Source organism: uncultured Rhodococcus sp. (assembly GCF_963525155.1).
GTDB lineage: Bacteria > Actinomycetota > Actinomycetes > Mycobacteriales > Mycobacteriaceae > Rhodococcus_F > Rhodococcus_F qingshengii.
In genome coordinates, this window is sequence record NZ_CAURKP010000016.1 from 1 (window position 1) to 57,671 (window position 57,671).

Consider the following 57,671-nt stretch of genomic DNA (forward strand, 5'->3'; position numbering starts at 1 on the left):
AAGAACTCCCGTGCCGCAGCGGCCGCGTCGCCCTTGGCGAGGTAGCCCGCGATCTTCTCCAAGTGTGTGGTTAGCGCAGGCACGATCGATCGCTCGATCAGGTGATCGACGACGACCTTCGGCGTGAAGTATGAACCGGTCGCCTTTCGCTCACCTGACGCGGTGTGGAAGTAGACAGTGCCCGATGGCGCCGATATTTTGCCGCCCCCTGCGGCAGGGACCCAAGCCCCGCTGCCGTCGACGGTGAGATCCTCTTCGGCCAGGGAGAGGGAACTCTCCAAGAGTCCTTCGTAAATCGTGCCGAACTCGCGGACACTCAGAGAGCGAAAGTCGACAGGCCCAAGGACTCCGTCACCGCTTACGTCTATGAGCAAGCTCTTCAGCGCAGGCCCAATTACACTGTCGGGAAGCTCGATCTTCCTTATTAGTGCACCCTCCGGTGAGCGGTCAGGATCGGTGGAGAAGAGACCTCCGTTGTAGGAGGGGATCTGCCACAGCGGGTTGCCTTGGTCGATCGCGTTCCATACCTGGACGAGGTCGAGCCAGATCGTTGACGCGTCGCCGAAATCCTCGGTGTCGGAGTGGATCAGGCGCCGGGCATTGGTTTTGAGACTGTTGGCGTCGAACCCCTCGTTTCGTCCGGAGGGGAGCAAGCCGCGATCCTCTGCATACGCTTGGAACAGGAGCCTGAACAGGATGCGCAGCGTGACGCGATACGAAGTCGATAATCCCTCTGCGTCGAGTGCCACCCCGGCGTGCTTGGTGAGGCGCTGCGCGACCACGACCGCGACAGGTGGCACGATCTCGTCGTAGATGCGCTCACGAAGACGCGCCCCCAGTTCGGTGGCATAGCGTGTGCTGTCGCGCAACAGTTCGTCAGCGCTGCCGTCCGCCGTTAGTGCACTCGCTGAGAAGATCAGCGGCAAGAGCGCAGCGTAGTCGGCGTCGATGGTTGACAGGTCGACTTCGAAGTAAGTTTCGGCCTGGCCTTTCGATCCGACGCCCACGCCGTCGCGTCCTGGATATAGGCGAATCTGGTCCTTCCGCAGGACTACCAGCCAAGGAACTTCCTCACGCGAAGCCACCGCAAGCCCGAATGCAACGGGCGAAAGCTGGAACCGCTGGGTTTTCGCGTCGAACTGCTCGGAGTCGTCGAGCAGGACAGCAACCGCGCGCGGGCGGTGCCCGTCAGTCGAAAGCAAAAGCGTTCCGTTTGGGCCAACCTGGGTGTTAAAGCCAAGCGCCTCGATGAGCGGTTTCCGGCGCATCCTGAGCAGCGGAACTGCCTGATCGCGAAGTGTCTCCCAATCTGACCGTTTGGGGACGTTGGTTGTGATGTGGTGCGTCGCGAACAGGCCGCTGTTAGCGAACCCGGAGAACCCGGTCGAGTTGTTCGCTTTGCGGTAGCCGGCGAATCGTTCAGTGGCGGCCAAGACGTCCGGCTCAGCCAGCACCGACTGTAACTGTCGCTCTGCTTGTTCGGTCGGGAACTCGATCGGTTGTGCCTGCGGATCGGGTCCGAATAGGTGGGCGGTACCGTTGTGGACGACAGTCACCACAAGTTGAGTTTGTGTTTTGCCTTTGCGGGCGGTGAAGAGGTCGCGGAGGACTTGCCTAGAAGGAATGCTCGTGGCAGTCGCGACTGCCACCTGGAATCCCCCGAGGCCGAATGGGTCGGGACCGAGGTAGATCTTCTCGGTCGTGATCTCGTTTGGCGCCGACGGCTCACTCCAAGTGACGGTCTTTTCAGCGGTCAATCGCACGTGCACCTCTCTCCCTTCTAATCTGGGAGTTTCGATCGACCTCCCCGCTTGAACCTTAGCCAGATCGATCAGCTTGATGGGTATGGCCGGCCGCTGAGGGGATCCTTTGGGGACGGAACTCGGCATCTACCAGCGGACCAGCAGCACGATGGCACCGAAATTGACTCTAGTTGGTCGCCCCGGGCACCATGCGATTTCAACGACACTCGGCACGGGACGGATCGATACCGAGAATAGCTTCACTCGCCTGTCTGAAATGTCGTCCCCATCGGGGACGCCTCAACCCTGAGACTTCAGCGCCGCCCGCGCGGCATTGAACCCACCCATCCCGTGGACCCCGCCGCCCGGGGGAGTCGCGGACGAGCAGAGGTACACGCCCGGGGCGCCGGTGGCATAGGGGTCGAGTCCGAACCGGGGGCGCGCGATGATCTGCCGCGCAGTGTTCGCCCCCGCGGAGATGTCGCCGCCCACGTAGTTGGGGTTGTACGCCTGCATCTGCGGCACATTGCGCACATGGACGCCCACGATCCGGTCCCGGAACCCCGGCGCAAAGCGCTCGATCTGACGCGTGACCGCATCGGTGGCGTCACCCGGATAGCCATGCGGCACATGCGCATACGCCCACACGGGATGGATGTCTCCGACGGAACGGGAAGGGTCGGCCAAGAATTGCTGGCCCAACAGAATGAAGGGCTTGGCCGGCATCTGACCCTGCACGGTCTGGCGCTCGACAGCCGCAGTTTCCGAAATCGTCCCGGACAGGTGCAGGGTGCCGGCCTTGCGGGCATGCGGATTCGTCCACGGCACGACGCTCCCGTCGGAGTCACCACGCACGGCGTAGTCGACCTTGTAGGCGGCGGTGCCGTAGCGGAATTTGCGGTAGGCCCGTGCAATGCGGTCGGGCTGCCGGCCGTCGAGCAGACGACCGGCCGCATCGGGAGCGATGTCGAGCATGACGATGTCGTAGTCGGCGATCTGGGAGTAGTTGGTGACCCAGTTCCCGGTTTCGATGGTGCCACCGAGGCTGCGCAGGATCGAGGCGAACGCCGCGGCGATGGATCCTGAACCACCCTGTGCCACAGGCCAACCGTTAGCGTGGGCGGCCGCGGTCAGCATCGACGCGACAGCACTGGACAGGGGGAGGTTCAGCGGCCCGAACATGTGCGCCGCGACGCCACCGAACAGTGCCCGGGCTTGTGGGGTCTTGAACATCCGCGCGAAACCAGTCGCGGGAAGCAGAGCGCCCGTCCCGAAACGCGCGAGCATCAGCGGGTGCTTCGGGACGTGCACGATCGGCTTGAAGACGTCCTGCACCAACTCGTCGAAGTTCTCGGCGAGGTATCCGAAGACGTCGAGCCAGCGCTTACCGTCGGCACCCAATCCGTCAGCCGTCCGGTTGATGTCGCGCCACAGAACCCCGGCGGTGCCGTCGTCGAGTGGATGGACCAGATCGATCTCGGGCCACAGCCACGTCAGGCCATGTTTGGCGAGCCCGAATTCGCGGTCGAGTTCCTTGAAGTAAGGAGAAGCCAAAGCGGTGGGATGGAAGGCGGAGCAATCGTCGTGGACGAGTCCGTCGACTATGTATTCGCTGCTGCGGGTGCCGCCGCCGATCTTGTCCGCACCCTCGATGACATGGACGTCGATTCCGGCGCGGGCGAGTTCGATCGCCGCCGCGAGACCGTTGGGGCCACTGCCCACCACTACTGCTGTTGTCATTTTCTCTTCGCCACCCGTCTCCTCAAGGGTGAGCCTACGGAAATTACAGCGATGGCATTCTGCGAGCAAACAATTCAGGCCTAGACCTTGGTTGATCGATCAACTTTTGTTACAGTTCGAGGCGCACTGGCCGCAGCTGATTCTTATCGCTGCGGCCAGTTGTTGCATTCATCGCCCATCGCGCCTGTTTCCTGCGGATTCGGTATCCTGTGAATCGGAACTTCTCTGCACAGACGCAGCTCCGAAATCTGTCGAGGGGCCTTCTGGCTCCCTGCATCGCCGCAGTTCAGAGCAATTATAGGGCTACCTTAGTTGCGCCCGTGCCGGGGTTCTGAATTATCGTTTTCGTTACACGGTTGACTCACAAAAGTTTCAACCGACCGAAGACTCACGTCGCCGGGTGCCAGAACGCACACCATCGCGTCTGCGCAGGGCGGCTACTTCGGTGGTACCGAACACATCGTCGTGTCGGTGCTTTGAAGGACTTGCATTGCAAGTTGATGGCCATCAGCGCTGCTGGTCGTCGGTGCATCTTTATGGCATACGAAGGCTGGGTATGAAGCAACTTCCAGGCCCCCAGGGCCTCTATCACCCGTCCAATGAGCACGACTCCTGTGGAGTCGCATTTGTTGTCGACATGCATGGTCGCCGCAGCAGGGACATCGTCGAAAAGGCGATCACCGCTCTGGTCAACCTCGAGCATCGCGGCGCTGCCGGATCCGAACCCAACACGGGTGACGGTGCGGGCATTCTGCTGCAGGTTCCCGACAAGTTCTTCCGAGCTGTCGTGGACTTCGCGCTGCCCGCCGAAGGCGCGTACGCAACCGGTATCGCATTCCTCCCGCAGGGCGATGCCGATGCACACGAGGCTGCTGCTGCAGTCGAGAAGATCGTCGTCGAAGAGGGCCTGAAGGTTCTCGGCTGGCGCGAGGTCGGAACCGACGACTCCTCGCTGGGCGCACTGGCGCGCGACGCGATGCCGACGTTCCGTCAGATCTTCATCGGCTCCGAGGGTGACAAGTACACCGGCATGGATCTCGAGCGTCGTGCATACGTGGTGCGTAAGCGCACCGAGCACGAACTCGGCTCCGAAGGCGCCGGCAAGGGTGGCCCGGGTAGCGAGACCGTGTACTTCCCCAGCCTGTCCGGCCAGACGTTCGTCTACAAGGGCATGCTCACCACCCCGCAGCTCAAGGGTTTCTACCTCGACCTGCAGGACGATCGTGTCGAGAGCGCACTGGGCCTGGTCCACTCGCGCTTCTCCACCAACACGTTCCCGTCGTGGCCGCTGGCGCACCCGTTCCGCCGGGTCGCTCACAACGGTGAGATCAACACCGTCACCGGCAACGAGAACTGGATGCGCGCTCGCGAGTCCCTGATCGACAGTGACGTCTTCGGTGGCCGCGAGAACCTGGACAAGATCTTCCCGATTTGCACCCAGGGCGCCAGTGACACCGCTCGTTTCGACGAGGTGCTCGAGATGCTGCACCTCGCCGGCCGCAGCCTGCCGCACGCAGTTCTCATGATGATCCCGGAAGCCTGGGAGAAGCACGAGAGCATGGACCCCGCTCGTCGGGCGTTCTACGAGTACCACTCGGCTCTCATGGAGCCTTGGGACGGACCGGCGTCGGTGTGCTTCACCGACGGCACCGTCATCGGCGCCGTGCTGGACCGCAACGGTCTGCGTCCGTCGCGTCTGTGGATCACCGAAGACGGCCTCGTCGTCATGGCGTCGGAGGTCGGCGTTCTGCCGATCGATCCGTCCACGGTTGTCCGCAAGGTCCGCCTCCAGCCCGGTCGCATGTTCCTCGTGGACACCGCGCAAGGCCGGGTCATCAGCGACGAGGAACTGAAGAACGAACTCGCTGCCGAGCACCCGTACCAGCAGTGGATCGACGAAGGTCTGATCCACATGGACGACCTGCCGGACCGTCCGTACACGTACATGTCGCACGAGCGCGTCGTCCTGCGCCAGCAGCTCTTCGGTTTCACCAACGAAGAGGTCAACCTGCTGGTCAAGCCGATGGCTCTCTCCGGTGCCGAGGCACTGGGCTCGATGGGTACCGACACTCCGATCGCCGTGCTCTCGTCACGTCCGCGGATGCTGTTCGACTACTTCTCGCAGCTCTTCGCTCAGGTCACCAACCCGCCTCTCGACGCGATCCGTGAAGAGGTCGTCACCAGCCTCGGCGCGACCATCGGACCCGAGGGCGACCTGCTGCACCCGAATGCGGACTCCTGCAAGCAGATTGCGCTCCCGCAGCCGATCCTGCACAACGACGACCTGTCGAAGCTCGTTCACGTCAATGACGACGGCGAATTCCCGGGCTTCCGCAGTGTCGTGATCCGCGGCCTGTACCCCGTCAAGGAAGGCGGCGACGGCATCCGTCGTGCGCTCGAGGGCATCAAGTACCAGGTCTCGCAGGCAATCGAGGGTGGCGCACGAATCGTCGTGCTCTCGGACCGTGAGTCCACCGAGGACTACGCGCCGATCCCGTCGCTGCTCCTCACCTCGGCCGTGCACCACCACCTGGTTCGCGAGAAGTCGCGCACCAAGGTCGGCCTCATCGTCGAGGCCGGCGACGCCCGCGAGGTGCACCACATGGCGCTCCTCATCGGCTTCGGTGCCGCAGCGGTCAACCCGTACATGGCTTTCGAGACCATCGACGAGTTCCTGCAGAACGGCGAGCTCGAGGGTCTGACCCTCGAGAAGGGCATCGCGAACTACATCAAGGCAGCCGGCAAGGGTGTCCTGAAGGTGATGTCCAAGATGGGCATCTCGACGCTCGCGTCGTACACCGGTGCTCAGCTGTTCCAGGTCATCGGCCTCTCGCAGGAGTTGACGGACGAGTACTTCACCGGTCTGCAGTCGCAGCTCGGTGGCATCGGCCTCGACCAGATCGCAGCCGACGTCCAGGCACGTCACGCCGTCGCATACCTCGATCGCCCCGAAGAGCGCGCTCACCGCGAGCTCGAGGTCGGCGGCGAGTACCAGTGGCGTCGTGAAGGCGAGTACCACCTGTTCAACCCGGACACGGTCTTCAAGCTCCAGCACGCAACTCGCACAGGTCAGTACGAGGTGTTCAAGGAGTACACGACCATGGTCAACGACCAGTCGGAGCGCCTTGCCGCTCTGCGTGGTCTGTTCGACTTCAACATCGGCAAGCGGCCGTCGATCTCGATCGACGAGGTCGAGCCGGCCAGCGAGATCGTCAAGCGTTTCTCGACGGGTGCGATGAGCTACGGCTCCATCTCCGCCGAGGCTCACGAGACACTCGCCATCGCGATGAACCGTCTGGGCGCCCGCTCCAATTCCGGTGAGGGCGGCGAACATCCGTCGCGCTTCACGCCGGACGAGAACGGCGATCTGCGTCGCAGTGCCATCAAGCAGGTCGCGTCGGGACGCTTCGGCGTCACCTCGCACTACCTGAGCAACTGCACCGACATCCAGATCAAGATGGCGCAGGGAGCCAAGCCCGGTGAGGGCGGCCAGCTTCCGGCTCACAAGGTGTACCCGTGGGTGGCCGAGGTTCGGCACTCCACGCCTGGCGTCGGCCTGATTTCGCCGCCGCCGCACCACGACATCTACTCGATCGAGGATCTCGCTCAGCTGATCCACGACCTGAAGAACGCCAACCCGCAGGCCCGCATCCACGTGAAGCTGGTCTCCGAGGTCGGCGTCGGAACCGTCGCGGCCGGTGTCTCCAAGGCACATGCCGACGTCGTTCTGATCTCCGGTCACGACGGTGGCACCGGTGCCACCCCGCTGACCTCCGTCAAGCACGCGGGCGCACCGTGGGAACTCGGCCTCGCCGAGACCCAGCAGACGTTGCTGCTCAACGGTCTCCGTGACCGCATCGTCGTGCAGGTCGACGGCCAGCTCAAGACGGGTCGCGACGTCGTCGTCGCTGCGCTGCTCGGCGGCGAGGAGTTCGGTTTCGCCACCGCACCGCTGGTGGTCTCGGGCTGCATCATGATGCGCGTCTGCCATCTCGACACCTGCCCCGTCGGTGTCGCGACGCAGAACCCGTTGCTGCGTCAGCGTTTCAGCGGCAAGCCGGAATTCGTCGAGAACTTCTTCATGTTCATCGCCGAAGAGGTTCGCGAGCTTCTCGCGGAACTCGGTTTCCGCACGCTGCTCGAAGCCGTCGGCCAGGTCGACATGCTGGACACCACGCGCGCTCTCGATCACTGGAAGGGAAGCAAGGCAGGCAATCTCGATCTGTCGCCGATCCTGACCCAGGTCGAGTCCGCGTTCATGGACCAGGACGTCCACTGCACCGGTACGCAGGATCACGGTCTCGACAAGGCACTCGATCAGCAGTTGATCGTCTCGGCCCGCAACGCACTCGACAAGGGTGAGGCGGTCTCCTTCGAGTCCGCGATCACCAACGTCAACCGCACGGTCGGCACCATGCTCGGCCACGAGGTCACCAAGGCGTTCGGTGGAGAGGGCTTGCCCGAGGGCACCATCGACATCACGTTCACCGGTTCCGCCGGTAACAGCTTCGGTGCTTTCGTGCCCAGCGGTATGACCCTGCGCCTGCACGGCGACGCCAACGACTTCGTCGGCAAGGGCCTTTCGGGTGGACGCATCGTCGTACGCCCGCCGCTCGATGCAGCGGAAGGCTTTGTCGCCGAGGACAACATCATCGGTGGCAACGTCATCCTGTTCGGCGCCACCAGCGGCGAGGCTCTGCTTCGCGGTGTCGTCGGCGAACGCTTCGCAGTCCGTAACTCCGGCGCCACTGCCGTCGTCGAGGGTGTGGGCGATCATGGTTGCGAGTACATGACGGGTGGAAAGGTGGTCATCCTCGGAGCCACCGGACGTAACTTCGGCGCCGGCATGTCCGGTGGCGTCGCGTACATCTACAACCCCGACAAGGCATTCGAGAAGAACCTCAACACCGAACTGGTGGACCTCGAGGATCTTTCGGGCGACGACTTCACCTGGTTGAAGGGCGCCATCGAACGTCATCGCGACGAAACCGGCTCCGAGGTTGCAACGCGCATCCTCGCTGACTGGTCGCAGCAGGTGGGTCACTTCGCAAAGGTGATGCCCCGCGACTACAAGAAGGTTCTTTTGGCCATCGCGGCCGCAGAGAAGGATGGCAAGAACGTGGACGAGGCAGTTATGGAGGCAGCTCGTGGGTGATCCAAGCGGCTTCCTGAAGCACACGTCGCGCGAACTTCCGGTTCGCCGGCCGGTGCCGTTGCGCCTGCTCGACTGGAAAGAGGTCTACGAGGAGTTCCCGAAGGAAACCCTCAAGACCCAGGCCAGCCGTTGCATGGACTGCGGAATTCCTTTCTGCCACAACGGTTGCCCTCTCGGAAACTTGATTCCCGAGTGGAACGACCTGGTCTACAAGGACCACTGGCACGACGCCATCGAGCGTCTGCACGCGACCAACAACTTCCCGGAGTTCACCGGTCGACTGTGCCCCGCACCCTGTGAGGCGTCCTGTGTCCTGGGCATCAACCAGGATCCGGTCACCATCAAGCAGGTCGAGGTCGAGATCATCGACAAGGCCTTCGACGAAGGGTGGGTCAAGCCGGTTCGCGCCGCGCACGCCACCAACAAGAAGGTTGCGGTTGTCGGCAGTGGTCCGGCCGGTCTGGCTGCAGCGCAGCAGCTGACCCGCGCCGGTCACGCAGTGACGGTCTTCGAGCGGGCAGACCGCATCGGCGGCCTGCTGCGCTACGGCATCCCCGAGTTCAAGATGGAGAAGCGGCACATCGACCGCCGTCTCGAGCAGATGGAAGCCGAAGGCACCGTCTTCAAGACCAACGTCAATGTCGGCGTGGACATCACCGCGGACGAGCTGCGTGAGCAGTTCGACGCAGTGGTTCTGGCCGGCGGCGCCACCGCAGCTCGCGATCTTCCGATCCCGGGCCGCGAACTGGACGGCATCCACCAGGCGATGGAGTTCCTGCCGATCGCCAACCGCGTGCAGTTGGGTGACCTCGACGCTCCCACCATCACCGCTGAGGGCAAGAAGGTAGTCATCATCGGCGGCGGCGACACCGGAGCGGACTGCCTCGGCACCTCGCACCGTCAGGGTGCGGCCAGCGTCCACCAGTTCGAGATCATGCCGCGTCCGCCGGAGACTCGCGCCGAGCAGACTCCGTGGCCGACGTACCCGCTCATGTTCCGCGTGGCTTCGGCTCACGAGGAGGGCGGCGAGCGTCTGTTCTCCGTCAACACCGAGAACTTCGTCGGTGAAAACGGCAAGGTCACCGGACTCAAGGCTCACGAGGTCGAGATGAAGTCGGGTCGCTTCGAGAAGGTCGAGGGCTCGGACTTCGAGCTCGAAGCCGATCTCGTGCTCCTGGCCATGGGCTTCGTCGGTCCCGAGAAGCCGGGTCTGCTCACCGATCTCGGTGTCGACTTGAACGAGCGTGGCAACGTCGCCCGCACGTCCAAGTGGAACACCAACGTCGACGGCGTGTTCGTGGCCGGCGACATGGGCCGCGGTCAGTCCCTGATCGTCTGGGCCATCGCCGAGGGACGTTCCGCAGCCGCCGCTGTGGACACCTACCTCGAGGGTGTCACGGCCCTTCCGTCACCGATCCACCCGACAGCGGCTCCGCAGCGCTAGAGGCTCTTACTAAGCCGCACCCCACCGCATTCGGTGGGGTGCGGCTTTGTTTCTGCCAGTAATTCGCGCGATCTGTAACAAACCTTCATCGATCGTGCATCGGACAGACACAACGCCCAGACAGTATGATTCCTGAGCATCGATAGTGGTGTATGGGTTGCTTCAGTTGAATCAGGGGAGTTTCATGCGTGCGAGGCGTCTCGTTGCGGTGTTGTCGGCACTTGCTGCGGCAGTAGTGGTACCGGTTGTCAGTGCTCCCGTGGCGTCGGCTGATCCCTGCCCCAGCCTGTACGTCGTGGCCATCCCGGGAACATGGGAGCCTTCGGGCACCAGGCCCGGCGCCGGCATGCTCGCCCCGGTGACCAACGGGCTTCCGGGCTCCGTACGCACCGATTACGTCACCTACTCGGCCACGGCCTTCCCCTGGGAATCCAACGTCTACGCCAAGTCGAAGCAGCAGGCCGTCGACAATGCCCGCGGCATGATCGGCGCCATGGCAGCCTCGTGCGGTGACACTCGCTTCGCCATCGTCGGATACAGCCAGGGTGCCGACGCGGCAGGCGATCTCGCCGCCGAGATCGGAACCGGCATCGGCGTTGTCCCTCCGACTCGCGTGGAGGGCGTCGGCCTGCTGTCCGATCCCCGTCGTTCCGAGTCCGACGTCCTGATCGGACCCGCTGTCGGTGGTAACGGCGCCAGTGGCCCGCGCATCGGTGGGTTCGGTTGGCTGTCAGGCAAAACGGTGACGCTGTGCGCGGTCGGTGACCTGTACTGCTCGACGCCCAAGGACGATTTTGTGATGCGTCTGGCCGGATTCATGGCTCAGGCGTCCGATCCCACTCCCGCAAGTGCGCTCGCGCTGCGCGACGAGGCCGCCGTGATCGTCAACGATCTGGTGACCGCAGGCGGTCTCCCCGCTTTGATGGCCCAGCTCGATCCGGGCGCGAATTCGCGGCGCATCGATCAGTTGGTCGACTTCTACGGCTCGCAGGTCCACACCGACTACACGCGTTACGTCGTTGACGGCGCGGGCAATTCGGCTACATCCTGGCTGCACGGCTGGTTGGCCGGCAAGGCCTGATCAGCAGTACGTCTGCTCCGCCGTGTCGACGTAGATCTCGGCAATGCGCTGCGAGGACATCGGCGTGATCTGTGAGTACACCTCGCCGACGGAGTTGAACTCCGCCAGCACTTCGGACCGAGGCATACCGTCAGCGAGCGCCTTGCAGGTGCCGTCGGCGTAGAGGATCTCGGCGGAATCCATTCCGGCGGGCGGGATCCCGGCCAGACGAAGGGCGGCGATGTACCGCTGCCCCTTCTCGCCGGCGTTCGCGACGATCTCTTCCGGTGAGCGGGCGTCGATCGGTGAGTTTGCCGGTGGCGCTACCTGTGGCGCTACCGGCGGGGGCGTCGATTCGACGACGCTCGGCGCGGCTTCCGGAGTTGTTGCGGCGAGCGGGCTGGTCGGCAGCTCGGAAAGCGTACTGGGGGCAGTCGAACTCGACGTCGCCGCAACCGACGTGCTGGTGGCCGCAGAAGTGGATTCCGATGCGTCGCTGTCGGATTGGCTGCTGCAGCCGCTGAGGAGTAGGCCCGCTGCCGCGACGCAGAGGACCAGTCTGTTCGTGTTCATCACCCGTGAGTGTTACACACCGTACCGCTTATTTTGTCCGTTTTAAGGAAACTCCCTTTTGCCCTGTTTTTAAGTCGAAGTCCTGTGATATACATCTGTTCAGTTGTTACTTGTGAGTAGGAGCACACCGCAAGACCTTGTCGGCGGCGGTCGAAACACAAGCAATGACTGCGAGTTTCGTCCCCCATCACATAAACGGCAGGGAGAAATCAGTGCAGAAATCTCACAAGAACGGCAACCGACGTCTCGGCACGCGCGTGGCCGTCATTGCAGGTACCGCAGGTGCGGTCCTCGCGTTCGCGGCGCCGATGGCCTCGGCTCAGGATCCGGTCGACAATTCGATACCCGGTGCCGCAGTGTGTCCGGCTACTGCCGAATCCTGTGTGTCGGTTGTGGTTCAGAGCGGAACCTTCGACAACAACGGCTTCAACCTCCCGATCGGAAAAGGCGACATGATCATCGCCGCCGAGGCCGGCTCCGGTGAAGGTGAGTCCACCGTTCTTCTCCCGCGCGACGACGGACACCACGGTGTCTACTCCAAGCCGTTGACCGTTCCGGGTGGAGTCCTCGGAATCGACCTGCCGTTCGGCAATCTGTTCGGCCTCGCCGCAGTCACCGCCGAGGTGGAGGCGACCGCTGCCCCGACCCTCAACGGCATCATCACCGACATGGATCTGAGCATCCCGGTGCGGATGAAGATCAACAACGCGTTCCTCGGTGACAACTGCTACCTGGGCTCCGCGGCTGCGCCGGTGAATCTTCGTCTCGCGCCTGACCCGTCGGTGGTACCGACCTACACGGTGCTCCCGGACAATGCACTGAAGGTGAGCCCGGTCGGGAACCAGGCCACCGGCTTCGCGCTGCCCGCCGCCAGTGGTTGCGGACCGTTCGGAGTGCTGAACCCGATCGTCAACTGGCGAGCAAAGGTACCGGCCACGTCGGGAACCTCGCTCAGCACGATCTCCGACGCCTACCTGTACCCGGGCGGCCTCACCGGTAGCGATCCTCTCGACGATCTCGGTGGCGGAACAGGATCCAGCGGTTCCAGTGGCTCGAGCGGTTCGTCCGGAAGCTCCGGTTCCTGAAAACCCGGATGCCTTGAAGCAGCGGTGGTGACGGAATGTCACCACCGCTGCGGCGTCCGACCTGTAATAACCTGTGCCTCAGGGTGGGCGAAGGCGGACTCCATCAGGAGGACCTGCGCGGCCACGAAATCACAGGGGAGTCCTCAAACATGTTTCGAGACAGCGTTCTTGCCGGTCCGGTCCTGCGTCGAGGTGTGACGGCACTGGCAGTGGCGGCCGCGGCCACGATGTTTGTCGGTACTGCAGCGACGGCGGAGCCGGCAGCAGTTGTCGGTGAGGTGTCCGCGGACTCCATTGCGGCAGCCCGTGCGCAGGCCATCGGAACGACGGTCACCGTCGTGGGAACCGCGACTACGCCGTCGGGAGTGTTCGAATCCAGCTTCTACGACAAGGGCTTTGGTCTCCAGAGCGGCAATTCGGGCATCTACATCAGCGATCCGAACAACTCCGGGATTGCTCTCGGCGATCAGGTTCAGGTCACCGGAGTCCTCGCGGATCAGGAAGGTCTGCTCGTCGTTCGCCCGACTGCCGTCGAGGTAATCGGCACGACTACCCAGATCAGCCCGGCGCGACTGCCCCTCAATGCAATCGGTGAGGGCAGTGAAGGTCGTCTCGTGACGGTGTCCGGAATCGTGAGCGGACCCGTCGTCGACGATCTGCCGTACGGCCACAAGATCCTGGTGTCCGGCGTCGACGGAAACACCGTCATCTTCGTCAACACCCAGACCGGAATCGACGTCGCCGCCATTGCAGTCGGACGCCCGATTACCGTCACCGGCTTCAGCGGCCAGTACGCCAGCACCTACGAGGTTCTTCCCCGCTCGGAAGCCGATGTGCAGCAGGGTTTCACGGGCAGCCTGAGTTTCGGAAGCTGACCTAGATCTCGAACCGAGCTCCGACGCGCATCGACCCGGGAGACAACCGGCTGATCGTGCGTCCGAGCTTGGCTTCGACGGTCACGGGCACCACGGCCTTGTTCGTGCGAACTGCTTTCACGATGGCACTGGCCACTCGATCAGGAGTGAAGTTCCGCTTGCGGTAGAAGTTGTCGACCTTGGTCTGGTTCTCGAGCTGCTCCTCGGCGGTCGTCCCGGCGAACTCGGTGGTCTTGAGGATGTTCGTGTGAACGAGGCCGGGACAGATGGTGCTGACGCCGATGCCGTGTGGAAGCAGCTCTGCCCGTAGGCAATCCGAGAGCATGAATACCGCTGCTTTGCTTGTCGAATACGCGGTGAGTGCCTTCTGTGGTGTGTACGCGGCGGCCGAGGACAGGTTGACGACGTGCCCTCCTGTTCCCCGGTCGATCATCATCGGGGTAAATGCCCGGCAGCCGTAGACAACTCCCCAGAAGTTGATGTCCATGACGCGCTCGAACTGGCGCTGCTCGGTGTCGGCGAACGTTCCCGAGAACCCGATTCCGGCGTTGTTGACGACGATGTCCGGTACGCCGTGATGTGCCGCGACGGTCTCCGCGAACCGAATCACGGCCTGTTCGTCGGACACGTCCACCTGATAGGCGTGGGCACCGCCACCGAACACTGCTTCGGCGCCGCCCGCTTGCGAAGGGATGTTTACAAGTGCCGCAGTGTCCTGCGCGCTTTCAAGATTGATGTCGGAGACCACGACGATAGCTCCCTGGGCGGCGAAGGCAAGGGCCGTTTCACGCCCGATGCCGCTGCCCGCACCGGTGATCACCACCAGCGTGCCGGTGAGATCGCGCAGTCGACGCTGCAACTTCGTTCCGCGTCGCCAGCCGGTGACGTCCTTGAGTAGCCCCATTGGTTGCCCTTTTCGTGTGTACGTTTGTGGCGTGTGTCTCTAGCTGACTTCCCCTCTGCGAAAGGTATCCGATGAGCGAGCTTCGTGTAGTTGCAACCATCCCGGCCAAGTCCGGTTCCGAGGACGACGTCCGATCGGCTCTGGCAACTCTCGCGGAGGCGAGTCGGTCCGAGGACGGCTGTGTGTCGTACGAGTTGTTCGAGTCAGCGGCTGCGCCCGGCACGTTCGTCACGATCGAAACTTGGCGCGGGCAGGAGGAGTTGGACGCTCACATGCAGTCCCCGCATCTACAGGCCGCGCTGGCCGCTGCCGGACCACTTCTCGACGGCGCTCCGGCGATTCATCCGTTGAAAGGCGCCTGAATCAGAATGAATTCCTGACCTTCGCTAAGGGTCTGACCTGCGAATGTCGCTCGAAAACTGACCAATCGTCGCGCTTCATTCCACTGAGCGGGACCTGCGACTAATACCTGTGCCTTAAGTCACAAACTGTCTCGACAATGCTTCACATCACAGTTTCTGACCTGGAGGTTTTGAATGAGTCGCAGTTCTCGGCGCGGTCACCGCAAGGTTGCCGCCGTCGCGCTGGCAGTCTCCGCCGGCCTGTTCGTCTCGTCGTGCGCTGACAGCGGGAACGGGGGTGGGAGCGGCGACGCACCGGACTCCGGTTCGGGATTGTCCATCGGCCCGGTCAACGAGCAGTCCGGCGAGGGCGATCCGGTCAAGGGCGGCACCCTCACGTTCAGCGGGTACTCCGCCGTCACCAATCTCGATCCGGCGAAGACTCAGATCGCCGGTTCGGTCGCCGGTTCGGAGTTGGGCGCGATCTACGACACGCTCCTGCGGTACGACCCGGCGTCCAAGGAGTTCGTTCCGAAGCTCGCAGAGTCGATGGAGCCGAGTTCCGACTTCAAGACGTGGACCCTCGAACTGCGTGACGGTGTGAAGTTCAGCGACGGGACGCCGGTGGATTCGGCGGCCGTCTCGGCGAGCCTCAATCGCTACGTCACCAACAAGGGACCGCAGTCGAGTCTGTACGCGTCGAAGGTCGCGTCGGTCGACACTCCGGATCCGTCGACGGTCGTCTTCAATCTCGTCGACCCGTGGACCGGTATCGAGTCACTGCTCTCGACGGGCCCCGGCATGATCGTCGCGCCGAGCGCCCAGCAAGGTGATCAGTTCACCCCGATCGGCGCGGGTGCCTTCACCCTCGAGAAGTTCGCTCCCAACGAGGAATTGATCCTCGACGCTCGGGAAGACTACTTCGACGGTGCCCCGAACGTGGACAAGCTGCGGTTGATCAGCATCGTCGGTTCACAGTCCACCACCGAATCCCTCAAGAGCGGCGGCACCGACGTCGCGTACATGCGTTCGCTTCCGAACGTCCTGGATCTGATCGACTCCGGCTACCCGGGCTTCGTCGACATTCCGTCGCTGTCGTACCTCTCGCTCGTCAACACGGCTCCCGGTCGTCCCGGTGCCGACGTGCGCATCCGTCAGGCATTGGCGCTCGCAACCGATCCCGTCGCACTCGACAACCGACTCAACGAGGGCAAGGGTCTGCCCGGGCAGGTCATCTTCCAGGACACCTCTCGCTGGCACAACGACGTCGCTCCGATCGGCGTCGACACCGCCAAGGCGAAGCAGCTTCTCGACGAGGCCAAGGCTGACGGTTACGACGGCAAGATCACATACCTGACGCTGCAGGAGAATTCGGCGCAGGCGATGGCTCTGGCACTGCAGTCGATGGCCAACGCCGTCGGTTTCGATTTCCAGATCGAGTACGTCAACTCGGTTGCCGACGTCGTCAAGCGTTTGTACGCCGACCGCGACTTCGACATGGCAACAGGTTCCGCCAACCTCGCGGAAGCCGATCCGTTCGAGCGTCTGTACTCGAACCTCAAGACCGGTGGGCGAAACAACGCCGCGAGTTTCTCCGACCCCGAGATCGATTCGCTTCTCGACCAGTTGGGTGTCGCGACGTCGACCGACGCGAAGATCGAGGTGCTCGCCAAGATTCAGGAGCGCGCCAACGAGGTTGTGCCGTGGCAGGTTTACGGCAACACCCCGTGGCTCGGTGTGTGGGGACAGAATGTCCACGGCATTCAGCAGAGCCTGGACGGAATCATGTTCTTCGACAAGGCCTGGAAGAACTAGACAGCTGTAGAACTGACTGGACCCGAGAAGCGTCCCTGCGGGGACGCTTCTCGGCATCAGAGAGTGTGATCGATCAAGAAGTGAGATCGAGGGCAGCGCGGACGATGCTGTCGGAGTCGAGGCCGTGGTACCGGTAGACGTCCTCGAGCGAACCGACCTGACCGAACCGGCTCACTCCGAGCGCAGCGCCCGGAACGTTGTTGATTCCAGTCAGGAACGCGAGGGTGTGCGGGTGCCCGTCGAGAACGGTCACCATCGGCGCGGACCGGCTGCTCGGAAAGACCTGATCCAGGATCCACGACGGACCGTCCGCGAGACCGCGCCGAGACTGGAGTGCTTCGAAGAGCAAGCCGGGGCTGGTCACGCAGACGACGTCGGCGGAAATGCCCTGCTCGCTTAGTCTTTCGGCTGCGACCAGTGTTTCGGTGACGGTGGCACCCATGCCGACCAGGGTGACGGCCGGATCAGGGTTGTGCCGCAGTGTGTATGCCCCGGCCACCACCTGACGTCGACGGCGTTCTCGCGCAGCCGGATCGGTCGGTACCGCGGCCAGGGCCTGATCGACCGGACGGGTCGACAGGCGCAGATACGACGAGCTGCCGTCCGGGCGACCGAGGCGTCCGATGCTGTCGAGGAGCGTCCACTCCACGTCGACGGCGAATGCCGGTTCGAAACTGGTGCAACCCGGCTGTTCCAGTCCGATGGACGGGGTCTTGATCGACTGGTGCGCACCACCTTCGGCGGCCAAGGTGACGCCCGACGGAGTGCCGACCATGATCGACTGCCCTCCGGCGTAGATGCCGTACGACCACGGTTCGAGAGCCCGCTCGATGAAGGGGTCGTACATCACCCCGATGGGGAAGAGTGGCTGGCCCCAACGACTCCAGGTCGCACCGAGTTCGCCCATCAGTCCGACCAGGTTGGTCTCGGCGATACCGAGTTCCATGTGCTGACCGGTGGGCTTCTCACGCCAGTGCATGATCGTTTCGGCGTCGTCGGCAAACCAGTTGTGCCGCTCGTCGGGGGACCACACGCCGACCTTGTTCAGCCAGCCTGCGAGGTTGGTGGTGGAACTGACGTCCGGGCTCAGTGTGACAACACGTTTCGCGGCGTCCGGCGCTTCGCGGCTGAGGTCGAGTAGTACCCGGCCGAGAGCTGCCTGAGTGGTGGACGTGCCGGAGGGCGTACGGCCGATGTCTTTCGGAACTGCCGGGGGCACCAGATGCTCCACCTTCGGGCGAGCCAGGCGCCCAGCGGTTTCGGCGCAGATGCGGCCGGACGGGCTGTCGGTCTCGAACCGTTCCCAGGGATTCGACGGATCCATGCCGAGTTCCGCCGCCAGAATCTCGTACTGCTCGGTGGTGAGTAGCGACGAGTGGTTCTGCGGATGGCCCTGCGTCGGCAGGCCCCGGCCCTTGATCGTGTACGCGATGATCACGGTGGGACGGGTGTCGTCGATCTGTGCGTACGCCTCTCGCAGAGCATCGAGGTCGTGGCCACCGAGATTGCGGATGGCTTCGAGCACCGTGGCGTCGTCGAGGTCGTCGATCAGCGCCGTGATCGCGTCGGCGTCCACCGCGTCGCCGGGCAGTCTCAGACGTACCTCGTCGGCCGTGCATCGCAGCAGACGCTGATACTCCGGATTCGGCATGTCCAGGATTCGTTCGCGCAACGCGGTGCCGCCCGGCCGGGTGAACAGTGATTCGAGCAGCGCACCGAACTTCACGGTGATGACCTGCCAGCCGGCACCCGAGAACATGCGCTCCAGGCGGGTTGCCGCGATGTTCGGCACCACCCGGTCGAGTGATTGGCGGTTGAGGTCGACTATCCACACGATCTCACCCAGTTCGGCAACCGAATGATCGAGAACTGCTTCCCACACAGCGCCCTCGTCGAGTTCGGCGTCACCGACCAGGGAGTACTGACGCCCGGTTCCGGCGCCGCCGAGGGAGGCGTCGACGTATCGGCGAGCGATGGCGCCCCAGATGGGAGCCGTCGCGCCGATGCCCACCGAACCGGTCGAATAATCCACCGGATCAGGATCTTTCGATCGACTCGGGTAGCTCTGCAGGCCCCCGAATTCGCGCAGAGTCGTCAGGTAGGACTCGTCGAGTTCACCGAGGAGATAGTTGATGCCGTGGAGCACCGGCGCCGCATGCGGCTTGACGGAAACCCGGTCGCCGGAACGAAGTTGGCCGAACCACAGGGACGTCATGATCGAGACCATCGACGCGCACGAGGCCTGATGGCCGCCGACCTTGAGCCCGCTGGGATTCGGACGGACACGGTTGGCGTGATGGATCATCGCGGTCGACAACCACAGAACGCGCTTCTCGATCTCCGCCAGTGACTCGGGAGCGTTCTGGTCGATGTTGGGGCTGTTCACGGCCGGTCCTGCCTTCAGTAGTGGACATCGATCACCGCACCGCCTGTACCCCAGATCGTGGGGCCGACGATGTGGTTGTGATGTTTGGCAGGACTTCCTGAGGCCGAACCGTTCGGTGCGGCAAAGTCCAGCCGCACCTGTCGATCTGTTGTGCAGATTCTGCGTCAAAGTCCATCATCGGCATACAGATTGGGCAATAGCTACCCGGTGGATTGAGCAATGTGCGCAACACCGAGGGCTGTGCGCCGTGACAGGTGGGCACTATGCGCAGTGCACCGCCAGTCGCGCGCGGTCAGTCCATCAGGTCGTGGACGTAGCACCAGCGCCAGGATTCGCCGGGCTCGTGTGAGCGCATGACCGGGTGCCCGGTTTCGCGGTAGTGGTTGGTGGCGTGCTGATGAGGGCTGGAATCGCAGCATCCGACGTGGCCGCAGGACAGGCACATGCGCAGGTGAGACCAGTTATCCTCACCCAACTCGGCGCACTCCTGGCAGACGCCGGGCGTCAGCGCCGCCGGGTCTGTTTCGGGCGCATTGGTTAATTCCTCGCAACCGGTGGGAGCGGGTGCGGGCTGCTGTGTGCGAGCTGCTGCTCGCTTCAGGATTTTCTTCATCGCCTTCCATACTGCATGCTGCCAGGGTGAACGGCATATTACTGGGGGTTGTAGTAGCGGCGTTGCTGGTGGCGGCGGTCGCGCGAAGGTTCGGGCTGTCTTCGCCGCTGATCCTCGTCCTGGTCGGTTTGATCGCCTGTCAGATACCGGGTGTTCCGGAATTGGAACTCGATCCCGACCTCGTCCTGTTCGTCGTGTTGCCTCCACTTCTGTACTCGGCAGCACTGGACAGTTCATACCTGGCTTTGCGCTCGAATCTGCGTCCGATCGGATTTCTCGCAGTGGGGCTTCCCCTGGCGACGACGGCTGCGGTGGGCTTTGTCGCCTACCTGATCGTGCCGGAGTTCTCGATAGCGGCTGCGCTGGTTCTCGGCGCGATCGTGGCGCCGCCGGACGCGGTGTCCGCGAGCGCAATCGGACGCAAGCTCGGCCTGCCGCGCCGAATCATGACCCTGCTGGGCGGGGAGAGCCTGCTCAACGACGCCACCGCTCTGACGGCGTACAAGGTCGCTCTCGCGGCTGCCGTCGGTACGGGTGCGACGCTGATCGGCGGCTTCGAGACCTTCCTCGTCGCGGCGGTCGGTGGAACGGTGATCGGCCTCGCGGTGGGGTTCGTCATCTCGAAGGTTCGCGGCAAGCTCCAGGATCCGGTGATGGAGAGCGGAATCGGATTGGTGGTGCCGTTCTTCACCTACCTCGCTGCGGAAGAGGTCCACGCGTCGGGCGTCATCGCGGTCGTCGTAGCCGGATTGTTCCTCGGCCAGCGCTCCACCCGCGCGAGTTATGCGACGCGTTTGCAGGACACGGCAGTGTGGAGGGCCGTCGACCTGATCCTGGAGTCGTTCGTCTTCCTGTTGATCGGTCTCCAATTGCCCAGTGTCGTCAACGGATTGCAGGGGTACAGCACTTCGATCGTCGTCTGGGCGTCGGTTGCGGTTCTCGTGACCGTCGTGGTGGTCCGAATCGCCTGGGTGTTCCCGTTCACGTACGTACCGCGCTGGCTGTCGCCGCGTATTCGAGCGCGAGAGCCGGAGATTTCGGCGCGGGCGGTGTTCGTCGTGTCGTGGGCCGGTATGCGAGGGGTCGTGTCGCTGGCAGCTGCCTTCGCCATTCCGCTGACGGTCAACAGTGGGGAGGACTTCCCGGGGCGGTCGCTGATCCTGTTCCTGACGTTTGTCGTCGTGGTCGGCACGCTGTTGCTGCACGGCCTGACGTTGCCGTGGGTGATCCGTGTCCTCGGCGTGCAGGGGGACGAAGAGCAGTCCGACGCACGCGCCGAGGCGGCCGCTCAGGACAAGGCTGCACGGGCCGCTGCGGCGCGGCTGGACGAGTTGGTCGGAGCCGACGCCGACGACGTTCCACAGGTCCGCAATCGTGCCGCGGACATCTTGCGAAGCTGGAACACCCACCGCGCGAACTCGGCGTGGGAGCGACTGGGACGCAGCGACGAGGATCTGGGGGAGAGCCCGTCGAACGCCTTCCGCTCGCTGCGCCTCGAGATGATCGATGCCGAGCGAGGCGTCTTCATCGCCGAACGCGATGCCGGCCGGATCGACGACGAGGTCCTCCGGAAGGTACTTCGCGAGCTCGATCTCGAGGAAGCGACGCTCGACCGGGACTAGACCGGCTGGTCTGCTGTCCGCGAAGGTAACCGCTGGCCAGGGTCGGTTTACCTGACTGTTGAGGCCTGCAACTTAACCGATTCCACTGAGCGAGACTCGATCCAATTTTCTGTGCCTCCCATCACAGACTGTTTCGTGTTCAACATCACGTCACGGTCTTACCCCGCCTTGGAGGCATTCGAATGAGTCGTAGTTCCCGCCGCGGAAGTCGCAGATTGGCTGCGGCTGCGCTGGCGATCACCGCAAGTATGTTCCTGGCGTCGTGCGCCGACAACGGCTCGAGCAATGGCGGCGGCGAATCCGCTGATTCCGGTTCCTCGCTGAAGATCGGCATGGTCAACGAGCAGGCTGATCCCGGCACTCCCACCAAGGGCGGCACGCTGACGTTCAGCGGTTACTCGGCGGTCACGACTCTCGATCCCGCGAAGGCTCAGGTTGCCGGCGCCACCGGTGGCAGCGAGCTCAGCGCCATCTACGACGTGCTCATGCGTTACGACCCCATCGGGCAGAAGTTCGAGCCCAAGCTCGCTCAGTCGCTCGAAGCGAGTTCGGACAGCAAGACCTGGACGCTGAAGCTCCGCGACGGTGTGAAGTTCAGCGATGGCACAGCTCTCGACTCGAAGGCCGTCGCCGACAGCATCAACCGCTACGTCACCAACAAGGGACCTCAGTCGAGCCTGTGGGCTTCCAAGGTTGCCTCGATCGACACCCCCGACGCGACGACCGTAGTCTTCAACCTCGTTGATCCGTGGACAGGCATCCAGTCGATGCTCGCCACCGGACCCGGCATGATCGTCGCCCCGAGCGCCCAGCAGGGTGACCAGTTCACCCCGATCGGCGCCGGCGCCTTCACCCTCGAGAAGTTCGCTCCCAACGAGGAACTGCTGTTGGCTGCTCGCCCCGACTACTACGACGGCGCACCGAACATCGACAAGCTCAAGCTGATCAGCATCGTCGGAGCTCAGCCCACCGCCGAAGCACTCAAGACGGGCGGCATCGACGCCGCGTACATGCGTACGCTCACCCCGATCCTGGATCTGATCGAGTCGGGTTACCCCGGCTTCGTCGACATCCCGTCGCTCGGTTACATCGCCAACGTGAACATGGCCCCGGGCCGGCCGGGCTCGGATGTCCGTGTCCGCCAGGCGATGGCGCTGGCCGTCGATCCGGAGACGCTCAACACCCGCGTCAACAACGGCAAGGGACTGCCCGGCCAGGAGATCTTCCAGGACACCTCGCGCTGGCACAACGACGTCGCACCGATCGGCGTCGATCCCGCCAAGGCGAAGGAACTGCTCGATCAGGCCAAGGCCGACGGCTACGACGGAAAGATCACCTTCCTCTCCATCCAGGAACCGTCCGCACAGGCAACGGCTCTGGCCATCCAGGCGATGCTCAACGCAGTCGGCTTCGACGCTCAGATCGAATACGTCACCGGTGCAGGTGATCTGGTCAAGCGGATGTACGCCGATCACGACTACGACATGAGCACCGCAGCACTGAGCCTCGCCGAGGCCGATCCCTACGAGCGTCTGTACACGGGCATCAAGTCCGGTGGCCGTAACAACGCGACCGGCTACTCCGACGCCGAAATGGATGCTCTCCTGGACAAGTTGGGCGTCGCAACCACCGACGAGGACAAGAAGGCAGTCCTGGCACAGATCCAGGAACGCGCCAACGAGACCGTCCCGTGGCAGGTGTGGGGCAACGTCGCCGCACTCGACGTGTGGAACCAGAACGTTCACGGACTCGAGCAGAGCCTCGACGGAATCGTGCTCTTCGACGGAGCTTGGAAGTCCTAGAGAGCCTGAAGTTCACAGCCGGCCCCGCGCCCGTATTGCAGCGGATCGGGGCCGGCTGCGAACGAAGAAATGAAATCAGAGGAACTGCTGTGTATTGCGAGCTCGCTGTCCGAAGGAGACGAAATCGATGAACATCGGCGCAATAGGTAAGAAATTGGGCCAGCTCGTCATTGTGATCCTGATCGTCAGCTTCGGAACCTTCGTGCTGGCATCACTGATCCCCGGCGATCCCGCTGTCTCCGTTCTCGGTGAAGGCCGAACGCCTGCCGAGTACGAGGAAGTTCGGCAACAGCTCGGACTCAACGATCCACTCCTGGTTCGCTATTGGGACTGGCTGACCAGCGCGCTCCAGGGCGACCTCGGCAACTCGCTCGTTCCCCCGCAGCAGGATGTACTCACCGCGATCAGTTCCGCTCTCCCCGTCAGCGTTCAGTTGGCAGTGATGGGTCTGGTCATCGCACTCGTCGTCGCAGTTCCGCTCGCACTCTGGTCGGCGCACCACGAAGGCGGCGTCATCGACCGCGTCATCAGCGCCGCGACGTTCGGTGTTCTTTCCGTCCCGAGCTTCCTCGCCGGTCTGTTGCTGATCATGGTCACCGTCAACTGGCTCGGCTGGTTCCCGCGATCACAGTGGGTGCGCATCGGCGACAGCCTGTCCGGAAACCTTTCACACGCAATACTTCCCGCGATCACCATCAGCCTCCTCGAGATGGCGATGTTCACTCGCGTTCTCCGATCCGACCTGGTGACGACGCTCCGTGAGGATTACATCCTCGCGTCGAAGGCCAAGGGAATGCCCACGCTGCGAGTGCTTTTCAGTGACGCGCTTCGCCCGTCGTCGTTCTCGCTCATCACGATGATGGGTCTGGCTCTCGGCGGCATGATCGGCAGCACCGTGATCGTCGAGACGCTGTTCTCACTGCCCGGAATGGGCACGCTCATCGTCCGCGCAGCGCAGCAGGGTGATTCGCCGATGCTGCTGGGCGCGGTGGTCGTGATCGCGGTCATCTACGTCCTCGTCAACAGTGCGATCGATGTTCTGTACACCTATCTTGACCCGAGGAGTCGTCGTGTCCATGTCTGAAGTGACGCCAGACGGAGCGGCCCCGTCGCCGGCCCCGTCCGAGGTGATGACATACCGGCAGCAGACAGTCCTGCTGGCTCCCGGTCCCGTCGAGACGCTGGAACAGCCCAAGAATCTGGTCCTGATCGGATCGATTCTCACAGTGGTCGGCGTTGCGCTGCTCGGCACCGCACTCTTCGGTTCAGCGATCATGATGACCGTCCGCATCGTGCTCGCGCTCGTTGCCCTGGTTTTCCTCTTCAAGGGGCTCGGCAAACTCGGTACGTCCAAGTGGGGCAGTCAGTTCGATCTCTCGTACTGGTTGGCGTGCATCTGGCTGGTCGCGCTGATCCTGGCCGCGATCTTCGCGCCGCTGCTGCCGCTCGGTGAGTACAAGGACACGGTCAAGACCTTGGCCGAGCCGGGCTTCGCCTCGCCGAGCCTGCTCTCCGATCATCCGTTGGGTACCAACAACTTCGGCCTCGACCTCCTCGCCCGCGCCCTGTTCGGTGCTCGTGCCTCCTTGACTGTCGCCATCTGCGCCGTGCTGATCGGCATGATCATCGGTGGCACCATCGGCGTCATGGCCGGCTATTTCCGTGGCAAGGTCGACGCCGTGGTCGGAATCCTGACCAACTCGCTGCTGGCCATTCCTTCTCTGGTGCTGCTCATCGCACTGGCCGCGGTGCTCACGTCGAACCTGCGCAACATCACCCTCGCACTGTCGATTCTCTGCATTCCCAGCATGGTTCGAATCGCCAGGGCAAACACCATCGTCGTCGCCCAACGCGAGTTCGTGCTTGCCGCGAGAGCCATGGGCGCCACCAAATGGCGCGTCATCTGGCGCGAGTTGGTTCCCAACGTCCTCGTTCCCGTCGCCGCGCTCGGCCTGGTGGCCGTTTCCGGCCTGATCGTCGCGGAAGCATCACTGAGCTTCCTCGGACTCGGTATCGCACAACCTGATCCGACCTGGGGCAACATGATTGCGGAAGGTCAGGGCGGGATCGTGGAGAAGCATCCGTTCATCGTCCTGGTACCAGGCGTCTTCCTCTTCCTGACGGTGTTCTCCTTCAACCTCATCGGCGAGAAGTATCGGAGTAAGCTGTGACCACTTCAGCTCAGCACGGCGTTCCGCTGCTGCAGGCGGACAACATCAGAACCGTATTCGCCACTCCCCGTGGCCAGTTGCGAGCAGTCGACGGTGTCTCGATCCACGTCTCCGCCGGCGAGACTCTCGGCATCGTGGGTGAATCCGGTTCCGGCAAGTCGGTTCTCGGGCGCACCATCATGGGATTGCTCCAGAAGGGTCCGGCTCTCGACATCAGCGGGACGGTGACGTTTGCCGGCCGCGACATGTCGACGATGAAGAAGTCGGAGATGAAGCACTTCTGGGGACCCGAGATCGCCATGGTCTTCCAGGATCCGATGACCTCGCTCAATCCGTTCAAGCGCATCGGTACCCACATCACCGAATCCTTGAAGTTCCACCTGGGTCTGAGGAAGGACGCGGCCCGCGATCGCGCAGCGGAACTCCTGTCGATGGTGGGTATCCCCGAGCCCAAGCGTCGGCTCGACCAGTACCCCCACGAACTTTCGGGAGGTATGCGACAGCGTGTGGTCATCGCGATGGCGCTGGCCTGCGAGCCGAAACTGCTGATCGCCGACGAGCCGACCACCGCTCTCGACGTGACGGTGCAGAAGCAGATTCTCGATCTGCTCGCCTCACTCAACGACAAGCTCAACATGGCCGTCATCCTGATCAGCCACGACCTCGGTGTGGTCTCGGGTCGATCGGACCGTGTCGCGGTCATGTACGCCGGTTCCGTCGTGGAAACGTCGGCAACCGAAGAGTTGTTCACTCGTCCTCGTCACCCGTACACCGAAGCGCTGATGGCCGCGATTCCGCGACTCGAGTCACCGACGCACACAGTGCTGCAGACAATTCCGGGCGGTCTCCCGGACATGACGAAGCCGATCACCGGTTGCCGCTTCGCCGCTCGCTGCCGTTACGCCCAGGACGACTGCCTGACCGGCGACCCGGCTCTGGCTCCCGGCGGACCGGGGGACAATACAACCGAAAGCCACACGTTCGCGTGCCACTACCCGGTGGACACCCCTGAAGGCACAACGGCATTGGTCGCCAACGAGAAGGCCGGCACTACCGCAGCGGGCCTGACGCTCGCGGTGAAGGAGATGGTCTGATGACTGCATCAGTGGATACCAGAAAGCCCGAGACGGTGGACGCGGCCCTGACGGTCGAGGACTTGGTCGTCGAATTCAACGTCGGCAAGGGGCAGACCGTTCACGCCGTGTCCGGGATCAGCTTCACCGTCGCGCCGGGCGAAACCTTGGGCGTGGTGGGTGAATCCGGCTGTGGCAAGTCCACGGCGGGCCGGGCGATCATGCAGTTGCCCTCACCGACGTCGGGCTCGATCCGCCTCGGAGAGACGGAAATGACGGCACTGGGCGCGGAAGAATTGCGTCGCAGCCGTACTCAGTTGCAGATGATCTTTCAGGATCCCATCTCCTCGCTGAACCCGCGACGCAAGGTCAAGGCTCTCATCACCGAGGGTCCGTCGATCTGGGGCGGAAAAGACAAGGCCGCCATCGAAGCTCGGGCGCGCGAGGTTCTTGCCGAGGTCGGGCTGGACCCGGACATGGTATGGGACCGAACCCCACGCGAACTCTCGGGTGGTCAGTGCCAGCGCGTGTGCATCGCCCGCGCATTGATGCTCGACCCCAAGGTCCTGATCTGTGACGAGCCGGTCTCGAGCCTCGACGTCTCCGTGCAGGCGCAGATTCTGAACCTGCTCGAGGACGCGAAGAAGCGTCACGGGCTGTCTCTGCTGTTCATCGCGCACAACATGGCCGTCGTGAAGAACATCAGCGACCGCGTGATGATCATGTACTTGGGCCGCGTCTGCGAAATCGTTCCCGCAGAAGACATGCAGAACCGCGCGCTGCACCCGTATACGCAGCTACTGCTGGCGTCGATTCCCGATCCCGACGCCACCGTCACCGCGGCGCAGAACGTCGAGCAGAGGGTCATCGAACTGCCCTCGCCGCTCAATCCGCCCAGTGGCTGCCGCTTCCGCACGCGGTGCCCGCTGGCTACTGATCTCTGCGCCGAGGAAGTTCCCGAGCTGCGTCTCGTCGAGGGCGGCCATCAGGTGGCGTGCCACCACGTGTGACTACACGCGAAGCATGTTGCGTACGTGACCGGTTTCGTTGATCGACCCGACCCTGCGGCTTCCGTCTCGCGACACGAGGATGCGCGTGACGGACACGTACTCGATCGGGAAGGTCAACGGGCGCTCCAGTCCGAGCAGTTCCTGCAGAACGATGTTGACGACGCCGCCGTGGCAGAAGATCGCCACGGTGGCGTCGTTGTCCGTTGCCGCGACTATCTCGTCGATCGCACCGCGGACTCGCGCACGAAAGGCGTCGCCGTCCACCGACTCGGGGAGCCAGCCGGCTTTGATGCGCGCATAGGTTTCCGGCGCCCGCTCCAGGACCTCGTGCATCGGGATGTAGTGCGGCTGCTCGTAGTCGTATTCCGCCAGACCCTCGCGCTGGGTGACCGGAAGGCCCAATATCTGCGCTACCGGGGCTGCGGTCTCGAGTGCGCGCTTTTGCGGGCTGCTGAAGAGTCCGGTGATCCGGTACGGCGCCAGTGCTGCGGGCAGCCGTAGTGCCTGGGCACGACCTTCGTCGGTCAGCGAGGGATCTGCGCGGCCTTCGGTGACCTCGGCCAGTTCGGGGAGAGCGTGTCGGATCAGGAGTAGTTGCACCTACGTCACCTTGCCATGTACAGATCGAACGCCACCACGAGGTTTCGGCCGTCGCGTTTTGCCTGGTACATCGCGTTGTCGGCGATATCGAGCAGAGTCTCCATGCCCGGCATCGCGCGATCGGCCCAGGCGACGCCGATACTGACCGTTCCCGCGAAACCGCGAATGGATCGCGCGTGGGCCTCTTGCGCCTCTCTGATGCGCTCCGCGAGCTGGATGGCTTCCTCGAAGGTGCAGTCGGCGGCGGCGACGGCAAATTCTTCACCACCCAGTCGGCCGGAGAGTCCCAGCCCTTCGGTAGCGGCGAGGAGGGTGTTTCCGAACTGTTCGAGGACCGAATCGCCGGTGAGGTGGCCGAGGTTGTCGTTGATCGATTTGAAGTGGTCGAGATCGAGCATCATGACGGCGATTGGTCGTTGCGCCGCGTGCTGGGCGTCGAGGAGTTCCTGCGATTGGGTCCAGAACGCGTGGCGACTCAGCGTTCCGGTGAGGGCGTCGCATTCGGCGATGCGTTGGAGTTCTCGCTCAGCGCGCCGCTGTGCGCCAGTGGCGACGGCTACGGCGATGGGGGAGAGTGCCATCAAGATGACGGAGATCCGGGTGGTCACCCCCTCACTGAGTAGGTGCACCGGATCTGCCAGCGCCAGACGTCCCTTACCCGCCATGACCAGTGCCCACGCGCTCCATCCGGCTGCCAGGAGCGAAGTGCTGAACAGTGAGACACGCATTGCGCACCACAGGAGCGCCGGCATCGGCAGCAGCAGCGCAAGGGCTCCCTGGACCTCCAGGGCGAGTGGCAGACAGGCCAGGAGAGCGGCCAGAGGTGCCAGGATCTGTGCGAGCCGCCTCAAGCGCAGACTCTGCCGCACGGACGGCCCGCAGGTTCTTCGAATGTGTTCGAGCGTCGGTGCCGACAGAACGATCGGCAGCACGATCAGATACGTACACAGATCGGCGAAGAACCACCCCACCAATTCCGTTGCCGCACCGCTTCCGTCGTGGAGTTGAGTGCGTAGTGCGCTGGCGGACCCGGCCGTGATCGACGCCAGAACCGAGATGAGGAAGATTCTGGCCGTGTACTTCGTCTCGGAGATTCGCCGTGGAAAGCAGCCGAGCAAGTTCGCGGCGATCAATCCTGTCGTGACGCCGACCAGATTGATCGCATTCAGTTCGAAGGCCCTCTGCACGGGGCTTCCGGTCGCAAGATCCGCCGTCAGCAGCGCGGCGCCGCCGACAGCGAGTCCGATCGGCGCAAACGAGCGCGGGTTACGGAGGAGAATGCCCAGAAGGATCGCGTTGGCGGGCCAGAAGGTCGACAGAAAACCGGGCGGACGGGCGGCGATGCCCGCCAGGGCGACAACGAGGATCGCCACGAAAATCAGGCACGAGCGCACCCGACGTGTCGAACGGTCCATGGTCAGCCTGTCGTAGAAAGCAGAAGCTGTCCGAGACTAGCAATGATCCGGCTACTGTCCGAGTTGTAACTTTAAGTGTCATCCCCGACGGTTCGGCTGCGTGAGGCGCCGAATCAAGTTCGCCAACTCCTCGGGTTGGTCGATCATCGCGTGGTGATGCGCCGGGCGCAGGACGTGAAAACTCCCACCGAGGTAGGTGGCGAGTTTCTGCTGCTTTGCCATCCAGGCGATGGACCAGGGAGTGGTGTGGCCAGTGTGTGCGGCGACGACGCTGAGGTCGATGTCGGGCAGTGGATGCTTGCTCGAGCGTCGTAAAGCGGTGAGCTCCAGCGCCATATCGGTGTACGCGACGTATTCGATCATCGCCGCTTCCAGATAATGAGGCTCGCGGTAGATCTTCCGGACCCATTCGAGAGTGGCTTCGGACGACCCGCTCGGCGGCACGGACTGGTTGAGGATCTTGCGCGTCGTCGTACCGAGGAGTCGTTGGAGCCCGGTGGTGCTGAACGAGGCCGCGGCGGCCCGGGAGGCGATCAGCAGCAGGTCGCGGGGGAACAGACGTTTCGGCTCCTTCTCGGCACTGGAATCGAGGAGGAGCATCCCCGCCGCCCGATCGGGGAACAGGCGCGCGAAGCCTTCGACGTAGAAGCCGGCGATGGAGTGGCCGACGACGACGGCCGGACCACTCAGTCCCAGAGTGTCGAGCACGTCGCAGATCCGCTGAGCTTCGCCGCGGACGGTCGGAACTTCGGAAGTAGGCTCGCTGAGCCCGAAGCCCGGGCGATCGAAGCGGACTACGGTGTGGTCCGACTGAAGATGACGCGCGCAGTCATCCCAGTCGAACCAATTGCCCGCCAGCCCACCGCACAGGACGACGACGGGGCCGTCGCCCTCGGCAAGAACATGCAGTCGGCTCTCGCCGACCTGCAAGATCTCGCCCGGTGGTTTCACGTGGAACAATTCCGGCACGCGAGAATCCGGACTACTGACGCGGTTTCGCGAGGGGGAAGGCCAGCGTCTCGCGGATGCTGCCACCCGTGATCAGCATGACGATTCGGTCGACGCCCATCCCGAGACCACCCGTCGGCGGCATCGCGTGTTCGAGGGCTTGGAGGAAGTCTTCGTCCAATTCCATCGCTTCCGGGTCGCCGCCGGCCGCGAGCATCGACTGCTCGGTGAGCCGGTTGCGCTGATCCACAGGGTCGGTCAGCTCGCTGTATGCGGTTCCGAGTTCGACGCCCCACGCCACCAGGTCCCACTTCTCGGCGACGCCGGGGATGCTGCGGTGCGGCCGGGTGAGCGGCGACATCGAGGTGGGGAAGTTGGTGTAGAACGTCGGGAACTCCGTGTAGTCCTCGACCAGATGCTCGTACATTTCCTGCGCGATGGCGCCGGTATCCCAGCTGGACTGGTACGGGATCTCGTTGGCGTCGCACAACTTCTGCAGGTCTTCGAGACTTGTCTCGGGGGAGACGTCGACACCAAGTTTTTCGGCGACGGCGCCGTGCATCGTCTTGACCGGCCACTCACCGGAGATGTCGACCTCGACCAGTTCGCCGTCCGGGCCGGGACGCATGATGATCTCGCGACCGAATGCTGCGACGGCCGCCGCCTGGATCAGCTCGCGGCACATCCGCATCATGCCCTCGTAGTCGCTGTGGGCTTCGTATGCCTCGAGGATCGTGAACTCGGGATTGTGTTTGAAGTCGACGCCCTCGTTGCGGAACACGCGGCCGATCTCGAACACCTTCTCCATACCGGCGACGCACAACCGCTTCAGGTACAGCTCGGGTGCGATGCGGAGATAGAGGTCGAGGTTGTACGCGTTGATGTGTGTCAGGAACGGAGCGGCATTCGCGCCGCCATGGACCTGCTGCAGAATCGGGGTCTCGACTTCGAGGTATCCGCGACCACCGAGTGAATCGCGCAGCGACTTCACGACGGCGCTTCTAGCCTCGAGAAGTTCGCGGGCCTTCGGGTTGAGGGCGATGTCGAGGTACCGCTGGCGGACACGGGTCTCAGGATCCGAGAGGCCCTTCCACTTGTCCGGCAGCGGGTGCAGGCACTTGCCGTTCATGCGCCACTCGACGGCGATGAGCGACAGCTCGCCCTTGCGGCTGCGCCCGATGGTTCCGCTGACTTCGATCAGGTCACCGAGATCGAACTCGGCAGCGAACTCCGCCAGCTTCTCGCGGCCGACGTTGTCCTGGTCGACCAGAACCTGGATGTCGCCGGACCAGTCGCGCACGTCCGTGAACACCACTCCGCCGTAGTCGCGGACCCGCAGGAGGCGTCCCGCGATGCGTACGCGGGTGCCCTCCGGCGACTTCGCTGCGGCTGCGATCGTATGCGTCGGCGGATAGGCGACGGGGTACGCGGCGATCCCTTCGTCGGCCAGTTGCGCGAGCTTGTTCATGCGCACGCGGACCTGCTCGGGTCGACGCGGACCGTTGGTCGTGAACGTCGGCGCCGAGTCCGGCGGGCTGCCGTCGGCGTGCAGTCCTTCGGAGGTCACCAGAGCTGCCGGCACCGCCGCATGCGTACCGGTGTGCTTGACGACCTGGCTGGACTTGCGCCCGAAACTGGGCAGCACCACAAAGCCTTCGGCGATGGCCGACGCGAATCCGACGCGCGGCAGTTCGCGGTTGTCCTCGAAGCAGAGGAAGCGCGGCGCCCAATCCGGCTGGTATTTCACGTTCGAGCGGTACAGCGCTTCGAGCTGCCACCAGCGGGAGAAGAAGACGAGCACCGAGCGCCAGATGCGGAGGATCGGGCCGGCGCCGATGCGCGAACCTTCCTCGAACACCGAGCGGAACACGGCGAAGTTGAGCGAGACTCGCACGACGCCGATCTCGTCCGAACGTGTGGCCAACTCCGAGACCATCAATTCGACGACACCGTTGGGCGCCGTCGGCTTACGGCGCATCAGGTCGAGCGAAACACCGTTCGGTCCCCACGGCACGAGCGAGAGCATGCCGACGACGCTTTCGTCCTCGGTGCCTTCACCCATGACGGCTTCGACGAGGAGGCAATCGCCGTCGAGGTGATCGCCCAGTCGGCCGAGCGCCATGGAGAAGCCGCGCTCGGTGTCGGTGTCGCGCCAGTCGTCGGCGCGGATGATGACGGCCGCCATGTCCTCGGGCGGGATGTCGCGATGGCGTCGCATCCGCACGGTGACGCCGTGACGCCTCACTCGGGTGACCGCCTGGCGCACCGGGCGCATGTCGCGTCCGTTGAGATTGAACTCGCGGGTGCGCAGGATCGCTTCGTCGCCGAGCTGCAGGACGCTCAGGCCCGCCTTCTTGTACGCCGTCGCCCCGGTTTCGCTGGCGCCCATGACGGCCGTCGCCCAGCCGTACTGCGATGCGAGCCCCTGCCACGCTTCGATGGCGTGCGGCCACGCTTCAGGATCACCGATGGGATCACCACTGGCGAGGCAGACGCCGATCTCGACGCGGTACGTGATCGCGGCCTTGCCGCTCGGCGCGAAGATGACCGCCTTGTCGCGGCGGGTGGCGAAGTAAGCGAGAGAGTCGTCGGCACCGAAGTTCTGGATCAACCCGCGGATCGCGGACTCGTCATTTCCGGTGAGGGCGTTGTTGGAGCGTTGCGCGCGGAAGAGCGTCATGACGGCGGCGAGTAGTGCTATGGCGCCGAGGAGACCGAGGATCGTGTTGACGAAGACGCGTGGATGACCGTCGAACACCTCGTTGTCGACCGATGCCGCGGCGGTGACGCGGTTCAGAGCCCAGAGGAATCGCTGGTTCTGCGGTAGGTCACCTGGGAAGAGTTCGACAAGGCCCCAACCGATCACGGTCGCGACAGCCATGCCGCCGATCAGCACGCCGAGTGCTTTCCAGCCGGCGCCGCGCCGTACGCGTGTGTAGAACTCGGGCCTCGCCGCGATGAGGATTCCGATCACGACAAGCAAAACGACAACGGCCACGGCGTTGTTCGGGTTCTTGTCGACGATCGCGGAGGCGATGTTGGTGAGGGTGATCAGCGCCAGGTAGATCGTCAACAGCCACCAGGCGATGCGCTTGCGGCTCGCGAGGGCCGCGGCGAGCAGGGCGACGACGAGCGCCCACGACAGGCTCGTATCCGGTGCGTCGAAGTAGTAGCTGTCGATGTATTCGCGTGGGACGCGGAGGATGTGCCGCAGTACCGGCGAGATGCTCCACAGGAACACCAGTACGGAGAAGACTCCGAGGATCAGTCCCGAGATATGGGGAACCTGGCTGAACCGCCCTTTGCGGAATCGACGCGCCTGGCGCGGATTTTCGGGTGGCGATTCCACCAACTCTGCAGTGGTGTCCGATACCTCGGTCAATGGTGCCATCGAGCTTCCTCTCCTACCGGTCGATCAGATCCTCACGCTAAGTGTGGTCTGTCGTGTCCAGTTTTGTGGGAGGAGGAAGATGATTGACATGACCGACAACATTCCAGCAGTACCCATCCGCGACGAAATGATTCGGCTCGGTCAGTTTCTCAAGCTCGCGAACCTCATCGAATCGGGCGCGGAGGCCAAGGAAGTGATCGCCGACGGCATGGTTTCGGTCAACGGTGAGGTCGAAGATCGTCGGGGCCGCCAGCTTCGTGACGGCGATGTCGTCGAGATCGGCGGGATGGCCGCCAAAGTGGAAGCCCCCGCCTGATCCCGCGACTTCTGACTAGCTCTCGCGAACGACGACGCCGTCCTGGTCGCTGTAAACGATCTCGCCGGGGTTGAAGGTGACTCCGCCGATTTCGATCGGCACGTTCTTCTCGCCCGAACCGGTTTGCGTGCTCTTGCGCGGGTTGGTGCCCAAAGCCTTGACGCCGATGTCGAGGGTGCGCAGGATCGCGGAGTCGCGGACGGCTCCGTTGACGATGACGCCTGCCCAGCCGTTGTCGACGCCGCGGCCGGCAATGATGTCGCCGACCAGCGCGGTGTGGATGCTCGCGTCACCGTCGACGACGAGGACTCCGCCGTTGCCCGGTTCACTGAGGGTCTGCTTCACGAGCAGGTTGTCCTGGAAGCACTTGATGGTCGTGATGGGGCCGGCAAAGACTTCACGTCCACCGAATTGGGTGAACTGCGTGTCGCAGCTACGGATGTCGGGTCCGATCTCGTCGGCAAGGTCAGCGGTCGCTACAGGCTCGGTCATGCCCCACAGGATAGTCGGCGGGGCTCGGGCCTAGTGGGCCTCGGGAGGGTTCTCAGGCGAGTACGCCTGACGTGGGGGACGTCTGCGAGTTACGCGACGGCCTGATCGAAAACCTTTCAGCACCACGCGCCATCCGGTAAACATCGACGGTGGACACTTCGCGTTGGTACCGATCATTCGCGGAAGTGGAGGCTCGAGGGAACTCCGCGATCTACGAGGAATGGGGCACCGGCGTATCGGAGGATCCAGCAGTCCTCGCTCTGATAGATCGGCTTCCAGAACCCCGCAGGCAACCCAACCTGATATTCGGGGCGTGCCGTCACCTCGGTGCCCCGGTCGCGCCGTATGCGTTGTTTCGCCGGTGGCTGAGCGACAACTGGTCCGAGGTGGAACAACTCGCGCAGACCAGGACTACACAGACGAATGAAGCTGGCCGCTCTGCCGTGTTGCTTCCCGTCCTCGGGTTGTTGAAGGGCCCGCTCTCCCTCATCGAAGTCGGTGCTTCGGCGGGCCTGTGCCTTTACCCTGACCGCTACAGCTTTCTCTACGACGGCACAAAGTATCTGCATCCAGTCGATGGTCCGTCCACCGTTCTGCTGGAGTGTGCGACGACTGGCAGTCCGCCGATTCCGGAGAGAGTCCCAGACGTGGTGTACCGGGCGGGCATCGACCTGAACCCACTCGATGTAGGCGACACCGACGACATGAGATGGTTGGAGAGTCTTGTGTGGCCGGAACAGGACCATCGCCGGCGGCGATTGCGCGACGCAGCGGCACTCGCTCGTGTGGATCCGCCTCATCTGGTTCGCGGAGATCTCACGTCGGCTGTTGCCGATCTCGTCGAACGTGCGCCACGGGAAACAACGATCGTGGTCTTTCACAGTGCGGTACTCAACTATCTGATCCCGACTGCCAGAGATGAATTCGCAGAAGCTGTTCACGCTTTGCCATGTCGCTGGATAGCGAACGAAGGTCTCGGGGTTTTGCCCGAAGTCGATGCCAAGTTGACGGCATCACCAGAGGTGCGCCGTGGGAAGTTTGTTGTTTCTCTTGACGGCACACCTCACGGGCTGGCCGGTGGACATGGGCAGTTCCTCGACTGGATAGACCAAACCTGCACGGCATCAGATTGATTGATTCGGGGTCCGATCTTCGCAGAGGGCTTGACCTTCACATTGATGTGAAGGTTGACAATCGTTTCATGGCAGACGACATCGATTCAAAACACCACACATCAGGAGCGAAACAGTTTCTTGCGGAACAGGATCGCGGGGACGCACTCCCACTCGTTCCCCTCCTGGCGTTGTTCGCGTCCGTCTTTATCACCAGCCTGACGGAGACCCTCCCAGCGGGAGTGTTGCCGGCAATGAGTGAAGGCCTCGATGTCAGTGAATCAGCCGCCGGGCAGACGATCATGATCTACGCGCTGGGGACGGCCCTGACGACAATTCCCCTCGTCGCAGTGACAGCGTCGTGGTCGCGAAAGGTGTTACTGCTGAACTCGATTCTCGGGTTTGCATTCGCCAACACGGTCACTGCATTTTCTTCCGACTACCTTCTGACGATGACCGCCCGGTTCATTGCGGGAGTTGCTGCAGGTATCGCCTGGGCATTGCTCGCCGGATACGCCAGAAGTCTTGCCCCGAAACATCTCGAGGGTCGCGCCATCGCGTTCGCGATGGCCGGAATTCCGCTCGCTCTCGCGCTCGGCGTTCCGTTCGGGACATACTTGGGCAACGCTACCGGGTGGCGGGCACCGTTCTACCTCATGTCGATACTGGCTGTTGCGCTTCTCGTTGCAATCGCGGTGTCGGTTCCCGATCGTCCAGGTCGGCCCCGCGGCCGTAAACGGCGAAGCATGCTCGAGGCGGCACGCATTCCCGGTGTCGACGCAGTTCTGATCGTGACGTTCATCGTCGTGTTGGGTCACACCATCCTGTATGCGTACATCGCTCCGTTTCTCGAATCGATAGGAATGGGAGACGACAACGACCTCGTTCTGTTGACCTTCGGAGTGGCATGTCTAATCAGCATTGTTGTTGTGGGCAAACAAATCTACGCGCGACTACGGACTTTTGCTCTTGTCGGCGCCGTCCTGATTTCAGTCGCCGCAACCGCACTGGCAGTCACCACTGAGGATGCGCTGCTCGTCTACATAGCAGCTGCCGTATGGGGATTGGGGTGGGGCGGAATTCCGACTCTGTTGCAAACCTCAGCAGCGGTTGCTGCGGGCTCACACGCAGACGAGGCTCAGGCGGTTCTCACGACGCTGTGGAACGCTGCCATGGCAGCAGGTGCAGTGATGGGCGGAGTTCTCTTGTCTCTCAACGGTGCTCGATCTCTCCCGTGGTGGACGGTAGCACTCGCGCTGCTATCCGTGGTGATCATGTGGACCGCCCGCGGAGACGGGTTTCGATCTCCGGCCCAAATCCATCAGGAAGGTCAGGCACACGCATGAACACAACGCCGTCGATCCATCGGTCACCGATCATCGGCATCGCGCTGGAACCAGCCGGCTGGCATCCAGCGGCCTGGCGATTGCAGGGAATTGCCCCCGCCGAACTCTTCAGTGCTCGTTACTGGTCGGAGTTGTTGCGCGACATTGACTCATCTGTTGTCGATTTTGTCACTTTCGAAGAATCGATTGGGTTGCAGTCGTCGGACTTCAGGAGAATCGATGACAAGGAAGACCAGGTTCGTGGTCGGTTGTCGCCGGTAGCGCTGACGGCACTGGCTGTTTTCGAGACGCAGAGACTCGGCGTGATCGCCACGAGAAATCTGACTCACAGTGAGCCATACAGTATCGCCACCGAAATCGCATCGCTCAATCTCTTGAGCGGGGGCCGAGTCGGCCTCCGTGCCCAGGTCACTTCGCGAAGCATCGACAGACGTCATTTCGTTCGCCCGCAACCGGTGCCGGAGCTGAGAGAGTCCGACATCTACTTCCCTGAACGGATTGGAACCAGACTCGAACCGGTCTTCTCGAGCGCAACCGAGTCGATCGAAATACTCCGAGGATTGTGGTCGACCTGGTCGGAAGGCGCACTCCAAGAAGGCGCCGATGGCCGATTTGTCGATATCGACAAGATCTCTGACAAGTTGATTGTGACAAAGACTTTCGAGGTCGCCGGACCACTCGCCATCCCTGTCGTCGAAGGCTTGAAGCCTGTCGTTCTCGCGCTCGCACATCACGCCCAAGTTCCTTATCGGTTGGCGGTTGCGTCGGCTGATGCCATCCTGGTGACACCCACTCCGAGTGCTAATGGCGTCACCATCGGCGATGTACTCGACGCCGTCAACGCTGAATGTGATGCAGTGCGAAGAAATTTGATCGATGAGCCGCTCGCGATCCTGGTGGATCTCGTGGTTTTCCTCGGCAAGACCCACTTCGAGGCTGTACAGCAGAAGCGTGCCCTCGACGAGCTGTCAGGCGCACCGTACTCGTCTGACACCGACATCTTTGTCGGTTCGGTAGATGAGCTGATCCACCGGATCGACGAACTCGTATCCGCTGGCGCACACGGTGTGCGACTGCGGCCGGCGGTCAACGGCCGGGACATCCCACTTGTCCTCGAACAGCTTGCCGCTGTCTTCGGGGCGAGCACCCGGGTGAGCACGTTGAGAGAGCGACTCCAGGCAGCGTCGCTCGAAACATCGGCGGCCAAATGAAGATCGGCGAGCTGTCAGAAGCGACACGGGTGTCCCGCCGCCTCTTGCGGTACTACGAGGAACAGAGCTTGATTGCTCCGAGACGATCCGAAAACAGTTACCGCGACTACGACGAACGAATGGTTGACAGGGTATTTCAGATACGTGGGTTGTTGGACATGGGTTTCCCGACGCGGGTGATCCGGCAGATCCTTCCTTGCCTGGACCAAGAACGCGTCATTCACATGAGCGATGTGACACCGGAGATGCTGTCGATGCTCGAGGCGGAGGCGTCGGGACTTGACGAGAAGATCAGCTTTCTTGTGAAAAACCGCGACGCCATCCGTGAATACATCGCAGAAGTGAGGCAGCGACAGACTGTCCCACTCGATGGATGAACACTGAGCGAGCTGCCGGTTGGTTCAGAGCATGCCTATGCCCATCGTGCCGCGTATGGCAGCGCAAACCAGCGGTTCAGTGAGCCTCGGGGAGTATGCCGTTCAGCACTATGTCGGCAAGAGAATCGGCAAACGGTCCCGGGTCCGAGACGTCACGAACCGACAGCGCGAAGATGGCCGCGCCCGCCATGATGTCGAGAAGAGCGTCGGCGTCGACGCCGCTTCGGATGTCGCCGCGCTCTCTCGCCGCCTCGAGTCGACGGTTCAGCTCGACGCGGACTCCGGCCAGTTGCCGCACCACGAGAACGTCGCGTAATTCCGCGTTTGTTCGCACTTCGCTCATCAATCCGGGAGCAGCGGCTCGTGTGGCGGGAGCTGCGAACAGAGCAACCGCGCCGTGCACCAGCGCGCGGATCTGATCCGTGATCGTGCCCTCGGTGCCGAGTTCGGTGTCGATGTCCGCGCCCTGTTCGACGTCGAGTACGGGATAGATCGCGTCGTTGACGATGTGTGCCTTCGACGGCCACCGACGGTAGATGGCTGGACGTCCTACTCCCGCACGCGTGGCTATGGCGTCGATGGACGTGCCCGCGTACCCCTTTTCTTCCAACAGTTGCCTGGTCGCGTCCAGTACTGCGTCGTCGATTGCAGGGTTTCGCTGCGGGCCCAGGCGGTGCTGAGTTTCGGAATCTTTGGACATTTTGGGCAAATCCCTTGCGGTATCGCTGTGATGGCCGTTACATTCTGTCACGGCTTTAGTCGATACATATTGTATCGACAATCGGCACGTGCGCATCGGCGCCACCGAACCACGAGGAGTGGTGATGAACCTTCGAACCGAAACAGAAACCTCCGGCGAAGATCCCGACTACGCCGAATTTGCCAGGCCCGGCGAATCCCGCAACGACCCGGCAGAGATGCGGCGCAGCCTCGAAGGCTGGCTCGCGACCGTGCTGTGGCGAGGCTCGAAACCTTCCGTGACCTCGGTCGAGGTACCGGCCGCGAACGGCATGTCCAACGAAACTGTGCTTTTCGACGCGACGTGGATCGAGGACGGGATTCGAGCCGAGCATCGCCTGGTCGCCCGTATCGCCCCGCGGGACAGTGCGGTACCGATCTTTCCGTCGTACAACCTGGACCAGCAGTTTCGGGTCATGAGCGCCGTCGCCGCTCACACATCGGTGCCGGTCCCGCGGGTGTACTGGTCCGAGAGCAACCCGGACGCGCTCGGCGGTGAGTTCTTCGTGATGGAACGGCGCGAGGGCGAAATCCCGCCAGACGTCATGCCGTACACGTTCGGCTCGTGGCTCTCGGAAGCTTCGGCCGACGACTGCTCTCGACTCCAGCAGTCATCGGTCCGGGTGCTCGCCGAGCTACACGCTATGGCCGATCCGCACCTCGCACTCCCCGAGTTGTGCCGCGATGGTGCCGAACCGACTGGGGCAGAAGCACTTCGCGCGCACCTTGACGACCAGCGGCGCTATTACGAGTGGGCAACAGCCGACGGACCAGGATCTCCGTTGATCGAGCGCGGTTTCGACTGGATCGAAGCGAACTTCCCCGCCGATGCCGGTTCCGCAGTGCTCTGCTGGGGTGACTCGCGGATCGGAAATGTCATCTACCGCGACTTCGAGCCGGCGGCGGTCCTCGACTGGGAGATGGCCACACTGGGGCCGCGTGAGCTGGACCTCGGCTGGATGATCTTCCAGCACAGGTTCTTCGAGGATCTCGCTGCCATGGCCGGACTCCCCGGAATGCCGGACTTCCTTCGTCGCGAGGACGTGGCAGATGCCTACCGCTCGCTTTCGGGCCACCAGGTTGTGGATCTAGATTTCTACATCCTTTACGCCGCGCTGCGGCACGCGGTGATCATGTTCCGAGTCCAAAGTCGCGCAGTGGCTTTCGGTCAGGCCGAATTCCCCGACAACCCGGACGAGATGATCCTGCACCACAAGACACTCGAAGCCATGCTCGACGGCACCTACTGGGAGTCGCTCGCAACATCCCCGCTCACAACAGGAGATGCACGATGACACTGTCCCCGCTCGACGACTACCCGGTACATCAGATCGCCGAGACCATCCGCCACGTGGGCACCTCGGATCGAAACTTCTACGACCGTTACTACTTCAACTGCCATGCCGGCGTCGACGGCGACACCGAGCCACTGTTTCTCATCATCGGTCTCGGTCAGTACCCCAATCTTGGTGTATGCGACGGCTTTGCGGTTCTTCGGCGCGGCGATGACCACATAGTCTTCCGGGCATCCCGAGCCTTGGGTGACGATCGTATGGACCTGTCAGTAGGCCCGCTGCGAATCGAAATCATCGAGGGTCTGCACCGCTTACGGGTGGTGTTGGACCCGAGTCCCGAAGCGCCGGACCTGAGCTTCGACCTCACCTTCGAGTCCGACGGCCCCGCCAATCTCGAGGCCAGACATTTCCATCGCCAGCTCGAACGAGTCACCTTCGACACGCAACGATTCGTGCAGACCGGAACATGGTCCGGATCCTTGACCGTCGACGGCGACGTCATCCCGGTCACCCCGGAGACGTGGCGGGGTAATCGCGATCGGTCCTGGGGTGTGCGACCGGTCGGCGAAGCGGAACCGCCTGGACGCAAGGCAGATCCGGCGATAGCCGGCAGTCAGAACTTCTTCTGGATTTACTCGATCATGCAATTCGGCGACTTCACCATCGTCACGATCGTCCAAGAAGATCAGCAGGGACGCCGAATCCTCGAAGATGCGACTCGCGTCTGGGCGGACCGCTCGCGCGAGCCGGAGTGGTTGGGTCGACCGGACCACCAGCTCACGTTCATTTCCGGTACTCGCGAGGTGAAGAGCGGAACTCTGTACTTCCGGCGCCCCGGTGCACCAGGCGAATCCGACCACATCCTGGAGATCACCTGCGAACCGATACTGCCCAACTACATCGGTGTCGGCACGGGCTACGGACTCGAGCAGGATTGGCGCCACGGGATGTGGCAGGGCGAACTGGTGGTTCAGGGCCTGCGAGAGAAGGTTTCGGACATCGAACCGTGGAAGAAGATGCTGTGCCCGGTCGACAACTTGGCTCGGTTCACCCTCGTCGAGGACGGCGTAACCCGCACCGGGACAGGCCTGTTCGAGGTAGCAGTCATCGGACCTCACCAGCGATACGGATTTACCGGCATCGGTGACATCGCTCCGTAACTCCAGATCGCCACACCACAAATCCCAAACTACAGAGAAAGGCACTGCCACATGTCCACACGCACACGAATGTTGTTCGCTCGCACTGCGAAGGCCGCCGCACTGGTTGTTACAGGTGGTCTGATGTTTGCTGCTCCCGCCACGGCAATCCCGCTCGACCTGGGCTCTCTCAACACAGGCTCGCTTGGAGCGGTCGATCTCGGCTCGCTCGATCCTGTCCTCGCGCCGACACCGAATTTGGCCTCCGTGGCCAACTTTCGCGACGTTGCCGGCAACGACGGTAGGGGATACGCCACCGTCGACGGCTCACACCTCAAGCGCGGCGTCATCTACCGGTCCAATGCGCTGACCGCGACCACCGACGCAGACAAGACGACACTCACCGGCCTCGGACTTGCCGACGCCTATGACCTGCGCGGCGCAACCGAGATCTCCAACCCGTTCATCGGTGGCGCGGACAAGCTCCCGGACGGTGTGACGTACACGAACATCCCCATCGAGTTCAAGGATCTCACTCAGCTCGCCACAACTATCAAGTCGCCGGAAGAGGCCAAGCAGTTCTTGGTCGACACCAACCGCAGTTTTGTCACCGATCCCGTTCGCCGTGCCGGCTTCAAGCAGGTCCTCTCGGACATCGCTGCGAGTGACGGGGTGCAGTTGTTCCATTGCACCTCAGGCAAGGACCGCACGGGTTGGACCGCGATGTTGCTGCAGTCCATCGCCGGTGTCCCCGCCCAGACGATCATGGACGACTATCTGTTGAGCAACACGTACCTTCAGGCGACCAACGAGAAGATCCTTGCGCAGATCTCTCAGGCCCTGAGCCCGCAGGTGGCGACCAATCTCGAACCGGCCCTAGGTGTCGACGCTTCGTACCTGGAAGCTGGACTCGCGCAGATAGCCAGCGATTACGGAACCGTCGACGGTTATCTCACCGAAGGTCTCGGACTCACTCCGGATACGATCGCGCTTCTGAAGGCCAAGCTGGTCGGCTAGTTTCTCGCTGCTAAAACGCTTGAACGAACGAGTACCAGTCGCCGTCGAACTCCTGGTATCCGATCTCGCCGTCGCGGCGGGGCTTGCCGAGATATGGTGCGCCGTCAGGTAAGTACGCCAATCCGATCGAATCGATCAGACCACCCTCGATGTGGAAGCGGCACCCGTTGCCGACGGGCCAGACCTGCAGGACCCGGTAGACGCCAATTGTTTGGTTGTCCAACGACTTCTGGCAATCCGCGGCTACTGCTTCGAGCGAGTCTTTCGACAGTGCAAACGCAACATGCGAAGGGACGGACAAGGTCACGAGCGCGCCGGTGACGAGGACTATCACCGGCGCGATCGTGCTCAACCGGAGCGTTTTGTACTTCATCCAACCAATCAGGCTGAGTATCAACCACACTCCACCCAATCCGAGTATTACCGAGGCGGCGAGCGCAAAGAATGGAAAGTACACAACCGGCGGCATGAAGGACCACACGATGACGCCGCATGTGAGAGCGACAAGCACTGCGATGACAACTGCCATCACCTTCCACCAGGATGCCGGACCTCCGCGCTTAGTTATCGGATCACCGTCAGTCATCGGACAACCCTTGCACAAGGCAGTAATTGTGGGGTGGCAACGAATGGAATTGTTGCCACTGGTTTACGTCGAGGCCGTCGTGCGTTGATCCGAGAGTTGGTCACTTTCAGCGCCGGCTATCTCTCTGATGCCGGAGGGTATGGTCGGATTGTGAATCAGGATCTGATCATTCGCCGCTACCTACCCTCGGATGAGGATGTGGTCGTCCACCTGTGGTCGCGCGCTGCCCGTGAAGCCCATCCGTTCCTTACGGGTGAGGGAACGGGCGAACGGGAGCAGAAGATGCGAGAGGTCTATCTGATTCAGGCCGATAATTGGGTGGCTGAGCACAACTCCGAAGTTGTCGGCCTGTTGGGAATGATCGGTTCCGAAATCGGGGGACTGTTCGTCGCGCCGGCGTCACAAGGGTTGGGCGTCGGGCGGGCGTTGGTCGAACACGTCACAACCATGCACGGCGAGGTGACACTGGAGGTCTACACGCTCAACGATCGCGCCCGCAGGTTCTATGCGCTGATGGAGTTCGAAGAAGAGGGGCGTCGACACGACGCCGAGACGAACCATGAATTGATCACCCTGCGTCGCGCGGGTCGAGGCTCTTCCCTTTCCCAGGCATGAGAATTACGGATCAGCCCAGCACGGGCCTGACATTGTGCACAGATCTGGCGGCTACCGATTGGCTGGTCGATCAGGATCTTCCTTGGTATCAGTTGGCGGGGCGCGGCCCGATCGGATTTCCGAAGTATGCGCGCTTACGGTTCATCCCCGATCCGAGCTTTCCCGATCAGAAATCCAATGATGTCGACTTCGATCAAACCGGGCCGGAAGAGAAAGTGCTGATCGGCTTCGCCCTGGATGTGTTGTCCAGTTACACAACCACACCCGACGAGTGCTATTTCTGCATGTGGACCGGGTGGGGGTCGGCAGTCGGTGATGACGTTCCGCGGTTCGAGATCCCCAATCGTGACTACTGGCTCTTTCGCGGAACGCTTGCCGACTACGCCGATTGGAGCGTGGAAAACTCAGCTCGTTGGCCGTGGGGTTCTTCCCCTGATCCGGCCTTCATCTGGCCGGCTGATCATTCCTGGTGCATAACCAATGATGTCGATCCACATTTCGCGACCATTGCGGCCCCCGAGGAGGCCATCATTCGAATTGTGGCTGATTCGCGGATCGACGCCGTGCTCGACGACCCGGATATCGATCCGCCGTATTGGCACTGACGCCCGATCACTTCCAAGTCTCGAGTTCGACTACCAGCGTGTTCCAGCGGACGCCGAAATCGGTAGGTACCCAACTCGTCTCGCAGTACACCGTCGGCCCGTCGAAGACGACGTTGAAGAGACCGGGATGAATTGTCGTCAAGAGTGTTTCGTGTTGAACGAGGTGGCCGGGCCGCTCTTTCACCCGCACGCGCCCGGTGGGCTGAGTGCGGTATCGAGTCCAGAGGTAGCGATCCCACACCAGGCAGCCTCTCAACCGCGTCTTGCCGACGGCTCCGACATCGTCGCCGATCAGTGTCGTAAATCCGTTTCCGAGATGGGCTATGTGCTCAGTGCGGCCGTCGATTGTCACGGTCGCGATGCGTGCATCGATTTCGCAGCACACCTCGGCGGGAAGGTCCAACATTTCGGGACTGGCCCAATAGGTCGTCGGTTCGCAAGTATCGCCAGGCATGGGGGTGTCGCGCCACGGTTCGAGATCCTCGAGCATCCAGAGTTGCGCCACCGTGCAAGTATCCCAGGTGCTTACGCTTGGGCCTGCTGGTCTGCCTGCAGGTGCTTGACCGGGCATCCCGTGGGGAAGGTGCCGAGGTCTTCGACCTTGTAACCGCTCGGGTAGCTGCGGATGTTGGGCAGCTCGCGGGCGAATTTCCGTTTCGTGCGCACCGGGAAGAACCGCAGCAGGTGCGCGCGGACCTTCAGCGCACCGCGTGAGACGACGCGCATCGCAGTGCTCGGGTGCTTGTAGTGGAAGGCGTCGAGTAGGTGATCGTCCATGAGCGCGAAGGCGAATCCCTTGACCAGAGCCTTCGGTGCCAGGTTGTTGGGCGGGAAGGTGCACATCAGGTCGAGGGTGGAATCAGCGACGGCTCGGGCGCCGGGATCGAATGAAAAGTGTTCGCGCTCATAGTCGTCGAGAAGTTTGACGAAGCCCTCGTAGGTGTCAGGAGTGTCTTTGATGTTCATGTACCGACCCAGGTGGCGGTAGTAGTTCGTCGACCCGACGATCTCGTTGTCGGTCATCTTCCGCCAGCCGTACTCGTCGAGCCATCTGACCGGCGTGACGACGAAGGTGGCCAGAACGTAGAGCATGTCGTCGTTGGAGATGTCGTACGAGCCGTGCATCTGATTCATTCGACGCACGCTCTTGCGGCCTTCGGTGCTGCTGAGGCCGTGCTCGAGGATGGCGTCGAGGATCAGGCTGGTGTCGTCGTAGCGCTTCTGAACCTTGTCGGTGAACTCGCCCGTGGAGAAGAGGAGCTTGCCGATCGAGGGGACAGCGTATGTACGAAACAGTGCGAAGCTGAGCGCCTGATTGATGTCCCAGGGAAACTCTTGCGCCGCGAGAATGCGCGACATCTCTTCGTAATCGGTTTCGGGATCGAGTTGATCCGTGCGACTGCGGAGGTCGTAGCGCTTCATCTGAACACTCCCTGGGACTGGTCTGCGCGCGGCAGAGATAGATGTGAGCTGCACCACCGACTGTAGTTCTGACAACACGCGTTGTCTAGGGGGTGTGAATAGTCGTCTTTCCTTCGTTTCGGGCGTTGTACCAGGGGTATCCGGAAAGTGTTGTCGACCCGAGGAGCAGCTATGAGCGTCACACGCACGGCCGGGGTTTTTGCGGCCATCGGACTACCGATTGCCGCGAGCGTCATGTTCGCCGGAGTCGCCTCGGCTGATCCGCCCCACCCTTTCGGCGGCGCCGCCGTCACTATCGGGTGTCCGAATCAGGGGTCGCTGGCCTCGTTGACCGGGCTCACCGGCCAGTCCGGGCCAGAATCCAATCCGCCCATCGCCAAGGGTGACATTCGCTTCGATTCCTTCCCGGCCGCTGCACCCATCCCGGCGGCGGGTCAGGTGACCGTTGCGTGGGTCAACACCGACACGGGCAAGTCCGGAATCGTCGACCTGGTCGGTACTTATCCGTACCTGTCCGCGACGGTGAACACCGGCGTCGGCAATGTCGTTGCGACGGCGTTCGGTTCGATCAACTGGGGCAGTAGTCCCATCTGCCAGTCGAATCCGACGATCGGCAGGTTCATAGCCTGATCTTGAGCCTCATCGTCGCGGCCTGGACGGGCACAGGGTTGGCGGTATCGCGTGATTATCTGTCATCTCGGAGATACCGCCGGGTCCGTCCCATCCCATATTCTGAAACATGTTAGGTGAAAGCATATTTCAGGGATGGAAAAGGTGGCGACGTGAACGGGTCGAGCGCGCGTCAGTTGATGAGCCAGATGCTCGTCGAAAAACGAAACAGTCTTGCGCCCGAAAAGGTCGGCATGCGCTGCGAGGGTGCTCGCCGAATGCACGGCCTCAGTCGGCGCGATGTCGCGCAGATTGCCGACATCAGTTTCAATCACTATCAGCGGCTGGAACAGGGTACGTCCGTTGGTGTTTCGGCTCCGGTCATCGTGAGGATCTGCGACGCCTTGTTGATGGAAGACGACGAGAAGGCGCGCATGCTGGCATTGCACCAGGTATGGGCGCGCCCTCGTCGACCGCTGGCTGGATCCCGAGTTGCCGGATCTCAGGCTGCCGGTGAAATCTCCGGCAGGCAGCGGGCCAGTTCGTCCGGCGTGTAGAAGAAACTCCCGGCGCTCACCGGAGCGCACGGGGCAGCAAAGGCTGTCTCGCGCTCGTTGTAGAGCATTCGGACCAGACGCTTACCCTCCGGTCCGGCGTACACGTCCCACTGCACGTTGGCAGCCATCGGGCTGACCTGCGATCCGCGCCAGGGGTTGTTCGCATAGGTGTAGAGGTCACCCTCCGCCTGCGAGACGGTGCTTCCCGGCAGTTTCAAGAGTGCCGCGAAGGGGATGATCGTTTCTGCGTGTGCAAACCGGAAATCCGCTCCCGGGACGGCGTCGTCGCCGGTATGTTTCTGCAGGCCGCGCAGGAACTCGTCGCGCAGGACAGTTGCCATCCGGTAGGTGACGTCTTCACCGGTGAAGCCCGGGCCCTTGGCGTAGAAGTCCTCGGCATCGTTCGTGTATGCGAGCCACTGCGCGTCAGCAGGTTCGATGAACCGCTCGAAATTCCACTTGCCTTCTTCGGCCATGCCCGGAGTGATGATGTACGTGTTGTACAGCATGTACGCGGCGTCGACCTCGTTGTCGATCGTGCTGGAACCCTTGCCACGGTCGACGAGTGAGAACTCGCCCGCACTCAGCCGGTTGACGAAGTCCTCCGAGTAGAGCCTGAGCATCATGTGCCGCGAGACCTCGCGGGTGCGGGGAAGATCGGCGATCTGGTCGTCGACGGCTTTCAGTCGAGGATCGGACTCTTCGTAGTCCTTGTAGTCGGCGTTTGCATCCGAGTCGTGGAAGTAGAGAAGGTCGGCATCCGTGGTCACCGGTGAAACATCACCGGCGACGGCTGGAAACGCACCGGTCAGCCCTTGCGCGAAGTTCTCGGCGCTGTCCACGGCACGGTCCACACCCGACGAGGTCAAGGTGATGGTGCCCTGCTGCGCTGCGATGGCGTCGAACAGTTGGGGGAGGCGTTCGGTGACCCGCGCGCCGAGCTGTCTGTGTTCGGTAATCCCGAGTCCGCTGAGGTTGCCGTACCCCAGCTTCTTGTTGGCGGCCATGAGATCACGGAGGGCCGTGCCGAATTCCTTGCCGACGGGGGTCAATGCGTTCTCGGCTTCGGCGATTTCCCACAGCTGCAGGCTCAGGTCGTCGTACTTCAGGCTCGACAGTGCTCTGGAACCATGGCGCGCAACACTTTCCGTGTACACGGGGGAGTATCCCGTCGGCGGCGCCTGATAGTCGGCGATGCGCTGGCCGGGAGTGTAGGGCGTCTTGGACGTGAAGCCGCCGTCGCTGACGGTTGGTATCTCTGTCGAACCGGAGCTCGAACCGGCGTCGAGCGAACCGAACGGTGACGCCGTGGCGATGGACTGGACGCTGCTGGTGACAAGCACTAGTCCGACAGCGCCGGCAGCGGCCAGCACGCCGAAGCGTGAGCTTCGCATGGTGAGTTGATCCTCTCCGTCGGTGCCGAGGTGACACGACGGAAGGAAAGTTAGAACAGCTAAGCGTCCGAATTGCACCTATTTGCCCATGTGGAGATGGACGCGGGGTTACAAGTTTCGGATTCGCAGAGCTCAGGAGGGTTTGGCGGCAATCCCGATCGACACGGAGAGCGACAAAGCGATGAGGGTCATGGCCAGCCACTGGTAGCTCTTGGGCGTGGGCTGCTTCTTACGTCCGAACTTGCTCACTGATGTCTCCCGTTTGTCCGTGGGTACTCAGCACATATTACTGTTCCATTACCCCAATGGCGCGGTCGACCGGAAACTGTGCGCGATCAGACAGCAGGCGGACCGCGAAGTCCGCCCGCTGCCCCGCGATCAAGAGATCGTGCGCAGTTCCCGTCGCAGTATCTTGCCGGTGACGGTCTTGGGCAGTTCCTCCACCAGCACCACGGAGCGTGGGTACTTGTACGCCGCCATCCGCTGCTTGCAGTGATCGATCAGATCTTCCGGGGTGACGGACGCCCCCGCGACGAGGCTGACAAACGCCTTCACCGTCTCACCGCGGTATTCGTCGGCGATCCCGACGACTGCCGCCTCACGGACTGCGGGATGCTCGGCAAGAACGTCCTCGACTTCGCGTGGCCACACCTTGTAGCCGGACGCGATGATCATGTCCTTCTTACGGTCGACGACGTAGAACCAGCCGGCTTCGTCCATGAAACCGACGTCGCCGGTGTGGAACCACCCGTCGCGAATGGCCGACGCACTCTCCTCCGGCTTGTTCCAGTAACCGCGCACCACCTGTGGACCTCGGACGACCAGTTCGCCGATCTCTCCGATCGGCAGGACCGCACCGCCCTCGTCTTCGATGCGGACCACGGTGTTGGGTACGGGAACGCCGACAGACAGTGCTCCGGATGTGGGGTCGACCGGCGTATCCGCACCAACGGGAACGGCATGGGTCGGCGACGTGGTCTCGGTCAGCCCGTAGATGTTGTGCAGCGCAGCACCGGTCATGGCGCGGACGGCCTCGGCGGCAGTCGGCGAGATGGGTGCGCCGCCGGAGTAGAGCAACCGCATGGAGGTGAAGTCTTCCGGCGCGCAACCCGGAGTGTTGAGCAGTGCCGTAAAAGCAGTGATGGCGCCGACTGTGAATGTCGGTTGGTGCTCACGAATCGCGTCGAGCATCACCTCGGGCTGGAAGCGATAGGCCAGCACCAGCGGCATTCTCGCCAGGACGGACACCGCGATGTGACCGATCAACCCCGTGATGTGGAAGAGCGGTGCAACTCCGAGAACCGTGTCTTTCGGGGTGAGCCCCAGCCAGTCCCGGTACACCTGGGCGTTGAAGGTCATATTCGCGTGAGAGGTCATCGCTCCCTTCGGCGGACCGGTGGTTCCCGACGTATAGGTCAGTACCGCAATGTCTTCCGGTGCAGCGTCGGTAGTGATCGGATCGCCGAGACGATGTTCGTCGATCAGCGTCGCGAGATCGTCGGTACCGAGATCCTTCTTGACAATTCCGTCGAAAATCCTCGGATCGTTGCGACTTTGGTACTCGAGTTCCGAGGTGGTGATAACTCGCCTGACCGGCGAGTCGGAGACGACATTGCGGCCGACGGACTCGTAGAGCCCCTCGAGAGCGATCAGAACCGCTGCTCCGGAATCTTCGAGTTGGTATCCCAGTTCTCGTTCACGGCTCATGGGATTGATCGAGACTGCGACGCCGCCGGCTTTCCAGATTCCGGCGAGCGCAAGCACGAACTGCGGAACGTTCTGGAGGAACAGAGCGACGCGGTCACCCTTCACCAGTCCACCGGCTCGGAGTGTTCGGGCCAGGGCGTCACTCTGCTGATCCAGTTCGGCGAAACTGAGTTGACCGTCGAAGTACTTCACAGCCGTGGCGTCCGGATCAGAGCGGACCGCCGCTGCCAACATTTCGAGCATCGTGGGGTGTTCGACGTCGATGTCGGGGGGAACGTCGTTGCGGTACAACGCCAACCAAGGGCGATCTTCGTATGTCATTTGATGGCAACCGGATTCACGGGAGAGCCGCTGGCCTTGGCAACCTTGAGTGGCGCGGCGACGTACAGGAACGTGTACTGGCCGTCGGCCGCGCAGTCCGCGGCCAACTTCTCCAGATCGCAGATCTCGGTGAACACCACTCCGAGGTTGCGCATCAATGCGTTGTGGAGAACCAGTGCCACACCGTTTTCGGGGTCGGTGGTGACCTCGTTGGCAATGGTGTCAGTGACAAGGTTGGGGATCTCCATGTCCTGGAACCACTGGACGAGTTCGGGGCTGTAGATCAGGCCGGGCTCGCAGAAGCCCTCGTAGAAGGCTTCGCCCTGGTCGAAGAACAGCTTGAGGAAGTTGGTGCGGATGACGAGGATGTCACGCTTCTCGATGGTGACCCCCTGCGCTTCGGCACAGGCCAAAAGATCATGGTGCGTGAAGGTTTCGGCCTTGTCGAGGTTTTCCTTGCCGCGGAACTTTGCCATGTCGAGAAGTACTGCGCGTCCGACGACGCCGCGGTCGGCAATCGGTTCGACGCTGGCCTTCTCCAGGCCGCCGACAGTGGTATCAGCCGAGTATCCGTTCCACAGGGCGCCGTCGTACCAGACGTGGCCGAGCGCGTCGTACTGCGTCGAACCCTGCAGGAACGCGTCGATCTTGTCGTCCGCGTAATGCAGGCCACCGGGGAAGTTGGGGGCGTCGTCGCCGTCCCAGCTGCTCTCGTCGAAGATCTGTGTGCGCTCGGCAGGGCTGCGTCCCGGCCACACCGGATCACCCTTGGGGTCGCCGATGAGCCGTTGAAGCGTGAACACGGAACCCTGCTTGATGGTTCCGACGCCACGAAGCACCTGTCCGGCGTCGAGGTAGTTCAGTGAACCGACCTCGTCGGACTCTCCCCACTTGCCCCAGTTGCTGGGTGCGTCGCGCAGGAGTTCTCCAAGATATGGCGCCTCGGTCATGGTGATTCGATCCTCTCGCTACCGACACCGAACGATCGCTCGGGCGGACCTGGGTCTTTGTGATCCACATCATGTTCAGGCCGATAACTAGTAGTCAACACGTTCATAGATTTCCGTGGTCATCGCATTGTCGGAAATCCTATGTTCGGCAATACTGAACAATGTGACCGAATTCGAGAATGCTGTCCTGATCGGGGCGTCGATCCGGCAAGCGCGGCGTCACAGCGGGCTCTCGCTGCGTGAATTGGCCAGGCGTCTCGATGTCAGCCCGGCTACCCTCAGCGCTGTCGAGACCGGAAAGACCAGAGTCAGCGTCGACCGGTTGGCGGCAATCGGCGGGATTCTCGGAGTGCGTTTCGACGCTCTGCTCCCGGCTGCGATAGTGCGTCCGCCGGAACAGCCGCGATGGGGAGGCGACGACGCCGACCCGGACGCACATTTTCGCCCGAACGAGTGGCGACGGTTCGGTCCGAGTTCGTTCGATCCGGTGTTGGCGGCCGCGCTCGCGGAGATGGTGAAGACCGGATATCACGGCGCTGCGATGCGTGAGATCGCCAAACGTGCGCAGATGAGTGTTCCGGGTCTGTATCACCACTATTCCAGCAAGCAGCAGATGTTGGCCGAAATTCTCGACCTCACCATGGATGAACTCAACACGAGATCGTTGGCGGCAATCGACGAGGGCGAAAGTCCCTCCGAAAGGCTGGCTTTCCTCGTCGAATGTGTGACCTTGTTCCATATCTATCGGCGTGATCAAGGATTTCTCGGTGCCAGCGAAATGCGCAGTCTCACAGCCGAGAACAGGTTGCGCATCACGGAATCACGCAACTACCAGCAATGGTTGATGACGAAGCAGGTGGACGACGGAATCGCCGCCGGTGTGTTCGAGACGGATCGGCCGAGACAGGCCGCGCGTGCGATTGTCGTGATGTGTGTCTCTGTCGCGCAATGGTATCGGCCGAGCGGACCACAAACGCCCGAGGAAATTGCACGCGACTACGCGCGTTTTGCACTGGATCTGGTGCGCCTTCAGCGACCGTGACGGACGTCATCCGGTTCGGGTGATGCGCCAGCGGGCAAAGGGGTCCATGCTTGGAAGGTATCCGTACCGCGACTCGAGTAAGGAACGAAACCCAATGTCTTCCAAGCTGTCTCACAAGGCCTACATGATCGGTGCCGGCATCGGAAACCTCTCGGCTGCCGTCTATTTGATTCGAGACGGTGAGTGGAACGGTGAGGACATCACCATCATGGGCCTGGACATGCACGGAGCGAACGACGGCGAATCTGCCGCTACCTTCCAGTACCAGTACGGTCATCGCGAGCTGGGCAACGCCGCGGGCTTCATCAATCGTGGCGGTCGCATGCTCAACGAGGAGACCTATGAGAACCTCTGGGACGTGCTGAGTGTGGTTCCGTCGCTGGACAACCCGGGAAAATCGGTGACGGATGACATTCTCGATTTCGACCACGCACATCCGACGCACGACGTCGCACGATTGATCGATCGCGACGGCATCCGCAACAAGGGTGAAAACGACTACAAGCACATGCAATTCGACAACAAGGATCGGTACTTGTTGACGAAGCTGATGACGATGCCGGAGTCGGACGAGGCAAAACTCGACGACATCAGTATCGAGCAGTGGTTCGAGGACACTCCGCACTTCTTCACCACCAACTTCTGGTACATGTGGGAGACCACATTTGCTTTCAAGCGGGTGAGTTCGGCGATGGAGCTGCGCCGGTACATGAACCGAATGATTCTCGAGTTCAGTCGCATTCAAACTCTTGCCGGTGTCACCAGATCCCCGTACAACCAGTACGAGAGCATCATCTTGCCGATGCGGGCCTTCCTCGAAGGCAAGGGCGTGAAGTTCGTCAACGAACTGAAGATCACGGAGTTCGTGTTCAAGGACACCCCGCTACGAGACGAGATCATCGTGACGGGACTCGATTACGAAAACGTCCGCACCGGTGAGAAGGGCCGAATCGACGTGGCGGAGGGCGATTTCGTCTTCGACACCAACGGCAGCATCACCGACAGTTCTTCGATCGGCGATCTGGATACCCCGATCGTCGAAGACATGAGATACGCACCGAGTGCGCTGCTGTGGAAGCAGGCCACCGAGCATTTCTACGACCTCGGGAATCCCGACAAGTTCTTCGGGGACCGGGCGCAGAGTGAGTGGACCAGCTTCACCGTCACCACTTCGTCACACGAGCTCATCAACGAGATTTCCCGAATCACCAAGCAGCTCCCCGGAAATGCGCTCAACACATTCGTGGACTCGAACGTGCTTCTCTCGATCGTGGTCCACCATCAGCCGCACTACCACGCGCAGAAGGAGAACGAAGGAGTCTTCTGGGGTTACTGTCTGTTCCCGCGCAAGGACGGCGACTACGTGAAGAAGCCGTTCATCGAGATGACCGGGCGGGAAATGCTGGAAGAGACGCTCGGACACCTCGAGGCGCTCGACGAGAGCGGTGCGCTCGCCGCGCGTCGACAAGAGATCACCGGCAGCGTCGTGAATTCGATTACCAGCCATATGCCTTACGCCAGTGCGCTGTTCAATCGGCGCGCCGTCGGCGACCGGCCGCTGGTGGTGCCGAAGCACTCCAAGAACCTGGCCTTCATCAGTCAGTTCGCGGAGTTGCCGTTCGACATGGTGTTCACCGAGCAGTACTCGGTGCGCTGCGCTCAGGTAGCCGTCTACAAGTTCCTGGGGATTCCGGAAGACAAGCTCACCAAGATGCATCACTACGAGAAGGATCCGAAGGTCCTCGCCAAGGCCGCAGTGACGATGTTCCGCTGAGGGGTGCTCAGCGACCGTGCCGCTTCTCGTAGTCCTCGCGAGTGCGATCGGCACGGCGCTGGGCCTTCTCGTCGAGCAGTTCGGGATCGAGTCCGTGGCTCAGCAGGCGGTGACGGCGGTAGATGGTCCCGAGCGCCACGACGAAGTACGCGAGCGGGATGAGCAACAAGGCCATCATGGCCAAGGGAATCCAGATCGGTCCCGGGATCAAGAGGAACAGCAGAAGAATCAGCGTCGCCGGCACGGTGAAGCGGATGATGTAGCGGGCCTGCGCACCCGGGCCGACCAGATCGTTCCGAACCCAGTCCTGATACCGGTCGGGGAGCGTCTTCCCCAGGAGGTATCCGCAGTACTGAGGAAAGTTCGGGCGAGTCTGTTCGGCCATGGCATCCAGGATAGTGCCTGGTACTGCCGCTTACACCGGTGCCTTGAACGTGCGTCGGTAGGCGCTCGGTGAAACGCCGAGGGCCTCGTTCATGTGTTGACGCATGGATGTCGCAGTCCCGAAGCCGGTTCGAGCAGCAATCGCATCGATCGACAGATCGGATTCCTCCAGTAGTTCCCGCGCCCGATCGACACGTCTGCTGGTCAACCAGCGGTTCGGTGTGGTTCCGACTTCGTCGCGGAATCGACGGCTGAACGTGCGGACGCTCATGTTGGCGCGCGTCGCCAGGTCCGCCAGGGTGATCGGGTCGTCGAGATGTTCGAGGGCCCAGTGCCGAGCGTCGGCAGTCGATTCCGAAGGCTTGTCGGCCAGGGGGCGTCGGATGTACTGAGCTTGACCACCGTCGCGCCACGGCGGTACGACGCAACGCCTCGCGACGGTGTTCGCCACTTCCATGCCGTGGTCACGCCTGACGATATGCAGGCAGAGGTCGACTCCCGACGCCACCCCGGCCGAGGTCAGGATGTGGCCTTCGTCGACGAACAGCACGTCCGGATCCACGTTCACCTTGGGATAGACACGCTGGAAATGGTCGGTGTTGCGCCAGTGCGTCGTGGCGCGGAGTCCGTCGAGCAAACCCGCCGCGGCGAGGATGTATGACCCGGTGCAGATCGAGACCAGCCGAGTGCCCGGCCGGATGTGTTGGAAAGCTGCGGCCAACTCGGGGGAGAGGTAGCCGTCTTCGTAGGCCGGACCCAACTCGTACGACGCGGGGATGACGACGGTGTCGGCGGTGGCGAGCAACTCGCTCCCGTGGTCGACCGAGATGCTGAAGTCTGCGTCGGTCTGCACGGGATTGCCGTCGACGGTGCACGTCAGGATCTCGTACAGCGGCCGATCCTCGACGTCGAGGGCACGTCCGAAGATGCGCGCCGGGATGCCGAGTTCGAAGGGGATGACTCCATTCAGAGCCAGTACGACGACGCGATGCGGACCAGACATGGCTTGATTCTTTCATATATTGGCAATCTGGCCACTGTTCTCGATCGAATCCGAACTGCAGAATTCTCTCTGTGACTTCTGAGACCGCTCTCCCCGAATCAGGCCAACAGCAGGTGAGCCCGCCGCGCTTTCACCGCGCCTGGTCCGTCGCGATCGTGGCATTCCTGGCATTGGTCGGTGCGGCGAGCTTCCGCGCTGCCCCATCGGTGCTGATCGATCCGCTGCACGAAGATTTCGGGTGGTCGCGCGCCAGCATCTCGGCGGCCGTCTCGGTCAACCTGATTCTGTACGGGTTGACCTCGCCGTTCGCTGCTGCCTTGATGGAGAGGTTCGGTATCCGGGCGGTCGTCACCTCGGCGTTGGCGCTCATCTCGCTCGGCAGTGGTCTCACTATCTTCATGACCTCGAGTTGGCAGCTCATTCTGCTGTGGGGTGTCTTCGTCGGTCTCGGTACCGGTTCGATGGCGCTGGCGTTTGTCGCCACCGTCGTCGATCGCTGGTTCGTCGAGAAGCGTGGTCTCGTGACCGGCATCCTGACGGCCGGTGGTGCTGCCGGTCAGCTGGTGTTCCTCCCGGTCCTGGCGAAGATCGCCGAAACGTACGACTGGAAGAGCGTCGCCTTCACAGTTTCGTTTGCCGCACTGGCCGTTGTGCCGTTCGTTCTGCTGTTCCTGCGTAACTATCCGTCAGACGTGGGTACGACGCCTTACGGCGCGCCCGCCGATTACACCCCACCGGCTAAGCCTGTCTACCAGCGCGGCGGCGCCGGAGGCCGGGCGATCTCGGTGCTGGTGATGGCGTCGAAAACCAAGGTGTTCTGGCTTCTCGCCGGTACCTTCGCGATCTGCGGCGCGAGCACCAACGGCCTGATCGGCACGCACTTCGTCCCGGCGTCGCACGACCACGGAATGCCGATCACGACTGCCGCGTCCCTGTTGGCGTTGATCGGAATCCTCGACATGGTCGGCACCATTGCTTCGGGTTGGTTCACCGACCGGATGGACTCGCGAAAACTTCTCGGCATCTACTACCTGTTCCGCGGAATCTCGCTGCTCTTTCTGCCGTTGTTGCTCGCCAACACTGTGAATCCACCGATGATCGCGTTTGTCATCTTCTACGGGCTCGATTGGGTGGCGACGGTTCCGCCGACCGTCGCGCTGTGCCGTCAACACTTCGGCGCCGACGCCCCCATCGTGTTCGGTTGGGTGCTGGCATCGCACCAGATCGGTGCGGGTCTGGTGGCCTTCTTGGCCGGTCTCGTTCGTGATCAGATCGGCTCGTACGACGCTGCCTTCTTGGTGGCCGGCGCGCTCTGCGCGATCGCTGCAGTCATGTCGTTGTTGATCGCAAAACGTCCGAAAGAGGCAGTATTGGTTGACTCTGTCTGATTCGGCACTGTGATCGGTACCACCGACGGGGTAAGTTGTGTGTAACTCCAAGAACTACTCACCAGTAGGGGTACTGAAATGCCTGCTCCGTCCGCTGCGACCTTCTCGCGGCTCGCCGATCTGATCGCCATCGACAATGTTGCCGATCGCCCGACGAAGTCCATCACCGAGGTGTTCACCGGCAAGGAGCTGGCGACCATCCCCGTCGGCACCGCCGACGACGCACTTGCGGCCATCGCCCGTGCCCGCGTCGCCCAGAAGGAATGGGCCAAGCGCTCCGTCCTCGATCGCGCCGCCGTCTTCCACCGCTACCGCGATCTCATCCTCGAGAACCGCGACGCCCTCATGGACATGGCTCAGGCCGAGACCGGAAAGTCGCGTACCGCAGCTCAGGAAGAAGTCCTCGACATCTCGATGACGTCGCGTCACTACGCACGTGTGGCGCCGAAGCTGCTGCGCCCGCGTCGCGTCTCCGGCATGCTCCCGGGTCTGACGAAGACCGTCGT

The 57,671-nt window shown here is 62.5% G+C and carries 49 protein-coding genes (1 of these 49 running past the window's edge); 29 read left to right on the forward strand and 20 right to left on the reverse strand.

What is annotated here, in order from left to right; translation table 11 throughout:
* Together RWT78_RS06025 and RWT78_RS06030 are read right to left on the reverse strand one after the other, a co-directional pair.
* Positions 1-1,763, reverse strand: a 1,763-nt coding sequence (locus RWT78_RS06025) for a hypothetical protein (protein ID WP_314674652.1), incomplete at its 3' end; no start/stop codon positions are given.
* Positions 1,764-2,042: 279 nt separating this feature from the next.
* On the reverse strand, positions 2,043-3,482 hold the full coding sequence (locus RWT78_RS06030; protein ID WP_314674654.1) for an NAD(P)/FAD-dependent oxidoreductase: 1,440 nt from the start codon (positions 3,480-3,482) through the stop codon (positions 2,043-2,045).
* A gap of 556 nt (positions 3,483-4,038) precedes the next feature.
* Between RWT78_RS06030 and gltB the strand changes: the two genes are divergently transcribed.
* The 3 genes from gltB to RWT78_RS06045 all read left to right on the forward strand — a co-directional run bounded on the left by gltB (position 4,039) and on the right by RWT78_RS06045 (position 11,162).
* A complete protein-coding gene (gene gltB / locus RWT78_RS06035; protein ID WP_042453347.1) occupies positions 4,039-8,637 on the forward strand; it encodes a glutamate synthase large subunit in 4,599 nt (1,532 codons plus the stop codon).
* Positions 8,630-10,081 (forward strand): glutamate synthase subunit beta, encoded by a 1,452-nt coding sequence (locus RWT78_RS06040; RefSeq protein WP_003943594.1) that lies wholly within the window; start codon positions 8,630-8,632, stop codon positions 10,079-10,081. Before gltB ends, RWT78_RS06040 begins: the two co-directional genes overlap by 8 nt.
* A 184-nt stretch (positions 10,082-10,265) precedes the next feature.
* Positions 10,266-11,162 (forward strand): cutinase family protein, encoded by an 897-nt coding sequence (locus RWT78_RS06045; RefSeq protein ID WP_314674657.1) that lies wholly within the window; start codon positions 10,266-10,268, stop codon positions 11,160-11,162.
* Here the strand turns inward: RWT78_RS06045 and RWT78_RS06050 are convergent, their stop codons facing one another.
* The gene (locus tag RWT78_RS06050) at positions 11,163-11,714 is read right to left on the reverse strand and encodes a DUF732 domain-containing protein (RefSeq protein WP_314674659.1); all 552 of its coding nucleotides are present in this window, start codon (positions 11,712-11,714) and stop codon (positions 11,163-11,165) included.
* A 212-nt stretch (positions 11,715-11,926) separates the two neighbouring features.
* Between RWT78_RS06050 and RWT78_RS06055 the strand changes: the two genes are divergently transcribed.
* Together RWT78_RS06055 and RWT78_RS06060 are read left to right on the forward strand one after the other, a co-directional pair.
* The gene (locus RWT78_RS06055) at positions 11,927-12,799 is read left to right on the forward strand and encodes a hypothetical protein (protein ID WP_003943530.1); all 873 of its coding nucleotides are present in this window, start codon (positions 11,927-11,929) and stop codon (positions 12,797-12,799) included.
* Positions 12,800-12,948: 149 nt separating this feature from the next.
* Positions 12,949-13,674, forward strand: coding sequence for a hypothetical protein (locus RWT78_RS06060; RefSeq protein ID WP_153213382.1), 726 nt, complete (start codon positions 12,949-12,951; stop codon positions 13,672-13,674).
* A gap of 1 nt (position 13,675) precedes the next feature.
* On the opposite strand, the gene RWT78_RS06065 is transcribed toward RWT78_RS06060, so the two are convergent.
* On the reverse strand, positions 13,676-14,578 hold the full coding sequence (locus RWT78_RS06065) for an SDR family NAD(P)-dependent oxidoreductase (RefSeq protein WP_003943614.1): 903 nt from the start codon (positions 14,576-14,578) through the stop codon (positions 13,676-13,678).
* Between the two features lie 71 nt (positions 14,579-14,649).
* Here RWT78_RS06065 and RWT78_RS06070 point away from each other — a divergent pair, with 71 nt between their 5' ends.
* Positions 14,650-14,940, forward strand: a complete 291-nt coding sequence (locus tag RWT78_RS06070) for a putative quinol monooxygenase (protein ID WP_314674664.1) — start codon at positions 14,650-14,652, stop codon at positions 14,938-14,940.
* A 174-nt stretch (positions 14,941-15,114) separates the two neighbouring features.
* On the forward strand, positions 15,115-16,734 hold the full coding sequence (locus RWT78_RS06075) for an ABC transporter substrate-binding protein (protein WP_158170496.1): 1,620 nt from the start codon (positions 15,115-15,117) through the stop codon (positions 16,732-16,734).
* 73 nt (positions 16,735-16,807) lie between these two features.
* Here the strand turns inward: RWT78_RS06075 and RWT78_RS06080 are convergent, their stop codons facing one another.
* A complete protein-coding gene (locus RWT78_RS06080; protein ID WP_314674668.1) occupies positions 16,808-19,120 on the reverse strand; it encodes a transketolase-like TK C-terminal-containing protein in 2,313 nt (770 codons plus the stop codon).
* Between the two features lie 292 nt (positions 19,121-19,412).
* The gene (locus tag RWT78_RS06085; RefSeq protein ID WP_003943615.1) at positions 19,413-19,733 is read right to left on the reverse strand and encodes a UBP-type zinc finger domain-containing protein; all 321 of its coding nucleotides are present in this window, start codon (positions 19,731-19,733) and stop codon (positions 19,413-19,415) included.
* Between the two features lie 26 nt (positions 19,734-19,759).
* Here RWT78_RS06085 and RWT78_RS06090 point away from each other — a divergent pair, with 26 nt between their 5' ends.
* From RWT78_RS06090 to RWT78_RS06115, 6 genes are all read left to right on the forward strand, one after another.
* Positions 19,760-21,355 carry a Na+/H+ antiporter gene (locus RWT78_RS06090; protein WP_030536674.1) on the forward strand — a complete coding sequence of 532 codons (1,596 nt, stop codon included), beginning with the start codon at positions 19,760-19,762 and terminating at the stop codon, positions 21,353-21,355.
* A gap of 182 nt (positions 21,356-21,537) precedes the next feature.
* The gene (locus RWT78_RS06095; RefSeq protein WP_003943605.1) at positions 21,538-23,157 is read left to right on the forward strand and encodes an ABC transporter substrate-binding protein; all 1,620 of its coding nucleotides are present in this window, start codon (positions 21,538-21,540) and stop codon (positions 23,155-23,157) included.
* A 127-nt stretch (positions 23,158-23,284) separates the two neighbouring features.
* The gene (locus tag RWT78_RS06100) at positions 23,285-24,241 is read left to right on the forward strand and encodes an ABC transporter permease (RefSeq protein ID WP_003943571.1); all 957 of its coding nucleotides are present in this window, start codon (positions 23,285-23,287) and stop codon (positions 24,239-24,241) included.
* Positions 24,234-25,328: an ABC transporter permease gene (locus RWT78_RS06105; RefSeq protein ID WP_007735813.1), complete on the forward strand. Its 1,095-nt coding sequence runs from the start codon at positions 24,234-24,236 to the stop codon at positions 25,326-25,328. Before RWT78_RS06100 ends, RWT78_RS06105 begins: the two co-directional genes overlap by 8 nt.
* Positions 25,325-26,422 (forward strand): ABC transporter ATP-binding protein, encoded by a 1,098-nt coding sequence (locus tag RWT78_RS06110; RefSeq protein ID WP_314674673.1) that lies wholly within the window; start codon positions 25,325-25,327, stop codon positions 26,420-26,422. Before RWT78_RS06105 ends, RWT78_RS06110 begins: the two co-directional genes overlap by 4 nt.
* Positions 26,422-27,411, forward strand: a complete 990-nt coding sequence (locus tag RWT78_RS06115) for an oligopeptide/dipeptide ABC transporter ATP-binding protein (RefSeq protein WP_314674674.1) — start codon at positions 26,422-26,424, stop codon at positions 27,409-27,411. Before RWT78_RS06110 ends, RWT78_RS06115 begins: the two co-directional genes overlap by 1 nt.
* Here RWT78_RS06115 and RWT78_RS06120 read toward each other — a convergent pair whose 3' ends face one another.
* From RWT78_RS06120 to lysX, 4 genes are all read right to left on the reverse strand, one after another.
* Entirely contained in the window at positions 27,412-28,011 is a 600-nt protein-coding gene (locus RWT78_RS06120) for a histidine phosphatase family protein (protein ID WP_314674676.1), read from the reverse strand. It lies immediately after the preceding gene.
* Between the two features lie 5 nt (positions 28,012-28,016).
* Complete coding sequence (locus RWT78_RS06125) at positions 28,017-29,426, reverse strand: diguanylate cyclase (protein ID WP_314674677.1); 1,410 nt, start codon at positions 29,424-29,426, stop codon at positions 28,017-28,019.
* Between the two features lie 78 nt (positions 29,427-29,504).
* The gene (locus RWT78_RS06130; protein WP_314674678.1) at positions 29,505-30,395 is read right to left on the reverse strand and encodes an alpha/beta hydrolase; all 891 of its coding nucleotides are present in this window, start codon (positions 30,393-30,395) and stop codon (positions 29,505-29,507) included.
* A 13-nt stretch (positions 30,396-30,408) separates the two neighbouring features.
* Positions 30,409-33,765 carry a bifunctional lysylphosphatidylglycerol synthetase/lysine--tRNA ligase LysX gene (gene lysX, locus RWT78_RS06135; protein WP_314674680.1) on the reverse strand — a complete coding sequence of 1,119 codons (3,357 nt, stop codon included), beginning with the start codon at positions 33,763-33,765 and terminating at the stop codon, positions 30,409-30,411.
* Between the two features lie 88 nt (positions 33,766-33,853).
* Between lysX and RWT78_RS06140 the strand changes: the two genes are divergently transcribed.
* Positions 33,854-34,081, forward strand: coding sequence for an RNA-binding S4 domain-containing protein (locus tag RWT78_RS06140; protein ID WP_003943569.1), 228 nt, complete (start codon positions 33,854-33,856; stop codon positions 34,079-34,081).
* Between the two features lie 15 nt (positions 34,082-34,096).
* On the opposite strand, the gene rraA is transcribed toward RWT78_RS06140, so the two are convergent.
* Positions 34,097-34,573, reverse strand: a complete 477-nt coding sequence (rraA, locus tag RWT78_RS06145) for a ribonuclease E activity regulator RraA (protein WP_003943552.1) — start codon at positions 34,571-34,573, stop codon at positions 34,097-34,099.
* A gap of 149 nt (positions 34,574-34,722) precedes the next feature.
* On the opposite strand from rraA, the gene RWT78_RS06150 reads away from it, so the two are divergent.
* The 4 genes from RWT78_RS06150 to RWT78_RS06165 all read left to right on the forward strand — a co-directional run bounded on the left by RWT78_RS06150 (position 34,723) and on the right by RWT78_RS06165 (position 38,619).
* The gene (locus RWT78_RS06150; protein WP_007735820.1) at positions 34,723-35,706 is read left to right on the forward strand and encodes a DUF2332 domain-containing protein; all 984 of its coding nucleotides are present in this window, start codon (positions 34,723-34,725) and stop codon (positions 35,704-35,706) included.
* A 68-nt stretch (positions 35,707-35,774) separates the two neighbouring features.
* Positions 35,775-37,031 (forward strand): MFS transporter, encoded by a 1,257-nt coding sequence (locus tag RWT78_RS06155; protein ID WP_081604878.1) that lies wholly within the window; start codon positions 35,775-35,777, stop codon positions 37,029-37,031.
* Positions 37,028-38,242 carry an LLM class flavin-dependent oxidoreductase gene (locus RWT78_RS06160; RefSeq protein WP_162114216.1) on the forward strand — a complete coding sequence of 405 codons (1,215 nt, stop codon included), beginning with the start codon at positions 37,028-37,030 and terminating at the stop codon, positions 38,240-38,242. Before RWT78_RS06155 ends, RWT78_RS06160 begins: the two co-directional genes overlap by 4 nt.
* Positions 38,239-38,619, forward strand: a complete 381-nt coding sequence (locus tag RWT78_RS06165) for a MerR family transcriptional regulator (protein WP_007735825.1) — start codon at positions 38,239-38,241, stop codon at positions 38,617-38,619. The genes RWT78_RS06160 and RWT78_RS06165 overlap by 4 nt, the downstream gene beginning before the upstream one ends.
* Before the next feature lie 76 nt (positions 38,620-38,695).
* Here the strand turns inward: RWT78_RS06165 and RWT78_RS06170 are convergent, their stop codons facing one another.
* Entirely contained in the window at positions 38,696-39,319 is a 624-nt protein-coding gene (locus RWT78_RS06170; RefSeq protein ID WP_065351730.1) for a TetR/AcrR family transcriptional regulator, read from the reverse strand.
* A 124-nt stretch (positions 39,320-39,443) separates the two neighbouring features.
* Between RWT78_RS06170 and RWT78_RS06175 the strand changes: the two genes are divergently transcribed.
* From RWT78_RS06175 to RWT78_RS06185, 3 genes are read left to right on the forward strand one after another with little or no spacing between them, the layout of a single operon-like run.
* A complete protein-coding gene (locus RWT78_RS06175; protein WP_314674689.1) occupies positions 39,444-40,652 on the forward strand; it encodes a phosphotransferase family protein in 1,209 nt (402 codons plus the stop codon).
* Positions 40,649-41,812 (forward strand): hypothetical protein, encoded by a 1,164-nt coding sequence (locus tag RWT78_RS06180; RefSeq protein ID WP_314674691.1) that lies wholly within the window; start codon positions 40,649-40,651, stop codon positions 41,810-41,812. Before RWT78_RS06175 ends, RWT78_RS06180 begins: the two co-directional genes overlap by 4 nt.
* Positions 41,813-41,863: 51 nt before the next feature.
* A complete protein-coding gene (locus RWT78_RS06185; RefSeq protein WP_099696862.1) occupies positions 41,864-42,808 on the forward strand; it encodes a tyrosine-protein phosphatase in 945 nt (314 codons plus the stop codon).
* A gap of 10 nt (positions 42,809-42,818) precedes the next feature.
* Here the strand turns inward: RWT78_RS06185 and RWT78_RS06190 are convergent, their stop codons facing one another.
* Positions 42,819-43,394 (reverse strand): hypothetical protein, encoded by a 576-nt coding sequence (locus RWT78_RS06190; protein WP_314674693.1) that lies wholly within the window; start codon positions 43,392-43,394, stop codon positions 42,819-42,821.
* Positions 43,395-43,544: 150 nt separating this feature from the next.
* Between RWT78_RS06190 and RWT78_RS06195 the strand changes: the two genes are divergently transcribed.
* The gene (locus RWT78_RS06195) at positions 43,545-44,009 is read left to right on the forward strand and encodes a GNAT family N-acetyltransferase (protein WP_314674695.1); all 465 of its coding nucleotides are present in this window, start codon (positions 43,545-43,547) and stop codon (positions 44,007-44,009) included.
* Positions 44,006-44,614, forward strand: a complete 609-nt coding sequence (locus tag RWT78_RS06200) for a hypothetical protein (RefSeq protein ID WP_314674697.1) — start codon at positions 44,006-44,008, stop codon at positions 44,612-44,614. The genes RWT78_RS06195 and RWT78_RS06200 overlap by 4 nt, the downstream gene beginning before the upstream one ends.
* Before the next feature lie 7 nt (positions 44,615-44,621).
* On the opposite strand, the gene RWT78_RS06205 is transcribed toward RWT78_RS06200, so the two are convergent.
* Both RWT78_RS06205 and RWT78_RS06210 read right to left on the reverse strand, forming a co-directional pair.
* On the reverse strand, positions 44,622-45,119 hold the full coding sequence (locus RWT78_RS06205; protein WP_058036999.1) for a hypothetical protein: 498 nt from the start codon (positions 45,117-45,119) through the stop codon (positions 44,622-44,624).
* Positions 45,120-45,139: 20 nt separating this feature from the next.
* Positions 45,140-46,036, reverse strand: coding sequence for an oxygenase MpaB family protein (locus tag RWT78_RS06210; RefSeq protein WP_314674700.1), 897 nt, complete (start codon positions 46,034-46,036; stop codon positions 45,140-45,142).
* A gap of 171 nt (positions 46,037-46,207) precedes the next feature.
* On the opposite strand from RWT78_RS06210, the gene RWT78_RS06215 reads away from it, so the two are divergent.
* On the forward strand, positions 46,208-46,666 hold the full coding sequence (locus tag RWT78_RS06215) for a hypothetical protein (RefSeq protein ID WP_003943607.1): 459 nt from the start codon (positions 46,208-46,210) through the stop codon (positions 46,664-46,666).
* 152 nt (positions 46,667-46,818) lie between these two features.
* Positions 46,819-47,202 carry a helix-turn-helix domain-containing protein gene (locus RWT78_RS06220; protein WP_058227381.1) on the forward strand — a complete coding sequence of 128 codons (384 nt, stop codon included), beginning with the start codon at positions 46,819-46,821 and terminating at the stop codon, positions 47,200-47,202.
* Here RWT78_RS06220 and RWT78_RS06225 read toward each other — a convergent pair.
* From RWT78_RS06225 to RWT78_RS06235, 3 genes are all read right to left on the reverse strand, one after another.
* Complete coding sequence (locus RWT78_RS06225; RefSeq protein WP_314674703.1) at positions 47,148-48,596, reverse strand: histidine-type phosphatase; 1,449 nt, start codon at positions 48,594-48,596, stop codon at positions 47,148-47,150. The two genes, RWT78_RS06220 and RWT78_RS06225, sit on opposite strands and share 55 nt — an antisense overlap.
* 378 nt (positions 48,597-48,974) lie before the next feature.
* Positions 48,975-50,624: a class I adenylate-forming enzyme family protein gene (locus RWT78_RS06230; protein WP_054825344.1), complete on the reverse strand. Its 1,650-nt coding sequence runs from the start codon at positions 50,622-50,624 to the stop codon at positions 48,975-48,977.
* Positions 50,621-51,574 (reverse strand): cyclase family protein, encoded by a 954-nt coding sequence (locus RWT78_RS06235; protein WP_007735859.1) that lies wholly within the window; start codon positions 51,572-51,574, stop codon positions 50,621-50,623. Before RWT78_RS06235 ends, RWT78_RS06230 begins: the two co-directional genes overlap by 4 nt.
* A gap of 115 nt (positions 51,575-51,689) precedes the next feature.
* On the opposite strand from RWT78_RS06235, the gene RWT78_RS06240 reads away from it, so the two are divergent.
* Positions 51,690-52,616 carry a TetR family transcriptional regulator gene (locus tag RWT78_RS06240; protein WP_054831567.1) on the forward strand — a complete coding sequence of 309 codons (927 nt, stop codon included), beginning with the start codon at positions 51,690-51,692 and terminating at the stop codon, positions 52,614-52,616.
* Positions 52,617-52,662: 46 nt separating this feature from the next.
* Positions 52,663-54,390, forward strand: a complete 1,728-nt coding sequence (locus RWT78_RS06245) for an oleate hydratase (RefSeq protein WP_314674707.1) — start codon at positions 52,663-52,665, stop codon at positions 54,388-54,390.
* Positions 54,391-54,397: 7 nt separating this feature from the next.
* Here RWT78_RS06245 and RWT78_RS06250 read toward each other — a convergent pair whose 3' ends face one another.
* Complete coding sequence (locus RWT78_RS06250; RefSeq protein WP_003943558.1) at positions 54,398-54,775, reverse strand: DUF5313 family protein; 378 nt, start codon at positions 54,773-54,775, stop codon at positions 54,398-54,400.
* 30 nt (positions 54,776-54,805) lie between these two features.
* Positions 54,806-55,777: a GlxA family transcriptional regulator gene (locus RWT78_RS06255; protein WP_007735863.1), complete on the reverse strand. Its 972-nt coding sequence runs from the start codon at positions 55,775-55,777 to the stop codon at positions 54,806-54,808.
* A 71-nt stretch (positions 55,778-55,848) separates the two neighbouring features.
* Between RWT78_RS06255 and RWT78_RS06260 the strand changes: the two genes are divergently transcribed.
* On the forward strand, positions 55,849-57,165 hold the full coding sequence (locus RWT78_RS06260) for an MFS transporter (protein ID WP_124566929.1): 1,317 nt from the start codon (positions 55,849-55,851) through the stop codon (positions 57,163-57,165).
* Between the two features lie 78 nt (positions 57,166-57,243).
* On the forward strand, positions 57,244-57,671 hold the 5' portion of the coding sequence (locus RWT78_RS06265; protein WP_003943578.1) for a succinic semialdehyde dehydrogenase. It continues 1,126 nt past the right edge of the window; 428 of the gene's 1,554 nt are visible here — the first part of the coding sequence; it begins with the start codon at positions 57,244-57,246; its stop codon lies beyond the right edge, outside the window.

Coding starts and splice junctions, on each gene's coding strand:
- RWT78_RS06030 (WP_314674654.1), bottom strand. CDS start 3,482: ATGACAACAGCAGTAGTGGTGGGCAGTGGCCCCAACGGTCTCGCGGCG.
- gltB (WP_042453347.1), top strand. CDS start 4,039: ATGAAGCAACTTCCAGGCCCCCAGGGCCTCTATCACCCGTCCAATGAG.
- RWT78_RS06045 (WP_314674657.1), top strand. CDS start 10,266: ATGCGTGCGAGGCGTCTCGTTGCGGTGTTGTCGGCACTTGCTGCGGCA.
- RWT78_RS06050 (WP_314674659.1), bottom strand. CDS start 11,714: ATGAACACGAACAGACTGGTCCTCTGCGTCGCGGCAGCGGGCCTACTC.
- RWT78_RS06060 (WP_153213382.1), top strand. CDS start 12,949: ATGTTTCGAGACAGCGTTCTTGCCGGTCCGGTCCTGCGTCGAGGTGTG.
- RWT78_RS06065 (WP_003943614.1), bottom strand. CDS start 14,578: ATGGGGCTACTCAAGGACGTCACCGGCTGGCGACGCGGAACGAAGTTG.
- RWT78_RS06070 (WP_314674664.1), top strand. CDS start 14,650: ATGAGCGAGCTTCGTGTAGTTGCAACCATCCCGGCCAAGTCCGGTTCC.
- RWT78_RS06075 (WP_158170496.1), top strand. CDS start 15,115: ATGAGTCGCAGTTCTCGGCGCGGTCACCGCAAGGTTGCCGCCGTCGCG.
- RWT78_RS06085 (WP_003943615.1), bottom strand. CDS start 19,733: ATGAAGAAAATCCTGAAGCGAGCAGCAGCTCGCACACAGCAGCCCGCA.
- RWT78_RS06095 (WP_003943605.1), top strand. CDS start 21,538: ATGAGTCGTAGTTCCCGCCGCGGAAGTCGCAGATTGGCTGCGGCTGCG.
- RWT78_RS06100 (WP_003943571.1), top strand. CDS start 23,285: ATGAACATCGGCGCAATAGGTAAGAAATTGGGCCAGCTCGTCATTGTG.
- RWT78_RS06105 (WP_007735813.1), top strand. CDS start 24,234: ATGTCTGAAGTGACGCCAGACGGAGCGGCCCCGTCGCCGGCCCCGTCC.
- RWT78_RS06115 (WP_314674674.1), top strand. CDS start 26,422: ATGACTGCATCAGTGGATACCAGAAAGCCCGAGACGGTGGACGCGGCC.
- RWT78_RS06125 (WP_314674677.1), bottom strand. CDS start 29,426: ATGGACCGTTCGACACGTCGGGTGCGCTCGTGCCTGATTTTCGTGGCG.
- lysX (WP_314674680.1), bottom strand. CDS start 33,765: ATGGCACCATTGACCGAGGTATCGGACACCACTGCAGAGTTGGTGGAA.
- RWT78_RS06140 (WP_003943569.1), top strand. CDS start 33,854: ATGACCGACAACATTCCAGCAGTACCCATCCGCGACGAAATGATTCGG.
- rraA (WP_003943552.1), bottom strand. CDS start 34,573: ATGACCGAGCCTGTAGCGACCGCTGACCTTGCCGACGAGATCGGACCC.
- RWT78_RS06155 (WP_081604878.1), top strand. CDS start 35,775: ATGGCAGACGACATCGATTCAAAACACCACACATCAGGAGCGAAACAG.
- RWT78_RS06160 (WP_162114216.1), top strand. CDS start 37,028: ATGAACACAACGCCGTCGATCCATCGGTCACCGATCATCGGCATCGCG.
- RWT78_RS06165 (WP_007735825.1), top strand. CDS start 38,239: ATGAAGATCGGCGAGCTGTCAGAAGCGACACGGGTGTCCCGCCGCCTC.
- RWT78_RS06170 (WP_065351730.1), bottom strand. CDS start 39,319: ATGTCCAAAGATTCCGAAACTCAGCACCGCCTGGGCCCGCAGCGAAAC.
- RWT78_RS06175 (WP_314674689.1), top strand. CDS start 39,444: ATGAACCTTCGAACCGAAACAGAAACCTCCGGCGAAGATCCCGACTAC.
- RWT78_RS06180 (WP_314674691.1), top strand. CDS start 40,649: ATGACACTGTCCCCGCTCGACGACTACCCGGTACATCAGATCGCCGAG.
- RWT78_RS06185 (WP_099696862.1), top strand. CDS start 41,864: ATGTCCACACGCACACGAATGTTGTTCGCTCGCACTGCGAAGGCCGCC.
- RWT78_RS06190 (WP_314674693.1), bottom strand. CDS start 43,394: ATGACTGACGGTGATCCGATAACTAAGCGCGGAGGTCCGGCATCCTGG.
- RWT78_RS06200 (WP_314674697.1), top strand. CDS start 44,006: ATGAGAATTACGGATCAGCCCAGCACGGGCCTGACATTGTGCACAGAT.
- RWT78_RS06210 (WP_314674700.1), bottom strand. CDS start 46,036: ATGAAGCGCTACGACCTCCGCAGTCGCACGGATCAACTCGATCCCGAA.
- RWT78_RS06215 (WP_003943607.1), top strand. CDS start 46,208: ATGAGCGTCACACGCACGGCCGGGGTTTTTGCGGCCATCGGACTACCG.
- RWT78_RS06225 (WP_314674703.1), bottom strand. CDS start 48,596: ATGCGAAGCTCACGCTTCGGCGTGCTGGCCGCTGCCGGCGCTGTCGGA.
- RWT78_RS06230 (WP_054825344.1), bottom strand. CDS start 50,624: ATGACATACGAAGATCGCCCTTGGTTGGCGTTGTACCGCAACGACGTT.
- RWT78_RS06235 (WP_007735859.1), bottom strand. CDS start 51,574: ATGACCGAGGCGCCATATCTTGGAGAACTCCTGCGCGACGCACCCAGC.
- RWT78_RS06245 (WP_314674707.1), top strand. CDS start 52,663: ATGCTTGGAAGGTATCCGTACCGCGACTCGAGTAAGGAACGAAACCCA.
- RWT78_RS06250 (WP_003943558.1), bottom strand. CDS start 54,775: ATGGCCGAACAGACTCGCCCGAACTTTCCTCAGTACTGCGGATACCTC.
- RWT78_RS06255 (WP_007735863.1), bottom strand. CDS start 55,777: ATGTCTGGTCCGCATCGCGTCGTCGTACTGGCTCTGAATGGAGTCATC.